The sequence below is a fragment of the Streptomyces sp. NPDC101776 genome, assembly GCF_044766845.1.
Lineage (GTDB): Bacteria > Actinomycetota > Actinomycetes > Streptomycetales > Streptomycetaceae > Streptomyces.
Genome location: NZ_JBIWMV010000009.1, coordinates 176,266 through 233,534, shown reverse-complemented (window position 1 = coordinate 233,534; position 57,269 = coordinate 176,266). Strand labels below are relative to the sequence as shown.

The window sequence follows — 57,269 nt, the reverse complement described above, 5'->3', positions numbered from 1 at the left end:
GGCCCCGTACGTGAAACGTACGGGGCCCGTGTGGCGTACCGAATATGTATCCGGACGTCGGTATCCGGACCTTTTCGCCTACATTCCGGCGATGAGTTTCTCCACCCGGTCGTCCACGGAGCGGAACGGGTCCTTGCACAACACGGTGCGCTGCGCCTGGTCGTTGAGCTTGAGGTGGACCCAGTCGACGGTGAAGTCCCGCCGCTGTTCCTGAGCCCTGCGGATGAAGTCGCCGCGGAGCCTGGCCCGAGTGGTCTGCGGCGGAACGGACTTGCCCTCGAAGATCTTCAAGTCGTTGCAGATCCGGGCGGCTTGGCCCTTCCTCTCGAGGAGGTAGTAGAGCCCTCGGCGACGGTGGATGTCGTGGTAGGCGAGGTCGATCTGCGCGACCCGCGGGTGGGACATCGTCATGTTGTGCTTGGCCCGGTACCGCTCGATCAGCTGGTACTTCATGACCCAGTCGATCTCGGTGCCGATCCGGTCGAGGTCCTCGGCCTCGATCGCGTCGAGCGTGCGGCCCCACAGTTCGAGGACCTGCTCGACGGTGCCGGTACGGATGCCGCGGCGCTCGACGAAGTCCACGGCCTTCTCGTAGTACTCGCGCTGCACCTCGATGGCGGAGGCCTCGCGGCCGCTGGCCAGGCGCACCTTGCGCCGGCCCGTGATGTCGTGGCTGACCTCGCGGATCGCCCGGATCGGGTTCTCCAGGGTCAGGTCGCGCATCACCGTGCCCGCCTCGATCATGCGCAGCACCAGGTCGGTGGCACCGACCTTGAGCAGCATGGTCGTCTCGGACATGTTCGAGTCGCCCACGATGACGTGGAGACGGCGGTAGCGCTCGGCGTCCGCGTGCGGTTCGTCCCGGGTGTTGATGATGGGCCGGGAACGCGTCGTCGCCGAGGAGACGCCCTCCCAGATGTGCTCGGCGCGCTGGCTGACGCAGTACACGGCGCCGCGCGGAGTCTGCAGCACCTTGCCCGCGCCGCACAGAAGCTGACGCGTGACCAGGAAGGGAATGAGGATGTCCGCGAGTCGGGAGAACTCGCCGTGCCGTGCCACCAGGTAGTTCTCGTGGCAGCCGTACGAGTTGCCCGCCGAGTCGGTGTTGTTCTTGAAGAGGTAGACGTCGCCCGCGATTCCCTCCTCGTGCAGGCGTCGTTCGGCGTCCACCAAAAGTCCTTCGAGAATGCGCTCGCCGGCTTTGTCGTGGGTGACCAGTTCGGTCAAGTTGTCACATTCGGGGGTCGCGTATTCCGGATGTGAGCCCACGTCGAGATAGAGCCGGGCGCCGTTTCGCAGAAAGACATTGCTGCTGCGGCCCCATGACACGACACGGCGGAAGAGGTACCGAGCCACTTCGTCGGGAGACAGACGCCGCTGTCCCCTGAACGTACACGTGACGCCGTACTCGTTCTCCAGCCCGAAAATGCGGCGGTCCATGAGTGAACATTACGCCCGATCGCCTGTGCTGAAACGGGGTTCGGCAGCACGGTTTGGATCATTTTCCGATGAAGCCGCAACCACCGCACCCCCGGCGGGAGCTGCGAGGACCCGCCCGGTGGCCAGCAGGACCAGCAGCGACACGGCCCCCGCGACCCCCGGCACGGCGAACCCCCACAGGGCCCCACCGGCCTGTACGACCGGCCCCGCGACGCCCGTTCCGACCGACGCCCCGACGGTGAACGTCGTCACGAGCCACGAGAAAGCCTCGGTGACCGTGCCCTTGGGCGCGTGCCGGTCGACGATGATGAAGGCGCAGGCGAGGGCGGGCGCGAGGAACACCCCGGCGAGCACGGTCAGCAGCACCATGGCGACCGCGCCCGGCATGAGCATCAACGGCAGGTAACACACCGCCAGCAGCCCCACCAGGACCCGCAGTCGCCGCTCCGGCACCCCGCTCCACTGCCGCGCCCCGTAGACCGTGCCGCCCAGCAGCGCGCCGAGACCTACGGCCGCCATGAGCCACCCGTACACCACGTCACCGCCGTGTCCGTCGGCGTACGGCACGGACGCGACGGTGATCGACCCGAGCGCCATCCCGACGAACAGGAACGCGCCGAGCAGCGCCAGCAGCCCCGGCGAGCGCAGGGCGCCCAGCCAGTGCGCCTCGCGCGGAGCCGACCGCCACGCGCGCGAGGGCGGCGACACGACTACGGAGAGGGCGCCCAGCACCCCGATGACGTTCAGCACGAGCAGCGCCACGGGGGCGGACCACACCGACACGAACACCGTCACGAGCAGCGGCCCCACGGTGAAGATGACTTCCTGGGCCACCGCGTCCATGGCGTACGCCGTGTGCACCTGGTCCTCCCGGCGCAGCACGGCCGGCCACAACGCCCGCAGACCTCCCTCCAGGGGCGGCGCGAAAAGACCGGCGGCGGCTACGGCGGCGTAGGCGAGGGGCAGCGGATCGGTGCCGTAGAAGGCGAAGACGGCCATCGAGAGCGCCGACAGGACCGCGGCGGGCAGCTGTACGCGTGGCTGTCCGTGGACGTCCACGAGCCGTCCCAGGAGGGGCTGCCCAACCGCGTTGGCGATGCCGTACACGGCCGCCAGCGCCCCGGCGAGGGTGTAGGTGCCGCCGTCGGCGCGGATGAACAGCACGATCGCGATCGCGGCGGTGGCGTTCGGCAGCCGTCCCACCAGCGTGCCCACCAGCAGGCGGGCGGCGTGCCTCGCCCTGAGGATCTCCAGATATCCCACGGCCGTCTCCCGCCCTCCCCCGCACCGTCACCCATGAGGTTTTACGTATAACCTTCGCTGTCATACGTACCATGTGCGCTGTCACGAGTCCATACGGAGTCCCCCGCGGAGTCCTCACCAAGGAGCAGGCCGACGGTGGCACCAGCCAGCACCCGCCCCACGAGCCGCGACGTCGCGCAGGCCGCCGGCGTCTCCCAGGCCGCGGTCTCCCTGGTGCTCGGCGACAAGTGGCGCGGCCGGGTCTCGGCCACGACCGCGGAGCGCGTCCGCGAGGCCGCCCGCGACCTGGGCTACCGCCCCAATCTCGCCGCCCGCAACCTCCGTCTGGGCCGCACCCGTACCGTCCTGCTCGTGGTCCCGGTGCTGACGACGGAGTTCTTCGCGGGTGTCTACACGGGCGCCGCCCGGGTCGCCGCCGAGCACGGCTTCGGTGTCGTCCTGTACCCCTCCCCCGAAGGCATCGGCCCCGCCCGGGACCCCTTCGCCTCCGCCCAGGCCGCCCTGGACGGCGTGCTCGCCTCCTCCATGGCGGCCGACGCCCTCACCGCGATCCGGGGCGATCAACTCCCCCTGGTGATGCTCGACAGCGACCCCGAGGGCAGCCTCGGCGCGGCCACCGTCAACCTGGACATCGCCGACGGCATCCGCCAGATCGCCGAGCACCTGCTGGCCCTGGGCCACCGCCACTTCCTGCACCTGGCCGCCGACGTACCGTCCTGGACCTTCGAGGTACGCGCGCGTGAACTGGCCGCACAGGTCGGCGCGTTCGAGGGCACGACGGTCCGTACGACCCGCGCCCCCATCTCCATCGAGGGCGCCCTGACCGCCGCCGAGGCCGCCCTCTCGGAACCGGGCTCGCGCGTGACCGCCCTGGTCTGCGACGACGACAAACTCGCCGCCGGCGCCTACAAGGCCGCGCGCCGCCTGGGCCTGCGCATCCCGGACGACCTGTCGATCACCGGCCTCGACGACCTCGCCCTCGCCACCGCCATCGACCCGGAACTGACCACCGTCCGCCTCGACGCGGAACTCTTCGGGGAACACGGCATGCGCGCCCTCCTGGCGGTCCTGGACGGCCGCACACCGGAGGAGGGGGACATCCCGGTGGAACTGGTCGTCCGAGGCTCCACGGCGCCACCAGGCGCCCCCTGAGGCCACAGCGGCCCCCACGAACGCCGCGCGCCCCGGCCGATGACCGGCCGGGGCGCGCGAGAGGCTGGGTGAGGTCGGCTCACTTCTCGTCGTCGGAGTCGTCACCGTCGGACGAGGTGTCCGCGGCCTCGCCCTCCAGCAGGCGGGAGAGCTGACGGCCGACGATGCGCTTGAACTTGCGGGCCTGCGGGCGCGTACGGTCCAGGACCGCGACCTCCAGGCGCTCGGCGGGGATCTCCCGCTCCGTGCCGTTCGTGTCGCGGGACAGGGACTGCACGGCCAGCTTGAGCGCCTCCGCGAGGGTCATGCCGTCGCGGTGCCGCTGGTCCAGATAGGTGCTGATCGTCTCCGCGTTGCCGCCGACCGCGACCGAGCCGTGCTCGTCCACGATCGAACCGTCGTGCGGCAGCCGGTAGATCTGGTCGCCGTCCGGCGTGTCCCCGACCTCCGCGACGACCAGCTCCACCTCGTACGGCTTCTCGGCCGCGCTGGAGAAGATCGTGCCGAGCGTCTGGGCGTAGACGTTGGCGAGACCGCGGGCGGTCACGTCCGCACGGTCGTAGGTGTAACCGCGCATGTCGGCGTACCTGACGCCGCCGATCCGCAGGTTCTCGTACTCGTTGTATTTTCCGGCGGCAGCGAACCCGATCCGGTCGTAGATCTCGCTGAACTTGTGCAGCGCGCGGGACGGGTTCTCGCCGACGAAGACAATGCCGTCGGCGAACTGCAGCACGACCAGGCTGCGGCCACGGGCGATGCCCTTGCGGGCGTACTCCGCCCGGTCGGCCATCGCCTGCTGGGGTGAGACATAGAACGGCGTCGACACCGGTATCCGTCCCTCTCTTTAAAGTTCCGTCGAAGTCGGTGGATCACCTGGGATGAGAACGGACCCTCGGTCAGAGCAGCGCGGCGCGCGGGCCGTCGGGCTGCTGCAGTCGCCGCTCAAGGATCGCGCGGGCGATCTCGGAGGACTCGTCGTCGGTGAGCCGGCGGAAGCCGTCCTCGGTGATCACGGTGACGATCGGGTAGATCCGGCGCGCGACGTCGGGACCACCGGTCGCCGAGTCGTCGTCGGCCGCGTCGTAGAGCGCCTGGACCACCAGGGTCGTGGCCTCGGCCTCGGTCAGCTGGTCGTGGAAGAGCTTCTTCATGGCGCCCCGCGCGAACACCGAACCGGAACCGGTGGCCGCGTAGCCGAGCTCCTGGGAACGGCCGCCCGTCACGTCGTAGGAGAAGATGCGGCCGATGCCGCGGTCCACGTCGAAACCGGCGAAGAGCGGGACCACGGCGAGGCCCTGCATGGCCATGCCGAGGTTGGAACGGATCATCGTGGACAGTCGGTTCGCCTTGCCCTCCAGGGAGAGTTGGGCGCCTTCGACCTTCTCGAAGTGCTCCAGCTCGAGCTGGAAGAGCTTGACCATCTCGACGGCGAGTCCGGCGGTGCCGGCGATGCCGACGGCCGAGTACTCGTCCGCGGGGAACACCTTCTCGATGTCCCGCTGTGCGATGACATTGCCCATGGTGGCCCGCCGGTCACCGGCGAGCACGACGCCACCGGGGAACGTGACGGCGACGATCGTCGTGCCGTGCGGGGCCTCGATGACGCCCTGGGTGGGCGGCAGTTGCCGGTTGCCCGGAAGCATCCCCGGCTGATGGTCGGACAGGAAGTCCATGAAGGACGACGACCCAGGCGTCAGGAAGGCAGCTGGTAGACGCCCGGTGCTACGAGTGTTGGCTTCCACGAGGATCCTTCCAAGTAGGCGGCAGCCCGACGAACAGCGTCGGGAGCGTCTCCCAACTTGCCGATGGCCGAATTGCAGTTGAAGCACAGTACGCCACGGACCCTACCCGTCTGGTGGCAGTGATCCACATGAACGGCGGAGGCATTCCCGGGCCGCTCCGAACGCGGCCTTCGCTCCCCGAATCGCACGCATGCGCGCTCGAATGCGAAGACTGCGTGCGGCTCGGTCTCGCCGCACCGCACGCAGCACTTCATCGTCGACTCGCTCGCCACCGCGCCACTCCGTTCACCTTCGGATCGAAGGGTGGAGCGGCCTACTGGCCGCCCTTCTGAACGAAGGAGCGCACGAAGTCCTCGGCGTTCTCCTCGAGTACGTCGTCGATCTCATCCAGAACCGAGTCGACATCGTCGCTCAGCTTCTCGTGGCGCTCCTTGAGGTCGTCGGTAGCCTGCGCTTCCTCCGCCTGCTCTTCGACCTCCTCCGTGGAGCGCGTCGCCTTCTGCTGTCCGCCGCCGGTGTCCTTGGTCGCCATAACCCTCACCCCGCTCGGTTCGACGTTCTTGATCAGACCCTACTTGCAGGGACTGACATCGGCCCCGCAGTTCCTACAACGTACGGCGGCCACCTCGATGATTCCCGGCCACCGGACATTCCACCCTGTCCGGCACCCCGGACCCGAGACTCCTGTCAGCCGCCCGACAGGACCCTGACCAGGTCTTCCGCCGTACGACAGCGGTCGAGGAGCTCCTTGACATGATTACGCGTTCCGCGAAGCGGTTCCAGGGTTGGGACCCGCTGGAGCGAGTCCCGGCCCGGGAGATCGAAGATCACGGAGTCCCAGGAGGCCGCCGCGACGTCGTCGGCGTACTGCTCCAGGCAGCGTCCGCGGAAGTACGCGCGCGTGTCCTCCGGCGGCGCCGTACGCGCCCGCTCGACCGTGTCCTCGTCCAGCAGGCGCTTGATGCGGCCGCGGGCCACCAGACGGTTGTAGAGGCCCTTCTCGGCCCGTACGTCCGCGTACTGGAGGTCGACCAACTGCAGCCGGGCCGCGTCCCAGTCGAGGCCGTCACGGCGCCGGTAGCCCTCCATGAGCTCCCGCTTGGCGACCCAGTCCAGCTCGCCGGCCAGGCTCATCGGGTCGTTCTCCAGACGGTTGAGCGTGTCCTCCCAGCGGGCCAGGACGTCCTTGGTCTGGTCGTCCGCGTCGGAGCCGTAACGCTCCTCGACGTATTTGCGGGAGAGTTCGTAGTACTCCATCTGCAGTTGGACCGCGGTGAGGGTCCGACCGCTGCGGAGGGTGACCAGGCGCTTCAGGGTCGGGTCGTGGGAGACCTGGTGGAGAGTGCGGACCGGTTGGTCGACCGCCAGGTCGACGGCGATGAAACCGTCCTCGATCATGGAGAGGACCAGGGCGGTCGTGCCGAGTTTGAGATAGGTCGAGATCTCGGAGAGGTTCGCGTCGCCGATGATCACGTGCAGGCGGCGGTACTTCTCGGCGTCCGCGTGCGGTTCGTCGCGGGTGTTGATGATCGGGCGCTTGAGGGTGGTCTCCAGACCGACCTCGACCTCGAAGTAGTCGGCGCGCTGGCTGAGCTGGAAGCCGTGCTCGTGCCCGTCCTGGCCGATGCCGACGCGGCCCGCTCCGGTGACGACCTGTCGGGAGACGAAGAAGGGCGTCAGGTGGCGCACGATGTCCGAGAAGGGGGTCTCCCGCTTCATCAGGTAGTTCTCGTGCGTGCCGTAGGAGGCGCCCTTGTTGTCGGTGTTGTTCTTGTAGAGGTGGATCGGCTGCGCGCCCGGGAGTTGGGCCGCGCGCTCGGCGGCCTCCGCCATGATGCGCTCGCCGGCCTTGTCCCACAGGACGGCGTCCATGGGGTTGGTGACTTCGGGCGAGCTGTACTCCGGGTGTGCGTGGTCGACGTAGAGCCGTGCGCCGTTGGTGAGGATGACATTGGCGAGGCCGATGTCCTCGTCGGTGAGCTGGCTGGAGTCGGCGACCTCCCGGGCGAGGTCGAAGCCTCGCGCGTCCCGCAGCGGATTCTCCTCCTCGAAGTCCCAGCGGGCCCGCCGGGCCCGGTGCATCGCCGCCGCGTAGGCGTTGACGATCTGGGACGAGGTGAGCATGGCATTGGCGTTGGGGTGGCCGGGGACGGAGATCCCGTACTCCGTCTCGATGCCCATTACTCGCCGTACGGTCATGCGGCCCTCCTTGCCCGGCGGCGCCCTCGGTCGAAGGCACCGCTCAAGTACCGCTGGCGCTCCGGTGCGTGTGCGGTGCCCGTCCCCGCACTGCGCGCCTCGGCGGTACCGAAGAGCCTAGAACGGCTTTGCGCTGGTGGGGAGATCATTTGCGTCATTGCCTCGCGCGCCCCTAGTTGCGGTCATGGCCTGAAAAGCAGTCGGCTGCGGGTACCCGCCATGGGCACCCGCAGCCGCCCTGTTCTTTACAGGTACTGACCGGTGTTCGCCACCGTGTCGATGGAGCGTCCGGTGTCCGCGCCCTGCTTTCCGGTGATGAGCGTACGGATGTAGACGATCCGTTCGCCCTTCTTTCCGGAGATCCGGGCCCAGTCGTCGGGGTTGGTGGTGTTGGGCAGGTCCTCGTTCTCCTTGAACTCGTCGACGCACGCCTGGAGGAGGTGCGAGACGCGGATGCCCTTCTGCTTGTGCTCCAGGAAGTCCTTGATGGCCATCTTCTTGGCCCGGCCCACGATGTTCTCGATCATGGCGCCGGAGTTGAAGTCCTTGAAGTAGAGGACTTCCTTGTCACCGTTGGCGTAGGTGACCTCCAGGAAGCGGTTCTCCTCGGATTCCGTGTACATGTGTTCCACGGCCGTCTGGATCATGCTCTGGACGGTGATGGTCTTGTCGTTGTTGTGCTCGCCGACGTCGTCGGGGTGGAGCGGGAGGCGTTCGGTGAGGTACTTGGCGAAGATGTCCTTGGCGGCCTCGGCGTCGGGACGCTCGATCTTGATCTTCACGTCCAGGCGGCCGGGGCGCAGGATGGCGGGGTCGATCATGTCCTCGCGGTTCGAGGCGCCGATGACGACCACGTTCTGCAGGCCTTCCACACCGTCGATCTCGGCGAGCAGCTGCGGGACGATGGTGTTCTCCACGTCCGAGCTGACACCGGATCCGCGGGTGCGGAAGAGGGACTCCATCTCGTCGAAGAAGACGATGACGGGGGTGCCCTCGCTGGCCTTCTCACGAGCGCGCTGGAAGACCAGGCGGATCTGCCGCTCGGTCTCACCGACGTACTTGTTGAGGAGCTCGGGACCCTTGATGTTGAGGAAGAAGCTCTTGCCGGTGGCCTGTCCGGTGACCTCGGCGACCTTTTTGGCCAGCGAGTTGGCGACGGCCTTGGCGATGAGCGTCTTGCCGCATCCGGGGGGCCCGTACAGCAGGACGCCCTTGGGCGGCCGCAGTTCGTGCTCCTTGAAGAGGTCGGGGTAGAGGTACGGCAGTTCGACCGCGTCGCGGATCATCTCGATCTGGCCGCCCAGACCGCCGATCTGCTCGTAGCCGATGTCGGGGACCTCTTCGAGGACGAGTTCCTCGACCTCGCTCTTCGGGACGATCTCGTAGACGTAGCCGGAACGGGGTTCGAGCAGCAGGGCGTCGCCGGGGCGGATGGTGATGTCCAGCAGCGGCTCGGCGAGCCGCACCACCCGTTCCTCGTCGGTGTGCCCCACTACCAGGGCTCGTTCGCCGTCCTCGAGGATCTCCTTGAGGGTGACGATGTCGCCGACGCGCTCGTACTCCATGGCCTCGACCACGTTGAGCGCTTCGTTGAGCATTACTTCCTGGCCGCGGCGGAGCTCTTCGAGTTCCACGCTTGGGCTGACGTTCACCCTGAGTTTGCGACCGCCGGTGAAGATGTCCGCTGTGCCGTCCTCGTTGGCCACGAGGAAGACACCGAAGCCGGCCGGCGGCTGTGCGAGCCGGTCGACTTCCTCCTTGAGGGCCACGATCTGGTCGCGGGCCTCACGGAGCGTGTTGGCGAGTCGCTCGTTCTGGGCGGACACCCCGGCCAGATTGGTCTGCAGCTCGACGATCCGCTCTTCGAGAATCCTCGTGTGTCGCGGAGAGTCGGCGAGCTTACGTCGCAGGACGGCGATCTCCTGCTCAAGGTAGGCAATCTGCCCGGACGGGTCGTCGGACCCTCGTCCCGGGCGGATGCCGCGGTTCATGTCGTCGTCGTGGGCTGCCACGGTCCTCACCTCCTCCAAGGGGAGCTGGACGCTTCCAGACCCTACCTGGGTGGGTGTCGATTGAAACCCCTAGATCACAAAGACTGTCAAGGTGTGTCGTCGGTCACCCTGCGCTCTCCCTCACGCCGAGTGGATACCCACTCAACGTGATTCAGAAGCGGACTGTTCCAAGGCCGGGTTGGTCAAAAACCTTCACGGCGGACGTGAGTTGCCGTGCGGACGGGTTCGACGCCCGATGGAAACCGGCCAATGCGCCCCTGACTGAGAGTGTCCATGCGGACAGTGTCCGTCATGCGGCGGCGGGAAACCTGAGATCGCGGAGAAAGGCCGTTCGGGCGGGCGGAGGTAGGCTCGAAGATGTTCAACACCCGGCGGAAACAGGAGACATCACCGTGCAGGACGAGGCCGTGGCCGACGGCGAGGCGCTGGAGGTCTGGATCGACCAGGACCTCTGTACCGGAGACGGCATCTGCGCCCAGTACGCCCCCGAGGTCTTCGAACTGGACATCGACGGACTGGCCTATGTGAAGAGCCCGGACGACGAGCTGTTGCAGGACAAGGGCGCCACCACGCCGGTCCCGCTGACCCTGTTGGTCGATGTCGTGGACTCCGCCAAGGAGTGCCCCGGTGACTGCATTCATGTGCGCCGGGTCGCGGACCGGGTCGAGGTGTACGGACCCGACGCGGCCTGAGGGCCGGCGGGTCGTCAGACGTTCTGGACGTTGCCGGGGATGGAGCGGACGAACGATCCGTTGCGCCACTGCCACTTGACGCTCTCCTTGACGTCGGGGCAGCAACTGGGCACGTCCGCCGTCGAGTAGCCGAGCAGCGTCGCGAGCACCGCGCCGTCGCGTACGGCGAAGTCGGTGACGGTCTCGCGCGCCTTCGGGGCGACCAGGGTGGCGACGACACGCGGCTTGGCCGCTCCGGCGCCCTGGGTCAGCACATAGACGCCGTCGGGCGGGGTACCCATACCCGCGTCGCAGTGGACCACCGCGACGGTCTCCGGCCTGCCGTCGCCGTCGAGATCCCCGGACGCCTTCTTCTGTACGACGACCTTCACGGGGCCGCAGTCGATGGGGAAGGCGACCCCTGTGGTCGCGGGGGCCGAGGCGTTGGCGGGCGCGGACTTCGTCTGCGTACCGGAGGCCTGGGCGGCGTGTGCGGAGTCGGGTTGCAGCCCCGAGGAGAGGGCGACTACACCGGCGAGCGCCGCGGCGGTGGCGACCCAGTGGATGGGGCGGGTGTTGGTGTGTGCCAGTTCCAGTTCCGGGACGGCGGAGTGCTGCACTAGGAGTGTCTCCTGTGAGGGCTGTGCCGGTGGGGGTGGCCTGCATGCTGCCACACACCGTGGTGCGGGGGAACGGCGGGGTCGACAGTTCGTTCGCGCGGTCGCACGGGACGTTCCGACGGTGTCGCTACGTCAGAAGAAAGACGCCGTGGCCGAGTTCCGGAGGACTTCCGGGAACTCGGCCACGGCGTTCGTGCGTTGAGTGCGGCACAGGGCCGCCCTTGAGTGGCTCAGCGGCCGGCGGCGCCGGCACCGTCGGCGTTCGGGCCCGTGTAGTCGTCGCCGTAGGCGCCCTTGGAAGGACGGCGGCGGCGCATGGGGGGCTCGACGCCGTCCGCGAGGCGGCGGGCGGTGAGGAGGAAGCCGGTGTGGCCGATCATCCGGTGGTCGGGGCGGACGGCCAGGCCCTCGACGTGCCAGTTGCGGAGCATCGTCTCCCACGCGGTCGGCTCGTTGAAGGAACCGATCTCGCGGATGGACTCGACGGTGCGGGCGAGCTGGGTGGTGGTCGCGACGTAGCAGCAGAGGATGCCGCCGGGCACGAGGGCCTTGGAGACGGCCTCCAGGCACTCCCAGGGGGCGAGCATGTCGAGGATCACGCGGTCGACGTCCGTGTCGGACAGGTTGTCCTGGAGGTCGCCGACGGTGAGCTGCCAGGCGGGGTGCGGGCCGCCGAAGTAGCGCTCCACGTTCTGCTGGGCGATCTCGGCGAAGTCCTCGCGGCGCTCGTAGGAGTGCAGCATGCCCTGGTCGCCGATGGCGCGCAGCAGGAAGCTGCTGAGCGAGCCGGAGCCCACGCCCGCTTCCACGACGCGCGCGCCGGGGAAGATGTCCGCGAAGGACAGGATCTGCCCCGCGTCCTTGGGGTAGACCACGGCGGCGCCGCGGGGCATGGACAGGACGTAGTCGGGGAGCAGGGGGCGCAGCGCGAGGTAGGCGACGTTGCCGGTGGTGCGGACAACGCTGCCCTCGGGAGCACCGATCAGTTCGTCGTGCGGGAAGGAACCCTTGTGGGTGTGGAAATTCTTCCCGGCTTCGAGCGTGAACGTGTAGTGGCGGCCCTTGGGGTCGGTCAGCTGAACCTGGTCCCCGACCTTGAAGGGCCCGCGCCTGCGGGCGGCACCGGTCGGTTCGGACATGTGAGCAGCCTACCGGCGTTTGCGGGGGTCGCCGACCACGCGCGCGTGCGTCAGTTGGGGCGGGCCATGGCCTTCACGAAGGCGCGCTCCACGTCGGCGGCGGACAGGACGCCGTAGATCTCGCCGGTCTCCTCGACGACGAGGTACTCGGTCGCGGGGGTGGCGCGCAGGGCGTCGAGGAGGTCCTCGCCGGCGAGCTCCGCCGAGACGCGCATGCCGTCCGTGAGGTCCTGGGCGAGGCCGCTGACGACGACCCAGGGGCGGCGGTGTTCGGGGACGCCGACGATGGCGGCCTCGCGGACGAGGGAGAGGGGCTGGCCGTCGGCGTCGACGACGACCAGGGCGCGGGCGCCGGCCGCGTTGGCGCGGCGCAGGGCTTCGGAGAGCGGGGTGTTGGTCTCGACGGGGACCGCGCGGCGGGTGAGGTTGCGGGCGCGGAGTTCCGGGAGGTGTTCGCGCAGCCGGGCCATACGGAGGCTGTTGCCGGCGCCGGTCCAGATGATCGCGGCGAGGATCGCGGCGAGCAGGGCGTCCGTGACGGTGTCCATGCCGCTGACGTCCTCGCTGTTCGTGCCGAGGGCGCCGGTCTGGGTGAGCAGCGGGAGGCCGATCAGGACGGAGACGGCGAGCGCGCGGCCGACCCAGGCGGCGGCGATGGTGCCGCTCATGGGTCTGCCGGTGATCTTCCAGACGACGGCGCGGAGCATACGGCCGCCGTCGAGGGGCAGGCCGGGCAGGAGGTTGAAGGCGGCCACGATGAGGTTGGAGACCATCAGGCCGGCCAGCAGGACGCCGGGGACGGTGCCGGGTTCGACGGGCAGCATGGCCAGGTAGAAGATGCCCGAGAGGATCAGCGAGAGCAGCGGGCCGACGAAAGCCAGCACGAACTCCCGGCCGGGGGTCTCGGCCTCCTTCTCGATCTCGGAGACACCGCCGAAGAACTGCAACTGGATGCGGCGGACCGGGAGTTTGAAGCGGAGCGCGGCCACGGTGTGGGCGAGTTCGTGTACCAGGACGGAGCCGTAGAAGGCGACCGCGAAGAAGAGGGCCACGAGGTAGCGGGCGGCGCCGAGTTCGGGCAGCACACGGTCGAGCTGGCCGCCGAACACCCAGGTGATGAGCGCGGCGACGAGGAACCAACTGGGTGCCACGTAGACGGGCACCCCGAAGGGCCGTCCCATCAGCAGGCCGCCGCCGGGCTCCTTGGGGCGCTGCGGGGGGCGGCCCTTGGCGAGGGGGGTGGGGTCGGTCTCGGGGTTGGCGTGGGCGTAGGGGAGGTTCGGGTGGCTGGGGGTGTGGTCGTTGCCCGTGGGGGCGGCGGCACGTTTCGGCTCGCCGTTCAGGTGGGCGTGCGGTGCGGGGGCTGGAGCGGGGGGCGGCGTGGACGTGCCCTCCGTCTCCGTACGGCTGCGCGCGGGGGCTTCGGAGGTCTCGGACGGTGATTCCGCCCCCGGGCTGTCGTCGGGTGCGGTGAGCTCGACGTCCGATGTGCTCGCGTCCCCGTGATCCGCGGACGACGTACCCGTGGCACTTGGCTCTGCGGGCGACGTGTTCGCGGCCGTGCGGTCCTCGGACGGCTCGGGTGCGGTCCCGTGATCCTCGGACGGTGTGTCCGCGTGGCCGTGCTCCTGGGTGGGTGTCGCGGGCCGCTGGTGGTCGGAGTCGTCGTGTTTGGGTTCGGGGGTGCCGGGGTCGGCGGCCGGGGTCGTGGCACCCGTGGCGTGTTCGGTCGGCTCGTTGGTGCCGGACCGCGGCTGCCCGCTCCCGCCGCTCTCGTCCACGATGTCCCCTCGTTCGAAGCATCCTCCGCGCCAGCCGGGCGGAGGGGTCTCGGGTCGATGGTATGCGGCGGTCGCGACGCGTTCCGCCCCGGCACCCCCCGCGTTTCCCCGGTCGTCGCGGGCGCGTCGGCCGGGATCGGGTCACTGTCAGTGGCGGGCCGTAAGGTCTGTGGGCATGGAGACGAGTGCGGAGGGCGTCGCGGGGACAGTCGGCGACGAGGGCGCGGCGGCGGGACCGACCGCGGCGGTGACGGTGGGGACGGGGACGGTGGGCGTGGTCGAGCGCGTCGCCATAGCGCCTGCCTCGTTGTCGCCCTCGCGTGCCGGTGACTTCATGCAGTGCCCGTTGTTGTACCGGTTCCGGGTGATCGACCGGCTGCCGGAGAAGCCCAGCGAGGCGGCGACCAGGGGGACCCTGGTGCACTCGGTGCTGGAGCGGCTCTTCGACGCGCCGGCGGCCGAGCGTACGGCGCCGCGGGCCAAGTCGCTGATCCCCGGGCAGTGGGACCGGCTGCGGGAGTCCCGGCCGGAGGTCGTGGAGCTGTTCGCCGACGATCCGGAGGGCGAGCGGCTGACGCGCTGGCTCGGGGAGGCGGAGCGGCTGGTCGAGCGCTGGTTCTCCCTGGAGGATCCGACCCGGCTGGAGCCCGCCGAGCGGGAGATGTTCGTCGAGGCCGAGCTGGACTCGGGACTGAAGCTGCGCGGGATCATCGACCGGGTCGATGTGGCGCCGACGGGCGATGTGCGGATCGTCGACTACAAGACGGGCAAGGCGCCGCGGCCCGAGTATGCCGAGGGTGCGCTGTTCCAGATGAAGTTCTACGCGCTGGTGGTCTGGCGGTTGAAGCAAGTCGTCCCGCGGCGGCTCCAGTTGGTGTACCTGGGCAGCGGGGACGTGGTGACGTACGACCCCGTCGTCGCCGACCTGGAGCGGGTCGAGCGCAAGTTGCTGGCCCTCTGGGAGGCGATCCGGCTGGCCACGGAGACAGGCGACTGGCGCCCACGCCCGACCAAGCTGTGCGGCTGGTGCGACCACCAGGCGGTGTGCCCGGAGTTCGGCGGCACTCCCCCGCCGTATCCGTTGCCGGTGCATAGGGCCGACGGCGGTTCTGGGGCGGGGGGTGTTGCCGCTGTGGAGGCGACGGTCGGTACCTCTGCGGGACGTCCGGAGGTCGCGGTCGGCGATTCCGGGAAGGGTGCGGACGTGTCCGAGGAGGGATCGGCTGCGGGGTCTGAGGTGCTGGGCGGTGATTCCGGTGAGGGGCCGGGGGCGACGGACGGTGTTTCCGCCGGGGCCTGAAGCCAGCCGAATCAGTGCCCGCCGGACAGCGAACGCAGCAAACGCCGTGCCCACCAGACTCCCGGAGCAGGCAAACAGCGATCCCCGAAGGCCCCGGCACAGCAACCCGCGCTCCCCCACAAGGCCGGTCGAGTCGTAAGCCAGGACGCAGGGCAGAATGGGGCCGGGCTAGCGAAGGAGATTCACGTGGCCATCCGCGTCCTACTGGTTGATGACCAGCCGCTCCTGCGAACCGGGTTCCGGATGATTCTGGAGGCGGAGCAGGATCTCGCGGTCGTCGGTGAGGCCGGTGACGGTCTGCAGGCGCTCGACCAGGTGCGGGCTCTGCAGCCCGATGTGGTGCTGATGGACATCCGTATGCCACGGATGGACGGGGTGGAGGCGACCCGGCAGATCACCGGTCCCGGGCGGGACGGCCCGGCGAAGGTGCTGGTGCTGACCACCTTCGATCTCGACGAGTACGTCGTGGAGGCGTTGCGGGCCGGTGCCAGTGGCTTCCTGCTCAAGGACGCCCCGGCGAACGAACTCGTCCAGGCGATCCGGGTGGTGGCCTCAGGTGAGGCGATGCTCGCGCCCAGCATCACGCGACGGCTGCTCGACAAGTACGCCAGTCATCTGCCGTCGGGTGACGAGCCCGTCCCGGATGCCCTGCACACGTTGACCGAGCGTGAGGTCGAGGTGCTGAAGCTGGTGGCGCGGGGGCTGTCGAACGCGGAGATCGCCGCCGACCTGTTCGTCAGCGAGACCACCGTCAAGACGCATGTGGGGCACGTCCTCACCAAGTTGGGCCTGCGCGACCGGGTGCAGGCCGCCGTGTACGCGTACGAGAGCGGGTTGGTGCGCCCCGGCGCGCAGTAGACACCGGTACGCACGAAGAGGGCGCCCCTTCCTGACAGGGGCGCCCTCTTCGTGTGTGCGGGCCCGGATCAGTCCGTGCCGACCGACCGGAGACGGCAGGCCGCCAGCGCGGAGGCAGAAGGCCGACCGACCGCGAACCGGAAGACGGTCGACAGGCCGGTGGCCAGCCCCGCCGTGATCGGCGGAACTGGCCACTGGTCGAGCTTGTTCACCACAGGCGGCTGCGGTCAGCGCTGACTAGTTGCCCACGCCTCGGCCCAGCTCCCAGAGCTGGAGGGTCGAGGAGGAGTTCAGCGCGTACGCGGTACCCGTGACGTCGTCGCGGGCGGCGACGTACTGCTTGCCCTGCCACAGCGGGATCAGCGGGACGTCGGAGGCGACGATGTCCTGGATGGACGTGAGGCTCTTGGAGGCGGTGAGCCGGTCGGCCTCGCGGCGGGACTCCGGGATCAGGGTGTTCCTGATCTTGACGTTGGCGTACGGCAGGCCGAGGGTGTTGTCCTTGTCGAGGAAGGGCGCGAGGTAGTTGTCGGCGTCGGGGAAGTCGGGGAACCAACCCATCCCGTAGACGTCGTACTTGCCCTTCTGCTCGGCCGGGCGGAACGTCGACCAGGGGGTGCCCTTGATGCTGACGTCGAACAGGCCGCTGGCGTTGAGCTGCTTCTGCAGCTGCTCGAACTCTTCCTTGGTGGCCGAACCGTAGTGGTCGGTCGTGTAGTTCAGGGTCAGCTTCACCGGGGTGGTGATGTTGGCGGCCGCCATCATCGCCTTGGCCTTGGTGACGCTCGGGTCGCCGTACTTGTTGAAGAACGAGTTCGAGTGACCGATGATCGTCGCCGGAACCATGGAGTAGAGCGGCTCGGCCTCGGTGCCGTAGACCTTGGAGACGAGTTCGCCGCGGTCGATGATCTGGGCCATCGCCTCGCGTACAGCCTTCGACTTCACGGTCGGGGCGTCGGTGTTGAAGCCCAGGTAGCGGATCTCGAGGCCGGGCATCTCGACGAGGTCGACGTCGCCGTCCGTGTCGTCGCTGAGCTTCTGGATCTGCTCCGGCGACATGGTGCGCGTCATCACGTCGATGTCGCCCTTGGTGATCGCGTCACCCATGGCGGTGGCGTCCGCGAAGGAACGCATCTCCACCTTGCTGTTGTCCACCTTCAAGGCCCCCTTGTAATTGGGGTTCTTGGTGAACGTGGCCGTGGTGATCGCGTCGTCCTTCTTGGAGACCGACAGCGTGTACGGGCCGGAGCCGTCGACGTCGAAGCCGTCGCGCAGCTTGTCCTTCTGGTAGTCGTCCGGGTTCACGATGCCGGCGACGGGAGTGGACAGCTTGTACGGGAACGTGGCGTCGGCCGTCTTCAGGTGGAAGATGACCTCGCTGTCGCCCTGCGTCTCGACGGTGTCGACGGTGGACAGCAGGGCGAACACACCGCTGTCGGCCTTGATGCGCATCGCGCGGTCGATGGAGTACTTCACATCTTCCGCGGTGATCTTGTCGCCGTTGGCGAACTTCAGGCCGTCGCGCAGGGTGCAGGCGTAGCGCTCGTTGCCGGTGTCGGTGAAGCCGCACTTCTCGGCGGCCTCGGGCACCGGGTCGCCCTCGCCCTTGGGCTGGATCATCAGGGTCTGCACGGTCTGGCGCAGGATGTTCCAGGTGCCGACGTCGTAGGCGTAGGCGGGGTCGAGCGGCGCCGGAGCGTCCTTCGTCGCCTCGAACCGGTCCGTGGTGCCGACGACTATCGCATCGTCGCTGGAACTCCCGCTGCCGGAGCCGCCACACGCGGCGAGCACCGGCGCGAGCAGGCCGACGACGGCCGGCAGCACCAAAGTCTTGCGGTTCATGCGGGAGTTTCTCCAGAGCTGTTCGAGTCCGTGTAGTCGACATGCATGGGGTGGTGATGTCGATCAACGGGGATAAGGGCGATGTTCTCGCATTGAGATTAGTCCGGACCCGCACGGGGGTTCGCGGCCACCGTAGTTGAGTTCCCATCACGCAGCGGAACCGGCTGTGGACAGACCGAAAACCCGCCGAGGGAAGGATTAGTGCAGGGTTTCACCAATCGGGACACAAGGGTGCGTGATCGGCCTCAGAAATGGGGTGAACAGCACAGGTCGACGCCGATGTCGACCCTGCGACACGTGGGGAACCTCACACACGTCAACTCGGTTGGAGTGCAACGGAATTCGACCGGTCGACCGTGCCTGAATTCCTTTCCCATTGGACTTTGTACGCTCGGTGAACGGCTGGCGCATTTCCGTCATCGGTTCCCGCCAGGCGGACGTCAGTCGGCCATCAGTCCGCGCAGAAATGCCAGGTCGACGACTTCCAGGGAGGTCACGACGGTGCGCCGGGCGGCCGGGGCGATGGGTGCCACGGACGGTACGGCCACCACCAGGCAGCCCGCCGCCTCCGCCGCCGCGACACCGGTCGCGGTGTCCTCCACGACCGCGCAGCGGGCCGGGTCGACGCCCAGCCCTTCGGCGGCGAGCAGATAGGGATCGGGGAACGGCTTGGTGCGCGCGACCTCGTCGCCGGCCACCGTCAGCGCGAAGTGCTGGGGGCCGAGCGCGGTCAGGACCCGGTCGATGATGCGCCGGTGCGAGGCGGAGACGAGGGCCGTGGGGATCTCGTACTCCGCCAGCTCGGCCAGGAGTCTGGCGGCGCCCGGCATCAGCGGCAGGCTCCGTCCGATCCGGTCCTCGAAGCCCGCGTTGAGCAGCACGGACAGTTCGGCGAGGGTGATGTCGGCGCCGGTGGCCTCGATCAGGAAACCGGCGCTGCGGGTCATGGGGCCGCCGACCACGACATGGCGCCAGGAGTCGTCGAGGGTGTGTCCGAGGGCGGCGAAGACCTCGACCTCGACCTCCCACCAGAAGCCCTCGGTGTCCACCAGGGTTCCGTCCATGTCGAGGAGAACGGCCTGGAGTGCTGAGCCTTCGGCCGTACGGGTTCCGAGCGCGGGGACCGTGCTGGTCATCCTGGCGCACCTCCTTGAGGGACGATCAGGCCGGCCACCCCTGAAACACACAAGGGCGACCGGCCTGCGGTGGACCGACCAGTGTACGACTTATCCGATCAACGTGCGTTGAAGTACTTCGCCTCGGGGTGGTGGATGACGATCGCGTCCGTCGACTGCTCCGGGTGCAGCTGGAACTCCTCCGACAGGTGAACGCCGATGCGCTCCGGCTCCAGCAGGGCGGCGATCTTCGCGCGGTCCTCCAGGTCGGGGCAGGCGCCGTAGCCGAGGGAGAAGCGGGCGCCCCGGTACTTGAGGGCGAACATGTCCTCGACGTCGGTGGGGTCCTCGCCGGCGAAGCCGAGTTCGGAGCGCACGCGCGCGTGCCAGTACTCGGCGAGCGCCTCGGCCAACTGGACGGACAGGCCGTGCAGTTCGAGGTAGTCGCGGTAGGAGTTCGACTCGAAGAGCTTCGCGGTCTCCTCGCCGATGCGGTTGCCCATGGTGACGATCTGGAAGCCGACGACGTCCTTCTCGCCGGATTCCTCCGGGCGGAAGAAGTCGGCCAGGCAGAGCCGGCGGCCGCGGCGCTGGCGCGGGAAGGTGAAGCGGGTGCGCTCGTTGCCCTCGTCGTCCAGGACGATCAGGTCGTCGTCCTTGGACACGCAGGGGAAGTAGCCGTAGACGACGGCCGCTTCGAGCAGGTTGTCGGTCTGGAGCTTGTCCAGCAGGCCGCGGAGCCGGGGGCGGCCCTCGGTCTCGACCAGTTCCTCGTACGTCGGTCCGTCGCCCGCGCGGGCCTGCTTGAGGCCCCACTGGCCCTTGAAGAGCGCGCCCTCGTCGAGCCAGGACGCGTACTCCTTGAGCTGGATGCCCTTGATGACCCTGGTGCCGCGGAACGGCGGGGTGGGGACGGGGTTGTCGACGGAGACGTCCGAGCGGACGTGCCCCTCCTCGGGGCGCTCCTCCTCCGCCACGGCGACGGACGCCCGCACCCGGCGCTGCTTGAGCTCGGGCAGCTTCGCGCCGGGCACACCGCGCTTGACGCCGATCAGGGCGTCCATCAGGCGCAGGCCCTCGAACGCGTCCCGGGCGTAGCGGACCTCGCCCTCGTAGATCTCGTGCAGGTCCTGCTCGACGTAGGCGCGGGTGAGGGCGGCGCCGCCCAGGATGACCGGGTAGTCGGCGGCCATCTTGCGCTGGTTGAGCTCCTGGAGGTTCTCCTTCATGATCACCGTGGACTTGACCAGGAGGCCGGACATGCCGATGACGTCGGCGCGGTGCTCCTCGGCGGCTTCGAGGATCGCGGAGACGGGCTGCTTGATGCCGAGGTTGACGACGTTGTAGCCGTTGTTGGACAGGATGATGTCGACGAGGTTCTTGCCGATGTCGTGGACGTCGCCGCGCACGGTGGCGAGCACGATGGTGCCCTTACCCTCGGCGTCCGACTTCTCCATGTGCGGTTCGAGATAGGCGACCGCCGTCTTCATGACCTCGGCGGACTGGAGCACGAACGGCAGCTGCATCTGCCCGGAGCCGAACAGCTCGCCGACGACCTTCATGCCGTCCAGGAGCGTCGCGTTGACGATGTCCAGGGCGGGGCGGGTCTCCAGGGCCTCGGCGAGGTCCGTCTCCAGGCCGTTCTTCTCGCCGTCGATGATCCGGCGCTTGAGCCGCTCGTCCAGCGGAAGGGCGGCCAGCTCCTCGGCGCGGCCCGCCGTCCGGGACTTGGTGGTGGCGCCCTCGAAGAGGGCCATCAGCTTCTGGAGCGGGTCATAGCCCTCGGCGCGACGGTCGTAGACGAGGTCGAGGGCCGTCTTCACCTCTTCCTCGGTGAAGCGGGCGATCGGGAGGATCTTCGACGCGTGGACGATCGCCGAGTCGAGGCCCGCCTTGACGCATTCGTCGAGGAAGACGGAGTTGAGCAGGACGCGGGCGGCCGGGTTGAGGCCGAAGGAGATGTTGGAGAGGCCCAGCGTGGTCTGGACGTCCGGGTGGCGGCTCTTGAGCTGACGAATGGCCTCGATGGTGGCGATGCCGTCGCCGCGGGACTCCTCCTGGCCGGTGCAGATGGTGAAGGTCAGGGTGTCGATGAGGATGTCCGACTCGTGGATGCCCCAGTTCGTCGTGAGGTCCTCGATCAGCCGCTCGGCGATGGCGACCTTGTGCTCCGGGGTGCGCGCCTGGCCCTGCTCGTCGATGGTCAGCGCGATGAGCGCGGCACCGTGTTCCTGGGCGAGCTTCGTGACCTTCGCGAAGCGGGACTCGGGGCCGTCGCCGTCCTCGTAGTTGACGGAGTTGATGACCGCGCGGCCACCGATCTTCTCCAACCCGGCCCGGATGACCGGGACTTCGGTGGAGTCCAGGACGATCGGAAGGGTGGAGGCGGTGGCGAAGCGGCCGGCGAGTTCCTCCATGTCGGCGACGCCGTCGCGGCCGACGTAGTCCACGCAGAGGTCCAGCATGTGGGCGCCCTCGCGGATCTGGTCGCGGGCCATCTCCACGCAGTCGTCCCAGCGGGCGTCCAGCATGGCCTCGCGGAACTTCTTCGAACCGTTGGCGTTCGTGCGCTCGCCGATCGCCATGTAGGCGGTGTCCTGGCGGAACGGGACCGTCTGGTAGAGGGACGCGGCGCCCGGCTCGGGCTGCGGGTGGCGCTCGACGGGCTCCAACTCGCGGACCCGCTCGACGAGTTGGCGCAGGTGCTCGGGGGTGGTGCCGCAGCAGCCGCCGACCAGGTTCAGGCCGTAGTCGCGGACGAAGTGGTCCTGCGCCTCCGCCAGGCCCTCGGGGTCGAGCGGGAAGTGGGCGCCGTCCTTGGTGAGGATGGGCAGGCCCGCGTTCGGCATGCAGAGCAGCGGGGTGCGGGAGTGGCGGGCGAGATAGCGCAGGTGCTCGCTCATCTCGGCGGGGCCCGTCGAGCAGTTCAGGCCGATCATGTCGATGCCGAGGGGCTCAAGGGCGGTGAGCGCGGCGCCGATCTCCGAGCCGAGCAGCATGGTGCCGGTCGTCTCGAAGGCCATCGAGACCAGGAGGGGTACGTCGACGCCGGTCGCCTCCATGGCGCGGCGGGCGCCCAGGATCGACGACTTCGTCTGGAGCAGGTCCTGGGTGGTCTCGACGATCAGGGCGTCGGCGCCGCCGGCGAGCAGTCCCTCGGCGTTCGCCTGGAAGCCGTCGCGGAGGGTGGCGTAGCCGATGTGGCCGAGGGTGGGCAGCTTGGTGCCGGGGCCGATGGAGCCGAGGACCCAGCGCTGGCGGCCGTCGCGGGCGGTGAAGTCGTCGGCGGTCTCGCGGGCGATGCGGGCGCCGGACTCGGAGAGTTCGTGGACGCGCTCGGGGATGTCGTACTCGGCCATCGCGGAGTGGTTCGCGCCGAACGTGTTCGTCTCGACGCAGTCGACACCCGCGCCGAAGTACTCCTCGTGGACCGAACGGACGATGTCCGGGCGGGTGATGTTCAGGATCTCGTTGCAGCCCTCGAGGTTCTCGAAGTCCTCAAGAGTGGGATCCTGCGCCTGGAGCATGGTGCCCATCGCTCCGTCGGCGACCACCACACGGGTGGCGAGGGCCTCTCGGAGCGCGGACACACGGGTCCGGCTGTCGGCAGAAGGGGTCAGTGGCGACGAGGCCATGAAAGGGCTCCCTGGAGTGCGACGGCTGTCGGCTTTTGCGGCTTCCCCCGGAACCTCTCACGGAACTCCCCGGGGAGCGCGCACGTCGCCAGGGTAACGGGGTCGGGCGGGGGCGTGCTCGAAACGTCCAGGAGGCGGACCGGGGTGACGCGGGGATCAACGCCGTCTAGGTTCTCGCGACGGGTGACGCAACCGGCTTCGCGACAGAAGCCGCAACAGGAATCGACCGACCATTAGCGAGAGGTCGGCATGGAACGGTAGTGTTCGACAATGCCGAACGGCGGCAGCGACGCCGCGCGTCGGCGGTCGAACGGACGGAGGCAGCACGGCGATGGCACGGAACATCCAGTCGCTCGAACGGGCGGCCGCGATGCTGCGCCTGCTCGCGGGCGGCGAGCGACGGCTCGGCCTCTCGGACATCGCCTCGTCGCTGGATCTCGCCAAGGGCACGGCCCACGGCATCCTGCGCACCCTCCAGCACGAGGGCTTCGTCGAGCAGGACGACGTCTCCGGGCGCTATCAGCTCGGCGCCGAACTGCTGCGCCTGGGCACCACCTATCTCGACGTGCACGAGTTGCGGGCCCGCGCCCTGGTGTGGACGGACGACCTGGCCCGCTCCAGCGGGGAGAGCGTGCACCTGGGCGTCCTGCATCTGCGGGGCGTCCTGATCGTGCACCACGTCTTCCGGCCCGACGACAGCCGGCAGGTCCTGGAGATCGGGGCCATGCAGCCGCTGCACTCGACGGCCCTGGGCAAGGTGCTGTCGGCCTACGACCCGGTCGCGCACAGCGAGGCCCTGGAGGCCGAGCGCAAGCCCTTCACCGACCGCACGGTGTACGAGCTCGCCGACTTCGAGCACGTCCTCGACGTCACCCGCGCGCGTGGGTACGCGGCCGACGTCGAGGAGACCTGGGAGGGCGTCGCGTCGATCGCCGCGCCCATCCACGACCGGCGGCGCATGCCGGTCGGCGCCGTCGGCATCACGGGGGCCGTGGAGCGCCTGTGCCGTGAGGGCGAGGTACGGCCCGAGCTGATCGCCGCCGTACGCGACTGCGCCCGCGCGGTGTCGCGGGACCTGGGCGCCGGACGGTTCTGACCGCTCCGGATTCACAGCAAGAACTCACCGGAACGTCATGAGGACGTTCCGGTCTTAGTCGTACCCTGGACGACAAAGTCGGTCAAAACGGTAAATCGCCACACACGGCGTCCACCTGACTGCCGTCCGCATCGATCACCGGATCGATAGGCCAGAGCAATCAATAACGATCGTGTTTTCGATAACAGCACTCTTGACGCGCCTGTAACCCCGGAGCAAGACTCCCGTCCATCGGTCGGCATTGTCGAACACCTACCGGCAATACGCGCTAGAGTGTGGCAACGCCAAAGGCCGGCATCGCTCTCACCCCCGAGGGCGCACGAATCCCCGGCGGGACCCGGGGTTCGGCTTCCCTGGACGAAGGACAAAGGAGTCGCGGGTGTCCAGCTCCGACATCTTCATCGGCGAGACCATAGGTACCGCCGTACTCATCCTGCTCGGCGGTGGCGTCTGCGCCGCCGTCACGCTGAAGGCCTCCAAGGCCCGTAACGCCGGCTGGCTCGCCATCGCCTTCGGGTGGGGTTTCGCCGTCATGACGGCTGTGTACATCTCGGCACCGCTCTCCGGTGCCCACCTCAACCCGGCCGTGACGCTCGCGCTCGCCATCAAGGACGGTGGCTGGGACAACGTCCCGATCTACTGGGCCGGCCAGCTGCTCGGCGCCATGATCGGCGCGACGCTGGTCTGGGTGGCCTACTACGGCCAGTTCCAGGCCCACCTCACGGACAAGGAGATCGTCGGCGAGCCGACGGCCAAGGCCGTGGAGGCCGAGGAGAAGGGTGCGGGCCCGGTCCTGGGCATCTTCTCCACCGGTCCTGAGATCCGTAACGTGGTGCAGAACCTCGCCACGGAGATCATCGGCACCGTCGTCCTGATCCTCGCCATCCTGACGCAGGGTCTGAACGACAAGGGCAACGGTCTCGGCACCCTGGGCGCCCTGATCACAGCGTTCGTGGTCGTCTCCATCGGTCTGTCGCTCGGCGGCCCGACCGGTTACGCGATCAACCCGGCCCGTGACCTGGGCCCGCGCATCGTGCACGCGCTCCTGCCGCTGCCCAACAAGGGCGGTTCCGACTGGAGCTACGCCTGGATCCCGGTCGTCGGTCCACTGATCGGCGGCGCGATCGCTGCGGGTATCTACAACCTCGCTTTTGCTTAGGACCAGAGTCCTGGTTCAGGACCACAGTCCGGGCACTGAAGCAGCAGTAGTAGAACCAGTCCTCATGACCACGGAACCCCTCAGGAGCACACAGTGACCGACGCGCACACCGCCGGACCGTTCATCGCGGCCATCGACCAGGGCACGACCTCCAGCCGTTGCATCGTCTTCGACCGGGACGGCCGTATCGTCTCCGTCGACCAGAAGGAGCACGAGCAGATCTTCCCGAAGCCGGGCTGGGTCGAGCACAACGCCACCGAGATCTGGACCAACGTCCAGGAGGTCGTCGCCTCCGCCATCGAGAAGGCCGGCATCACCCGCGACGACATCAAGGCCATCGGCATCACCAACCAGCGTGAGACCACGCTGCTGTGGGACAAGAACACCGGTGAGCCCGTCCACAACGCCATCGTCTGGCAGGACACCCGCACCGACGCGCTCTGCAAGGAGCTGGGGCGCAACGTCGGACAGGACCGCTTCCGCCGCCAGACCGGCCTCCCGCTGGCGAGCTACTTCGCCGGACCGAAGGCCCGCTGGCTGCTCGACAACGTCGAGGGGCTGCGCGAGCGCGCCGAGGCCGGCGACATCCTCTTCGGCACCATGGACAGCTGGGTCATCTGGAACCTGACGGGCGGTGTGAACGGCGGCCGGCACGTCACCGACGTCACCAACGCCTCCCGCACCATGCTGATGAACCTGCACACCATGGAGTGGGACGAGTCCATCGCCGAGTCCATCGGCGTCCCGCTGAACATGCTGCCCGAGATCCGCTCCTCCGCCGAGGTCTACGGCGAGGTCACCGGCGGCCGTCTCGGCGACGTGCTCGGCGGCATCCCGGTCGCCTCGGCGCTCGGCGACCAGCAGGCGGCCCTGTTCGGCCAGACCTGTTTCGCCGAGGGCGAGGCCAAGTCGACGTACGGCACCGGCACATTCCTGCTGATGAACACCGGTGAGAAGCCGGTCAACTCGTACAACGGCCTGCTCACCACGGTCGGTTACCGCATCGGCGACCAGAAGGCGGTCTACGCCCTCGAGGGCTCGATCGCGGTCACCGGTTCGCTGGTGCAGTGGATGCGCGACCAGATGGGGCTCATCTCCACCGCCGCCGAGATCGAGACCCTCGCGCTCTCGGTCGAGGACAACGGCGGCGCCTACTTCGTGCCGGCCTTCTCCGGTCTGTTCGCCCCGTACTGGCGCTCCGACGCCCGCGGTGTGATCGCCGGTCTGACCCGGTACGTCACCAAGGCGCACCTCGCGCGCGCCGTCCTGGAGGCCACGGCCTGGCAGACCCGTGAGATCACCGACGCCATGACGAAGGACTCCGGTGTCGAGCTCGCGGCGATCAAGGTCGACGGCGGTATGACCTCCAACAACCTGCTGATGCAGACGCTCTCGGACTTCGTGGACGCCCCCGTGGTGCGCCCGATGGTCGCCGAGACCACCTGCCTCGGTGCCGCCTACGCCGCCGGTCTGGCCGTCGGCTTCTGGACCAGCACCGACGACCTGCGTGCCAACTGGCGCCGGGCCGCCGAGTGGACCCCCAACATGGCCGCGGAGAAGCGCGACCGTGAGTACAAGAGCTGGCTCAAGGCCGTCGAGCGGACCATGGGCTGGCTCGAGGACGAGGAGTAAGAACCCCACATGACCGTTAAGTCCACCCTGCAGTCCGTGCCTGCCCTCGGTACGCACCCGGCCTCCGGCTCGAACCCGAGCCGGGCCGAGACCCGGGAGCAGCTCTCCAAGGCGACGTACGACCTCCTCGTCATCGGCGGCGGCATCCTGGGCATCTCCACCGCCTGGCACGCCGCGCAGTCCGGGCTGCGGGTGGCCCTGGTCGACGCCGGCGACTTCGCCGGTGCCACCTCTTCCGCCTCCTCCAAGCTTCTCCACGGCGGTCTGCGCTACCTGCAGACCGGCGCGGTGAAGCTGGTGGCGGAGAACCATTTCGAGCGCCGTGCGGTGTCCCGTCAGGTGGCCCCCCATCTGGCGAACCCGCTCACGTTCTACCTCCCCGTGTACAAGGGCGGTCCGCACGGTGCGGCGAAGCTCGGGGCGGGCGTCTTCGCCTACTCCGCGCTCTCCGCGTTCGGAGACGGCGTCGGCCACCTCCTGTCCCCCGCCAAGGCGGCGCAGGACGTGCCCGAGCTGCGCACCCAGAACCTCAAGGCCGTGGCCGTGTACGGCGACGACCAGATGAACGACGCCCGCATGGCGCTGATGACGGTCCGCGCGGCCGTCGAGGCGGGCGCGGTCGTCCTCAACCACGCCCAGGTCACCGGACTTCGGTTCACCCAGGGCCGGGTGACCGGCGCCGAGTTGCGCGACGCGACCTCCGGCGACGAGTTCGGCGTGAGCGCCCGCCTGGTGCTCAACGCGACCGGCCCGTGGGTCGACCACCTGCGCAAGATGGAGGACCCGAACGCGGCTCCGTCCATCCGCCTCTCCAAGGGCGCGCACCTGGTCCTGAAGCGGACGGCTCCGTGGAAGGCCGCCCTGGCGACCCCCATCGACAAGTACCGCATCACCTTCGCCCTCCCCTGGGAGGACATGCTGCTGCTCGGTACGACCGACGAGGAGTACGAGGGCGACCCGGCGGACGTCTCGGTCAACGAGAAGGACATATCCCAGATCCTGGACGAGGCCGCGTTCTCGGTCCGCGACCAGCAGCTCTCCCGTGACCTGATCACGTACTCCTTCGCCGGTCTGCGCGTGCTGCCCGGCGGCCCCGGCAGCACGGCCAAGGCCAAGCGCGAGACCGTGGTGACCGAGGGCAAGGGCGGCATGCTGTCCGTCGCGGGCGGCAAGTGGACCACCTTCCGGCACATCGGCCGTACGGTCATGCAGACGCTGGAGTCCCTCCCCGGCCGCCCGCTGGGCGAGGACTTCGAGCCGATCTCCTCCCTCCCGAAGAAGCTGCCGCTGCCGGGTGTCGCCAACCCGCGCGCGGTCGCCCACCGTCTCCTGGTCGACAACCCGGCGCCGGGCCCGCGTATGGCGGCCGACACGGCGAAGCATCTGGCCACGCACTACGGCTCGTTGGCCTTCGACATCGCCCGACTCGCCAACGAGGACCCGGAGTTGGGCCGGCGCGTCCACCCGGACGCCCCCGAGATCTGGGCCCAGGTCGTCTACGCCCGCGACCACGAGTGGGCCGAGACCCAGGACGACGTCCTGCGCCGCCGCACCACCCTCACGATCCGCGGCCTCGCCACGGACGAGGTCCGCGCGAAGGTCCAGGACCTGCTCGACAAGAAGTAGGCGCTACGGCTACGACGTCACTCGCTACGACGTGAAAGGGGCGGCTCCCGATCGGGCGCCGCCCCTTCCGCGCGCCCCGGTGTCAGTGCCGGGTGTTTTCATGAGCGTATGAACAACGATCAGGCCTCCGCCGAGGAACTAGCCGCGCTGCGGGCGGCGTTCGGCGTGGACGACGGCGGCGGGTCGGCGCTCGGCTGGGACGCGGTGCGCGTGTTCGAGGCGGAGCACGGGGTGGTGCTGCCGGAGCCGTACCGGACGTTCGTGGCGGAGATATCGGACGGGTCGTTCCAGGGCCCGCCGGAGTACGGGCTGGTGGGGCCGGCCGAGATGCCGGACGACTGGGGCGACGGCGAGGAGGACCGGGACCTGGCCAAGCGGTTCCCGCTCGCCGCGAGTTGGCTGTGGGAGGAGGACGACGGGCCCTACGACGACCCCGACGCGGTCGTCGGGCAGGTCCTCAACCACGGCTCGATCGTGCTCGGGACCGACGGCTGCGCGATGAACTGGCACCTTGTCGTCACCGGCCCCCAGCGGGGTCATTCCTGGCACGTCACCGATGTGGGCGCCATGCCGTTCGGCGCGGAGTTCGGCTTCACGACCTCCGCGCCCGGGTTCGCCGGCTGGGTGGCGCACTGGGCGGCCGGCAAGGAGTGGTTCGACGCGGAGTGACGCCTCTACGCCTCCATGCCTCTACGCCTCTACGCCTCTCAGACAAGCGCCTTGATGTGGTCCGGCGACGTCAACTCCGCCCGTCGCACGATCAGTTCGCGCCCCAGCAGCAGCGCCCGCCGGGACGCCGGCACCGGATCCGGCAGCGTCGTCAGGTCGGTCAGGTGGGCGAAGCCGATGATGCGGCGGACGATCTCCGTGCCGGCGTAGCCGACGGAGTCGGTCCAGACGCGGGACAGGAAGCGGTCGAGGAAGGCGTCGTCGAAGAAGGTGTCGACCCGGGTGGACCACAGGCGGCGGAACTCGGTCTCGAACGCCGTCCAGGACAGCCGGAGTTGGTCGCCGTGGTCGGACAACGTGCCCAGCGCGCGGGCCCGTTCCTCCGACACCAGCACGTTGGCCCAGTACAGGCCGAGGTCGTAGCCGACCGGGCCGACGAAGGAGAACTCGGGGTCGAAGACCCGTACCACCGGGGCGCCTTCGCGCTCGCCGACCATGACGCTGCCGGTGTGCAGGTCACCGTGGAGGAGGGCCTGCGCGCTGGTCATGAAGGTGTACCGGAGATCGGCGACCTCCGTGCGCAGCCGGGTGTCCGCGCGGAACTCGGCGGCGAGGTCCGCCAACTCCGGGAGCCAGTGGTTGTGTTCGTGCTCGATGTACGGCTCGGACAGCACCACGTCCTCGGTGATCTCGCACAGCTCCGGGCTCACCGAGGTCGCGATCAGCGCCTTGCGGTCGGCGGACGCCATCCCGAAGTCACTGGTCGCGAAGGCGAGTTGGGCGACGAACTCACCGATCCTCGCCGAGGTGTCCAGGCCGTACGACGCGCCCTCGTTGAGGACCGTGCGCAGGACCTCCAGATCGGACATGTCCTCCATGACGAGGGCGTAGTTGTCGGCGTCGTAGCCGTGGATCGCCGGGATCTTGTCGGGGGCGACCCGCGCGACCTGCTCGTAGGCCCTGGCCTCGGCGTCGGCGCGCTCGGGGCTCATCGGCCAGGAGGGACCGGCGACCCGTACCCAGGGCAGCGCCTGCTTGATCGCGAGGCTGTGGCTGCCGTCGGCGTTCGACGCGAGGAACACCCGGTTCATGTTGCCGTCCGACACCTCACGGACGTGGATGTCGGTGACGTCCGCCCAGTGGCCGCGCTCGTGCAGGTACGCCGGGATGTCGTCGGTCTCCAGGATGCGGTAGCCCATCGTACGAACTCCTCGAACTTCCTTATGCGGTACGGCGCTTGGACAGGGTGAAGCTGAAGACCAGGGCGAGGATGAGGACCGCGCCCTCGACGACGTCCTGGGTGTAGTAGGGCAGGCCCTTGATGGTCAGGCCGGTGGTGATGATGCCGATGAGGACGGCTCCCAGGGCGGTGCCCCAGACGTTCGGGCGGCCCCGGCCGAGCACCGAGGTGCCGACCAGCGCGACGGCGACCGCTTCGAGGAGCTGGCTGGTGCCCGCGCTCACGTCACCCTGGCCGATGCGGGACGCCAGGATCAGGCCGCCGATGGAGGCGAGGACGCCGGAGAGGACGTAGGCGAGGGCCCGGTACGCGCCGACGCGGATGCCGGCCAGGCGGGAGGCCTCGGGGTTGGCGCCGATGGCGTACAGGACGCGACCCCAGCGGGTGCGGGCCAGGAACACCCAGGCGACGACGGTCAACGCGCCGAAGATCACCACGGAGATGGGGATGCCGAGCATCGTGCCCCGGTCGATGCGCAGGAAGCCGGCGGTGAACTTGCCGGGGGCGGTGGTGCCGTCGGACTGGGTCATGCCGGCGGAGATGGACTGGCCGTCGACCAGGATGAGTTTGGTGCCCTGGATGACGAACATGGTGCCGAGGGTGGCCAGCATGTCCGGGATCTTCATCACGACGATCAGCAGGGCGTTCAGCAGCCCGGCCAGCGCGCCCGCCGCGATCACGGCGAGGATCGCGACCGTGCCGACCTGGTTGTACGTCACCATCGTCTTCGCGGCGACGGTGACACCGAGCCCGGCGACCGCGCCGACGGACATGTCCATGCCGCCGACGGCCATGGTGACGGTCACGCCGAGCCCGAGGATCGCGGCGACGGAGACGTACCGGAGGGTGTCCAGCAGGGTCGCCGACTCCCGGAAAGAGCCCTCGCTCAGCGCGAAGTACAGGAAGAGCGCGACGGTGACGAAGATGAACCCGTACTTGATGACGGCGTTCTGGACGACCACGGCGGTGGAGACGGCGGGCCGGGCCGCCGCCTTCGGTGCGGTCTCGGAGCTCTGGGTGGTGGTCATGACGTACTTCCTGCCGTGGCTTCGTGCGGGGCTGCTTCGTGCGGGGTGGGCATGAGAAGGGCGCCGCGGGACTGCTTCACCGGCGTCGGACGGGCTCTGGCGAACTGGTCTGCGGGAATCACGCGGGGGTCGCCGAACGGACCTACCGGCATCAGGCCGACACCGACGGACTCATCCACCAGCACCATCAGAGGAGCGCCGCCGAACTGTCCTCCAGGCACCACTCGGGAGTCGCCGAACGGACCTACCGGCATCAGGCCGACGCCAACGGACTCATCCGCCAACACCAGACGAGCGCCGCCGAACTGCCCTCCGGGCACCCCGCGTTCACCGCCGGACGGAACCACTGGCATCAGTCGAACGCCACCAAGCCGCCCCACCCCCATCACACGGACGCCGAGATGGTCTGGATCACGCGGTCGCGTTCCGCCGCTTCGCCGTACGCGTCGAGGTGGACCTCCCCGGCCGCCAGGACGACGACGCGGTCGGCGGTCTCCAGGATCTCGTCGACGTCGGCGGAGAGGACGAGGACAGCGGCACCCTCGGCAGCCAGCGCACGCGCCCGGCGGCCGATGTCGCGCCGTGCGCCGATGTCCACGCCTCGGAACGGCTCGTCCAGGATGAGGACGCGAGGGGTGTGTGCGAGCCAGCGGCCGACGACGACCTTCTGCTGGTTGCCGCCGGAGAGTTCCTCGACCGTGCTGTGCTCGTCGCGGGCGACGACGCCGAGGGCGTCGATGGTCTCGCGGCCGAGGGCGTCCTCCTTCCCCGTGTTCACGAGCCCGCCCCGGGACAGGGACTTGAGGAACGGCAGCGAGATGTTCTGCGCCACCGACCAGCCGGGGACGAGCGCGTCGGCGTGCCGGTCCTCGGGGACCAGGTGGACGCCGGCGCGGATCGCGTCGGCGGGGCGGCGGGGCGCGTAGGGCTTGCCGTCGAGCGTGACCGTGCCGGTGGCGAAGGGCTCGGCGCCGAACAGGCCGCGGGCGAGTTCCGTCTTGCCCGCGCCCAACAGGCCTACGACGCCGGTGACTTCACCGGCGCGGAGGTCGAGGTCGAGGGGCGCGCGGCCCTCGAAGAGGTGGACGCCGTGCAGGCCGAGGACGACGTCCCCGTGGTCACCGCTGCGCTGCAGCCGGGCCGACGTCGCCTCGTGGGCCTGCGCGAGCATCGCGCGCAGGGCGCTGTCCCAGTCGAAGGGCTTGACCTGGTCGTCGGTGAGACCGCCGTCTCGCAGTACGACCAGGCGGTCCGCGAGCGCGTCGATCTCGCCGAGGCGGTGGGAGACGTAGAGGACCGCGATGCCGTCGTCGCGCATCTTCTCGACGAGGGCGAAGAGCCGCTCCGCCTCGGCGGCGGAGAGCGCCGAGGTCGGTTCGTCGAGGACGAGCAGTCGGGGGCGGGTGGCGAGGGCGCGGGCCAGGATGAGCAACTGGCGGTCGGAGATGCCGAGTTCGGTGACGTCCCGGCGCAACACGGCGTCGCTCCAGTCGAGTCCGAGCGCGGCCTGGATCTCACGGGCGCGGGCCAGCACACGGCGGCCGTTCAGGAACGGATTGCCACGGCGCTGGGCCAGCTCCTCGAAGACCAGGTTCTCGGCGACGGACAGGCCGGGCACGATGCCCTCGCCGATCCGCTGGTGGACCGTCTGGATGCCCAACTGCCGGGCGGCAGACGGAGACTGGAGAGCTGCGGGCTCCCCTGCGACCCGCACCTCCCCGCCGTGGTCCGTGTGCACGCCCGACAGGATCTTGATCAGCGTGGACTTGCCCGCGCCGTTGGCGCCGAGCAGCGCGACCACGCTGCCCGGTGCGATGTCGAGCGAGACGGAGGCGAGCACCGTCTTGCCGCCGAAGGCCATGCTGACGTCGCGGAGGCTGACCGCCGCGTCACCGGCCGCCGCACCACCGCCCGCCACGTCAACCGCCGTGTCAGTGGGCGACATTGGGGATCCAGTCCGCCGTGCTCACCTTGGAGAGGTTCAGGGCGGGCAGGGCCGCGCGCAGCTGGTCCATGTTCTCGATCTTGTTCTTGCGCAGGAAGTCCTGCGTGATCGCGACGGCCGGGAAGTCGACGGTGGTCTTGTTCAGCTGACCGGCCAGTTCCAGCGCGGCCGTACGGACGACTGCGGCGCCGACCGCCGACGGGTCGGTGCCGGCGGTGGCGACCCACGGGCTGTTGGCCGCGGTCATGTTCTGGATGTCGGCGTTGGAGACGTCCGCGCCGAAGACCTTCACCTTGCTCTGGAGCTTCTTGTTCTGCACGGCGAGAAGCGTGCCCTTGGCCAGCTCGTCGTACGGCGCGAAGATCCCCGCGACGTCGGAGTGCTGGGTGAGCGCGGCGGAGACCAGGGGAACGTTGTCGGTGGCCGTGGAGTCGGTGACCTTGCCGACCTTGAACTGCTGCTTCCAGCCGTTGGCGTCGACGGCGGTCTTCCAGACGGAGTTGCGCTTGTCGAGGGCCGCGTAGCCGGCCACGTTGACGTAGCCGACCTTGGCGTTCTTGCCGACCGTCTGGGCCATCACGTCGAGAACGGCCTTGGCCATGCTCGCGTCGTCCTGCTCGGTGCTGATCACGGACTTGTTGGTCTGGTCGACGTCGTAGACGACGACCTTGATGCCCTTCTTCACGGCCTGGTCGATCTCGGGCTGGATCGTGGACGGGAAGCCGTGGTCGACGATGATCGCCTGCGCGCCGGAGTTGATCGCCGAGGACAGGTCGGTGGCCTGCTTGGCGTTGTCGGCCTGCGCGTCGTACACGGTCAGGTCGATGCCGAGGGCCTTGGCCTGCGCCTTCGCGCCGTTGCCCCACTGCTCGAAGTAGTCGCCTGCGCCGCTCTGCCGTACCAGGGCGACCTTGACCGTGCCCTTGCTGAAGGGGGCCGGCTTCTTGCCCGTGGCGGCCGAGGCCGAGGCGGCCGTGTCGGCGCTGCTCTTCGAGGCGTCCGTGGACTGCGAGCAGCCCGCCAGCAGAAGGGCGGAGACGGAGGCGAGCGAGAGCGCGGCGAGGGGGACGCGGATACGGGACATGAGTGGCTCCTGGTGCGGGGTACTGCCGAGGCGAGGAAGGGCGGAGTGCTCACCCGGAGCAGGGGCGAAAACGCGCCATCGCACACGGGCGTGCGCCTTCGCACGAGCGGGTGGGACAGGCGGCGGGCGGCCCGCAATACGGGGCGCGCCGGAGGCTCCGGGTGTGGTCAGCGACAGCTGGCTGTGGTCGACCGGAGCAAGTCCACGTACAGCCGCCGCACGAGCAGCAGCGTCTTCATAAACAGATCATGAGAACGATTCCAGCCATTGGTCAAAGGGATGGAAGCGGTTTCTCATCAGGTGAGACAACGACTACGTCACATCAGGCCTGTTCACCGACGGCGGTTACCATCACATAACCGGCCCCGACCCGGTATGACGGGCCGCGTTGTACGCGCCGCCCCTCCCCCCACCGATCCGGTGACCGTCTCGGTATCCGGACATCACGCCCACCTTTTCGGAGTTGCTCCCATGACCCTGCTGACGACCTGGTCCGAGTCCGGCCCCGAGACGCTCGTGCGCCGCACCGCTGACCCCGTCGAGATCGCCGCCGCGCTCGCCCCCATCGGCGTCCGCTACGAGCAGTGGCCGATCCGTGAGGACGTCCCGGCCGACGCCGACAGCGACACCGTCTTCGCCGCGTACGGCCCGGAGATCGAGAAGCTCAACGCCGAGGAGGGCTTCACCACCGTCGACGTCCTCGGTCTGCACCCCAGCGACGACCCGGAGTACCCGGCGAAGGCGGCCGGCGCCCGAGCGAAGTTCCTCCAGGAGCACACGCACGACGACGATGACGAGGTCCGTTTCTTCGTCTCCGGCTCCGGCATCTTCTACCTGCACGTGAACGGCGAGGTGAACGCCGTCTACTGCGAGAAGGGCGACCTGCTGGGCGTGCCGCGCGGCACCACCCACTGGTTCGACATGGGCACCGAGCCCGCCTTCACCGCGATCCGCTTCTTCCACGAGGAGGACGGCTGGGTCGGCAACTTCACCGGCTCGACCATCGCCTCGCGCTTCCCCGACTACGACACGATCGACGCCGGCTACCAGCGGGACAAGGCCGCCGCGTGACCTTGCGGTACACCGCGGACGCCGTGGTGCTCGACATCGAGGGCACCACGAGCGCCACGGGTTTCGTCGTCGACGTGCTCTACCCGTACTCGCGCTCGCGCTTCGCCGCGCTGCTCGCCGAGCGGGCCGAGGACCCTGCGGTGGCCCGGGCGATCGCGCAGGTCCGCGAGCTGACGGACACCCCGGACGCCGACGCCGTACAGATCGAGAAGACCCTCAACACCTGGCTCGACGAGGACCGCAAGGCCACCCCGCTGAAGACCCTCCAGGGCATCATCTGGTCGGAGGGCTTCGCCCGCGGCGACCTCGTCTCGCACTTCTACGACGACGTCGTACCGGCCCTGCGCACCTGGCACACGGCGGGACTTCGGCTGTACGTCTACTCGTCCGGGTCGGTGGCGGCTCAGCGGGCGTGGTTCACGTCCAGCCCCGAGGGCGATCTGCTGCCGCTCGTCTCCGGTCTCTACGACACGGAGAACGCCGGCCCCAAGCAGGAGCCGGAGTCGTACCGCCGTATCGCGGCGGCGACAGGCGTCGAACCGTCCCGGCTGCTCTTCCTCTCCGACCGGCCCGGCGAGCTGGACGCGGCCGTGGCCGCGGGCTGGCACGCGGTGGGTGTACGACGACCGGGAGAGCCGTACTTCGAGCAAGGTGTCGGCGACCACGCGCAGGCGGGGGCGTTCGACGAGATCAGCATCACCAGTTCAAGGAGCACCACGTGACCACCGAGATCAGCGCCCTCGACCTTGAGGAGGCGGGGGCTCGACTCGCCGCCGAGTCCGCCCGGTTCGCCTCGTTCGGCTGGATGCGGGGGACCTCCGGCAACTTGTCGGTGGTGCTGTCCCGGGATCCGCTGCTGCTCGCCGTCACGGCGAGTGGGCACGACAAGGGTGAACTGACGGCCGCGGATGTGGTGTTGGTGGACTCGGACGGGGCGGCGGTTCGTGGTGGTAAGCCGTCTGCCGAGGCCGAACTGCACGCTCGTGTCGCCGCGTTGACCGGTGCGGGGGCGGTGGTTCATGTGCATACCGTGGCGTCTGTCGCGATGGGGCGGCGTGCGCCGGGCGGGATCGTGTTCAAGGACGTCGAGATGCTCAAGGGTGTCGGGCAGCCTGCGCATGATGTCGAGGTGACCTTGCCTGTCATCGCCAACAGCCAGGACATGAAGGTGCTCGGGGATCGGCTTGAGGCGGCTCGGGATGCTCGCATGCCGGCGGTGGTTGTGGCCGGGCACGGGCTGTATGTGTGGGGGGCGGATCCTCGTCAGGCCCGGCATCACACCGAAGTAGTCGAGTGGTTGCTGGAGTTGGAACTTACGCAGGGTTGAGGGTTGTAGTCACAGTGCGGGCCGGTGGGGGCTGGTCGCGCAGTTCCCCGCGCCCCTAAAAGACAGAGACAGGGCGCGGGGGCTTGGCTACTTCAAGTGGCTGGCCGGGAGTTCGCCTGCCGACACTTCCAACACGCCTCGCTCCGTGACCAGTCCGGTTACCAAGCGGCCCGGTGTCACGTCGAACGCGGGGTTGTGGCCGCGCGACTCCGCCGGAGCCGTCCGCACCCCCGCCCACTCCAACACCTCGGCCTCGCCGCGGAGTTCGATGTGGATCTCGGCGCCGGTCTTGGTGGAGAGGTCGACCGTGGTCGTGGGGGCCGCCACCAGGAACGGGATGCCGGCGTCCGCGCAGGCGAGGGCGACACCGACCGTGCCTACCTTGTTCGCGGTGTCGCCGTTGGCCGCGATGCGGTCGGCGCCGACGATGGCCGCGTCGACCTCGCCGCGCAGGATCGTGCCGGCGGCGGCGCCGTCGGCCTGGACATAGTGCGGGATGCCCTCCTGCACCAACTCCCAGGCGGTCAGGCGTGATCCCTGGAGGAGGGGGCGCGTCTCGTCGGCGTAGACGACCTCCACCAGCCCGCGCGCGTGCAGTTCGCGGATGACGCCGAGTGCGGTGCCCCACCCGGCGGTCGCCAGCGCGCCGGTGTTGCAGTGCGTCAGAAGCCTCAACGGCCGTTCCACGCCCACCCGTTGGACCAGCCAGTCCGCGCCGAAGGCGCCCATCGCGCGGTTGGCGGCGACGTCCTCGCGCTGGACGGCGGCGGCCTCTTCGAGAACGGCGTCGAGGCCCTCCTCGAATCGGGTCATGACCCGGTCCACGCACACCATGAGGTTGACCGCGGTGGGCCGGGCCTCGCGGACGCGGGCGACGGCCGCGCGGGTCTCGGCCTCGGTCCAGCCCTTCCGCTCGCCCTCGATGAGCGCGAGTGCGACGCCGTACGCGCCGGCCGCCCCGATCGCGGGCGCCCCGCGCACCACGAGCCGCTGGATCGCGTCGACCAGAGTGTCCACATCGTGGACATCCATCGTCTCGTTGCGATGCGGGAGCAGGGTCTGGTCGATGAGCGCGAGGCCGCTGCCGGTCCAGTCGACCGCACGCAATTCCTGGGACATAACGGGACACTCCTGCTGTTCCGATGGTGCCGGACACGGTACATGACCAGGGAGAACCACAGTTCGAGACAGTCGAGCAGGTGTCTCAAAAGCAATGTTAAAGTCCAGCAGCCGCAGCCCGAAGGCCGAGACGAAGGAGGACGTGTGCTGCTGACGATGCGCCGTTTCCTCGACTACGGCCGCTGCGCGAGCGACTGCTGTCGACGCTGACCTGTCCCTCTCGCGTCCATCCCTCGTCTCACCCTGTCTCACCATCTGGTCGCACGCGCTCCCGCCGGAGCGCGCCTTGCCGTACCCCGGAAGGTCCTCATGCTCCGCAGATCACGTCGCACCCTTCAGCTCGTCGCCGCCACCACGCTCATGGTCACCGCCGCCACCGCCTGCAACGCCGCCGCGAAGACCGACGCCTCGGACAGTTCGAGCGGCAGCAGCGGGAAGTCGTTCACGCTGGTCACGCCCGACGCCGTCGGCCAGAACGAGTTCCTGAAGCTCGCCGTCACCGGTGTGAAGGCCGCCGCGAAGACGCACGACGGGACCGAGAAGGTCTACGAGTCCACGGACACCGCGTCCCAGCAGCAGAACGTGCAGGCCGCCGTGGGCGCGAGCCCGAACGTGATCGTGCTGGTCGGCTTCGAGTTCGCCGACATCGTGGCGCAGCAGGCCAAGGCGCACCCGAAGCAGCAGTTCCTGATGATCGACGCGTGCACGACGAAGACGTATCCGAACGTCACCTGCGCGGTCTTCCGTGAGCACGAGGGTGTCTATCTCGCGGGCGCCGAGGCCGGGCTGCTGAGCAAGAGCGGCAAGGTCGGCGCGGTGGACGTGCTCGACACGCCCCAGTTCCGCCGCTACAGCGACCCGTTCGCGGCCGGCGCCAAGAAGGTCGCCGCGAAGACGTCCGCGTCGACGCGCTTCGTCGGCGGCCAGTCCCCGTTCGACGACTCGGCGCGCGCCAAGGAGCAGGCCAACTCGCTACTCTCGAAGGGGACCGACCAGATCATGGCGGCCGCCGCGGCCGGCAACTACGGCGTGTTCGAGGCCGCGAAGGCCAAGGGCGCGTTCGCGTACGGCGTCGACGTCAACCAGTGCGTCTCCTCCCCCGGCACGGTCGTCGACAACGTGATCAAGAAGACGGACGTCGCCGTGGAGAAGGGTGTCGAGCAGGTCCTCGCGGGCAAGACCGGCACCACGGTGTCGTACGGCCTGAAGGAGGGCGGCATCAGCCTCACCGGCCTGGAGGCGGGCGTCGACTCGTCGAAGTGCGTGATCGCCCAGCACAAGGACGTCCTCGCGAAGGTCAAGGCGCTGCGCGACCAGATCGTGTCCGGAGAGCTGAAGGTCGATGACCCCGCCGCCAGTTGATGCCGAAGTCGCGGTCGAGCTCCGGGGAATCACCAAGCGGTTCCCCGGCACGCTCGCCAACGACGACGTCGACCTGACCGTCGGACGCGGCGAGATCCACGCCCTCATGGGCGAGAACGGCGCCGGCAAGTCCACCCTCATGTCGATCCTCTACGGCATGGAGCGCGCCGACGCGGGCTCCATCCGGATCGACGGCCGCGAGGTGACCTTCGGCGACCCGAGCGCCGCGATGGCCGCCGGGCTCGGCATGGTCCACCAGAGCTTCAAGCTGTTCGACTCGCTGACGGTCGCCGAGAACGTCGTCTACGCCGCCGAGCCGCGCCGCTTCGGCCTGGTGGACCGGGCCGCGGCCCGCCGCCGGGTGCGTGAGCTGGCCGAGGAGCACGGGCTCGCCGTCGATCCGGACGCCCGGGTCGGGGAGTTGCCGGTCGGGCTGCGCCAGCGCGTGGAGATCCTGAAGCTGCTGCATCGCGGGGCCCGCACGCTGATCCTCGACGAGCCGACCGCCGTGCTCACCCCGGCCGAGGCGGACGCCCTGTTCGCGGTCCTCAAGTCGCTGGCCGCGCAGGGTCGAACGGTGATCCTTGTCACCCACAAGCTGCGCGAGGTCCTCGAAGGCAGCGACAACGTGACCGTGCTGCGGGACGGCCGGGTGGTCGCCCGCCTGGTCACCACCGAGACCTCCGCCGACGAGATCGCCGCCGCGATGACCGGCCGCGCGGTCGAGCTGAACCGCGTGCACGCGCCCGGCACCCCCGGTGACGTGGTCCTGGACGTGAGAGACCTCACCACCGACGCTGTCCACGATGTGGGACTCACCGTCCACGCCGGGGAGATCGTCGGGATCGCGGGCGTCGCGGGCAACGGCCAGAGCGAGCTGATCGAGGCCCTGGCCGGGCTACGGCCCGTCGCCTCCGGACAGGTGAGCCTCAAGGGGCGGGACATCACCCACGCCTCGGCCACCGAGCGCCGGGCACAAGGTCTCGCCTACGTCCCGGAGGACCGGCACGCGGTCGGTACAGCACCGGCGGCCACCGTCGCGGACAACCTCGCGATGGGCCACCACCGAACGTCCCTGTCCACCAAGGGACTTCTGCCTCCCGCGTCCGTACGCGCCCACGCGGGGCGGCTGATCGAGCGCTTCGGCATCAAGGCGGCCACCCCCGAGGTGCCCGCCTCCGCGCTGTCCGGCGGCAATCTGCAGAAGCTGCTGATCGGCCGCGAACTCGCCCATGAGGCACCGCTGTTGCTCGTCGAGCAGCCCACGCGCGGAGTCGACATCGGCGCTATCCAGAACATCCACGACCAGATCGTCGCCTACCGCGACGCCGGTCACGCCGTCCTCCTCGTCTCCGCCGAACTGAGCGAGATCCGGGGCCTCGCGGACCGGGTCCTGGTCATGTACGAGGGACGGGTCACGGCGACGTACACGAAGGACGAGGCGGACGAACGGGCGCTCGGGCTCGCCATGGCGGGCGGGGCCGTACCGCCGACGGAGGCCGTCGACTGACATGGCACACACTCGAATACCGCGCATATCAGGGGTGTTGCGCTCCCCCGTCACCTTCTCCGTGCTCGCGGGCCTGGTCATCGGCGCCCTGTTCCTGCTCGGCACCGGCGCGGACCCGCTCAGCGCCTACAGCGCGGTCCTCACCGGCTCGCTCGGCGCCGACGGCATCGGCTCCACGCTGAGCACCGGCACCAGCGTGCTCGGCATGGCACTCGCGCTCGCGATCCCGCTGCGGGCCGGGCTGATCAACCTCGGCGGCGACGGACAGATGGTCCTCGGCGGCATCACGGCGGCCGTGACCGGCCTCTACTCCCCGCTGCCGGCGCCCCTGACCGTCGTCCTGGCGCTGCTCGCGGGCATGGCGGCGGGCGCCGCGTACGCCGCCCTGGCCGCCCTGTGCGAGAACAGTCTCGGCGTCCCGCTCCTGGTCAGCAGCCTGCTGCTGAGCTATCCGGCGGTCTCGCTGGCCTCCTACCTGGCGCGCTATCCGCTCAAGGAACCCGGCTCCAGCCTCCCCCAGACCCGCGCGATGCCGGACGGCGTGGCACTGCCCGCGTTCGGCGACTCGACGGTCACGGTGGGCCTGCTCCTCATCGTCCTCGCGGCGGCCGGGTACTGGTTCACCGACAAGCGCACGGCGTTCGGCTACGAGATCCGCATGACGGGCCTCAACTCCCGTTTCGCCGCCTACGCGGGTGTCGAACGCCGGGGCCTGACCCTCAAGTTGATGTCCGTGTCCGGCGCGCTGGCCGGACTCGTGGGCGCCATAGGGGTGTTGAGCTTCCCGTACCGCTTCGTGGACGGCTCGCTCACCGCACCCGGCTACACCTGGACGGGACTTACGGCGGCGCTGTTGGCAGCAGCGGCGCCGCTCGGCACAGTCATCGCTTCCTTCTTCTTCGCCGTGCTCGCCGTCGGCGGCCTGGCGATGGAGCGGACGACCGAGGTGCCGCGCGAGCTGACCCAGGTGCTCCAGGCCATCGTGATCGTGTTCCTCGCGGCCCGACTCCGCTTCCCGACGAAGTGGTTCACCAGGCGTACTCAGGAAAGCGGGGCCGCGTGATGTTCTTCGACTCCGATCTGCTGATGTCGGCGCTGCGCGCGCTGACCCCGATCCTGCTGGCCGCACTCGGCGGCGCCCTGTGCGAGCGCGCCGGGGTCTTCAACATCGGCCTCGAAGGCATGATGCTGATGGGCTGCTTCACGTCGGTGGCCACGAGCTGGTTCACGGGCAGCGCCTGGCTCGGCGTCCTCGCCGCCGCCCTCGCGGCAGCCGCGTACTCGCTGATCCTGGCCGTGGGTGCGGTGACTCTGCGCGGGGACGCGGTAGTTCTCGGAATCGCCATGAATCTCCTGGCGGTTGGCCTGACCAGCTTCCTCCTGCGTACGGTCTTCGGTGTGCAGGGCACTTTCGACGATCCGTCACTCGCCGGACTGCCGTTGATCGGCGGCTTCACCCCGCTCGCGTATCTGGCGTTCGTCGCGGTCGCGGTGGCCTCCGTGATGCTGTCCCGCCATGTGTGGGGGCTGAGGCTGCGCGGTGTCGGTGAGGCACCGGACGCGGCGGCCACGCTCGGGGTGAGTCCGGCGAAGTACAAGTACGCGGCGGTGCTGATCTCCGGTGTCCTGTGCGGGCTCGCGGGGGCCCAACTCGCGCTCGGGAACGTCACGTTGTTCTCCGAGAACATGACGGCGGGCCGGGGCTGGATCGCGGTCGTCGCGGTCATGCTCGGCCGCGCGGCACCCGTCGGTGTGCTGCTCGCGGCGCTGCTCTTCGGTCTCGCCGAGGCCGCCGGCTTCCGCCTCCAGGGCGTCGGCCTGCCCCAACAGGCCACCGACGCCGCGCCGTACGTCGTGACGCTCGTCGCCCTCTTCCTCTCGACGGCCCGCCGCCGTCGCCGTACCGTCAACTCCCCTTCCGGAGCCACCACATGACGCAGGACCTGCTGCCCATCACCCGCGTACCGCGCACCGGACTTCCCGCGCGCGCGGTCGTCGTCGGCGACCCGGCCCGTGCGGCCGCCGTCGCCGCGCTGCTCGACGGCGCCGAGGAGGTGTCGTACCACCGCGAATACCGTGTGTTCAGCGGGAGTTGGAAGGGCCTGCCGGTCGTCGTCGCCTCGCACGGGGTGGGCGGTCCCGGCGCGATCCTGCTGTTCCAGGAGCTGGCGGACGCGGGGGTCCGCACCTTCCTGCGCTTCGGCACGGCGGGTGCGATGAAGCCCGGCGTCGGCGACGGCGACCTCGTGATCGCGGAGGCGGCCGTACGCGACGACGGTGTCACCCAGCAGTTGCTCCCGCCGGAGTACCCGGCGGTCGCCGCCCCCGAGGCGGTCCTCGCCCTCCAGCGCGCCGCCCGCGAGACCGGCGCCCCGCACCACCGGGGGATCGTGTGGACCCGGGCGGCCTTCCAGCCCGGCCTCATCCCGCTCTTCTCCTACGACGGTGCCGGGCTCGCGGCGATCGAGATGGAGCTGTCGGCGCTGCTGGTGACGGCCTCGCTGCGGGGGCTTGTCGCGGGCGGGGTGCTGGTGATCGACGGTGCCAACGCCGATGAACTCGTCGACGAGGACGCCACCGGTGGGTACGACCCGCACCGGGAGGTCGTCGCGGCCGGTGTCGAGCGCGGCGCGGTCGTTTCCCTGGAGGCGCTCCGACTGCTCGCCGAGGCCGAGGAGTTGACCGCGTGAGCACCACCAGCATCGATCTTTTGGTGCACGGCGGGGACGTCCTCACCGTCGACGAGGCCGGAACTGTCGTACGGGACGGGGCGGTTGCCGTCCACGAGGGCGAGATCGTCGCCGTAGGACCGGCCGAAGAGCTGACAACTCGGTTCACGGCAAGGGAGTCCATTGACGCGTCGGGTTGTCTCGTCCTGCCCGGGCTCATCAACACGCATACACATCTCGCGATGACGCTGCTGCGTGGCCGCGCCGACGACGTCACTCTCCAGGGCTTCCTGGAGCGGGTGTTGAAGTGGGAGGCCGAGCTGCTGGCGCCGAAGAACGTGGCGGCGGCGGTGCGGCTCGCGATCGCGGAGAGCGTGCGGGCCGGGGTGACCTCGGCGCTCGACATGTACTGGTTCCACGAGGCGGCCGAGCAGGCGGCCCGTGAGGCGGGCTGGCGGCTGCACACCGGGCCGACGTTCATGGACGTACCGGAGCCGCCGGACGGCATCGCGTACGAGGACCGACTGGACTGGGCGCGGCGGGACTTGGCGGCGCGGAGCGAGGCACGGCCGGGCCTGCGCCCGATCCTGTTCGCGCACTCGACGTACACCCTCGCCCCCGACCAGCTCGTCGACATCGCCGCCCTGGCACGGGAGTTCGGTGCGCTGCTGCACATCCACGCGGCGGAGAACCCGACCGAGGTCGCCACCGTCGAGGTCAAGTACGGCAAGCGGCCTGTGGAGTTGCTCGACTCGCTGGGGCTGCTCGGTCCCGATCTGCTGCTCGCGCACGCCGTGGACCTGACCGGCCTGGAGATCGCGGCGCTGGCCCGCACGGGCACGTCGGTGGCCCACTGTCCGGTGTCCAACCTGAAGTTGGGCTGCGGTATCGCGCCGGTGCCCCGGCTGCTCAGCGCGGGCGTCACCGTCGGCCTGGGCACGGACGGGGCCGTCAGCTCCAACACGCTGGACGTGCTGGGCGCCGTACGACAGGCCGCGCTCGTGCACAAGGCGGGTGGCGACCCGACGGCGGTCGGTGCCGAACAGGCCGTACGGATGGCGACGATCGAGGGCGCGCGGGCACTCGGCCTGGGTGATCATCTGGGGTCGCTCGAGACCGGGAAGCGGGCCGATCTCATCGTGCTCGACCTGGGGGCACCGCATCTGCGGCCGCTGCACGACCCGTGGTCGACGCTCGCGTACGCGGCGCACTCGGCGGACGTACGGGACACGGTCGTGGACGGCCGGGTGCTGATGCGGAACCGGACACTGGGCACGCTGGACGAGGAAGCCGTGCTCGCGGAGCTCGAATCACTTGCCTGAGCTGTGGATTTCCCTCCCGTTCAGCCCACTGAACCCCCATAATATGCCTGATACATCGGATGTCTGAGCAACAGGGAGGCCGGCCATGGCAGTCACCGATGAGGCGATCGAGAAAATCAAGGGAATGATCGTCTCCGGCGCGCTGCGTCCCGGGGACCGGCTGCCCAAGGAGAGCGAACTCGCCGCCGAACTGGGCCTGTCCCGCAACTCCCTCCGGGAGGCCGTGCGCGCCCTCTCGCTGATCCGCATCCTGGACGTGCGGCAGGGCGACGGCACGTACGTCACGAGTCTGGATCCCCAACTCCTGCTGGAGGCGCTGAGTTTCGTCGTCGACTTCCACCGGGACGACACGGTCCTCGAATTCCTGGCCGTACGGCGGATTCTGGAGCCCGCGGCCACGGGGATGGCGGCCCTGCGGATCAGCGAACAGCAACTGGACGCGCTCAGCGCCCAGTTGGACGCGCTGGGCGGGGCGCCCTCGGTGGAGGAACTGGTCGCCTGCGACCTGGAGTTCCACCGGGGCATCGTGCAGAGTTCCGGCAACTCCGTGCTCTGCTCGCTGCTCGACGGTCTGTCCGGACCCACCACACGGGCCCGGATCTGGCGCGGGCTGACCCAGGAGGACGCGGTGAGCCGGACCCTGCACGAGCACCGGGCGATCCTGGGCGCGCTGCGCGACCGGGACGCGGAGGCGGCGCGGTCGTGGGCGACGGTGCACATCGCGAGCGTGGAGCAGTGGCTGCGCTCGACCCTGTGATCGAGTGGGCTCTCTGGCGGGCGGCCGGTTGATGCATCGGAGGAGTGACCGGCCGGTCCCTGTCGGCACCGGGTGGCGATCTTGTGTGTTCGACCGTCCCGGACGGGGCAGGCATGGGGTCACTCCCCCGTGCAAGGGGGCTGCGGGCGCCTCCGTCGGACGCCGTAAGGTTGGGGCGTACGCGAGGGCAGATCGGAAGGAGGCGCTGGGTGATCGAGCTGGAGGGGGTTCCCGAGCTGATCGACCCAGTGATGGTGGCCGCGTTCGAGGGCTGGAACGACGCCGGCGACGCCGCCTCCACCGCGGTCGCGCACCTGGACAGGGAGTGGAAGGGCGAGGTGTTCGCGGCCCTGGACGCCGAGGACTACTACGACTTCCAGGTCAACCGGCCCACGGTGTGGATGGATTCCGGTGTGCGAAAGATCACTTGGCCGACGACGCGCCTCTCGGTGGTCCGGGTCGGTGGCGAGAAACCGCGTGATCTCGTACTTGTCCGAGGTATCGAACCGTCGATGCGCTGGCGCTCGTTCTGCAACGAGCTGCTGGGCTTCGCGCACGAGCTGGGCGTGGAGCTGGTGGTGATCCTGGGCGCGCTGCTCGGTGACACCCCGCACACACGTCCGGTGCCGATCAGCGGGACCACGTCCGACGCGGATCTGGCGCAGCGGATGGACCTGGAGGAGACCAAGTACGAGGGTCCCACCGGGATCGTCGGCATCCTTCAGGAGGCGTGCACGCACGCGGGCGTACCGGCCGTGTCACTGTGGGCGGCGGTGCCGCACTACGTGTCGCAGCCGCCCAACCCGAAGGCCACGCTGGCGCTGCTGAACCGCCTGGAGGACCTGATCGACGTCCGCATCCCGCTGGGCGAGCTGCCCGAGGACGCGCGCGCCTGGCAGGTCGGTGTGGATCAACTGGCCGCCGAGGACAGCGAGGTGGCCGAGTACGTGCAGACGCTGGAGGAGGCCCGCGACACCGCGGAGCTGCCGGAGGCGTCGGGCGAGGCGATCGCCCGCGAATTCGAGCGCTATCTGCGGCGCAGGGACGGCGGTGGCAGTCCGCCGCCCGGTGGGCATGCCACGGCGGACGGCAGCGACAGCGCGTCGTATCTGCGGGACAACCCCGGCCGTACGAAGCCGACGAGACCCACGAAGCCGGACACGGAGCCCGAGGCCGGGCCCGAGAACGACGACGAGGACTCCGCCGAGGACTGAGTCCCGGGCTGTGAAGGAAGGCGGTGCGCGTGACGCGCACCGCCTTCTTTGTGTACGGCGACGGCTACAGGGCCACGCCCAGCAGGGCGTCGACGGCACGGGACACGACGCCGGGGGCGCCTTCGTCGGTGCCGCCGTCCGTCTCCTGGAGGGCCGCCCAGCGGTCCACGGCGGCGAGTGCGGCCGGGGCGTCCAGGTCGTTGGCGAGAGCCTCGCGGATCTCCTCGACGAGCGGCTCGGCGGACGGTCCGTCGGGCCGGGAGACGGCGGCACGCCAGCGGGCGAGCCGGGCGACCGCGTCCGCGAGCACCTGGTCGGTCCACTCCCAGTCGGAGCGGTAGTGGTGGGAGTGCAGGGCGAGCCGGATGGCGGCCGGGTCGACGCCCTCGCGGCGCAGCGCGGAGACGAAGACGAGGTTGCCCCGGGACTTCGACATCTTCTCGCCGTCGAGGCCGACCATGCCGGCGTGGACGTACGCCTTGGCCATGGGGAACTCGCCGGTCAGCACCTGGGCGTGCGAGGCGCCCATCTCGTGGTGCGGGAAGGCGAGGTCGGAGCCGCCGCCCTGCACGTCGAAGCCCATGCCGAGGTGGTCCAGGGCGATGGCCACGCACTCGATGTGCCAGCCGGGCCGGCCGCGGCCGAGTGAGCCGCCGTCCCAGCTCGGTTCGCCTTCGCGGGCGGCGAGCCACAGCATCGGGTCGAGCGGGTTCTTCTTGCCCGGGCGGTCCGGGTCGCCGCCGCGCTCGGCGGACAGCAGCCGCATCGCGGCGGCGTCGAGGCCCGAGACCCTGCCGAAGTGGGGGTCGGAGCCGACGGAGAAGTAGGTGTCACCCTCGAGTTCGTAAGCGGCACCGGCGTCCCTGAGACGCTCGACGAGCGGCACGATGCCGGGTATCGCCTCGACCGCGCCGATGTACTGCTTCGGGGGCAGCATGCGCAGCGCGGTCATGTCCTCGCGGAAGAGCGCGGTCTCCTTCTCGGCGAGGGCAACCCAGTCGATGCCGTCGCGCTCGGCGCGCTCCAGCAGCGGGTCGTCGACGTCGGTCACGTTCTGGACGTAGTGAACCTGCCGCTTGGTGTCGAGCCACACGCGCTGCACAAGGTCGAACGCGTTGTAGGTCGCCGCGTGTCCCATGTGGGTGGCGTCGTACGGCGTGATGCCACAGACGTAGATACGGGCTACGGGACCGGTGTCAGGGGTGACCAGACCGCCGGTCGCGGTGTCGTGGATCCGGAGGTCGCGGCCCTTGCCGGGCAGGGCGGGGACCTCAGAAGCGGGCCAGGCATACATGTCATGAGCGTAACCGGACGGATGTTTCGCATACGAACCGGAGCGGCCCGGATGACCGGTAAGGCCCTCTTGCGCGATTCCGCTCGCCGTGCTGCTACACGGGCGGCCACGGAATCGCCGGCCACTCCCCGCTCGGCTCGGGATGCCGGCCGGCCGCGAGCATCGCGTCGACACGTGCGCGTGTGGCGTCGAGTTCGACGGCGGTGATCAGCTCGGCGAGCTTCGCGGCGAGCCCGCCACCGTCCCTGAGCGCCTCTCTGAGCCCCTGGAGGACGTCGACCGCCTCCGGAGTGAGCTGCTCGCCCGCCCAGCCCCACAGGAGGGTGCGCAGCTTGTTCTCGGCGTTGAAGGTGACTCCGTGGTCGATGCCGTAGAGGCGGCCCTCGTCGGCGGGCAGCAGGTGGCCGCCCTTGCGGTCGGCGTTGTTGATCACGGCGTCGAGGACGGCGAGCCGGCGCAGCCGCTCGTCGTCGGCGTGCACCAGGAGGGCGGGCTTCCCCTCACCGACCTCGGCGAACCCGATGGCCTTCCAGCCCTCTTCGGGCTCCTCCGCGTCGACCAGGGCGAGCAGTTCGGACCCGCCGCCGTCGGTCGACGCCTCGATCCACAGCTGGCACATGCCCTCGCCGTACGGCCCGTCGCGCAGCACGGTGGTCGGCACAAGGCCCCAACCGGTCGCCTCGGAGACCTCGTAGGCGGCGACCTCGCGCTGGGCGAGGGTGCCGTCCGGGAAGTCCCACAGGGGCCGCTCACCGGCGACGGGTTTGTACACGCAGGACGCCTCGCGGCCCTCGTACGTCACGGAGCACAGGAGCACCGCGTTCGAGGCCTCGCGGATCTGTCCGCGCACCTTCAGCTCACCCTTGGCGAGCAGCTCGGCCGTGGTCACGCTCCGCGGCGGTATCCGTTCTGGCGCGGACATACGTGTCCTTCCGGGTCGAGCGGGAGGCTGCACAGCGGGCAGGGCGGCCGGCCGGCGTTGACGACGTCCAGGGCCCGCTTGGCGAAGGCGCGGGCCTGGGCGCCGGTGAGGCGGACCCGCAGCATCGGGGGTCCGTTCTCCTCGTCCTGGAGGAGTCGCTCCTCGGCCTCGGCGAGGTCCTCGTCGGTGTCGGCGTCGAGCTCGACGAGGGCCTGCGCCTCGACGATCATGCGCTGCTCCTCACCGTCCCAGGCGAGCGCCATGGTGCCGACGCGGAACTCCTCCTCGACGGGGGACTCCAGGGGGCGGGTGTCGGAGATCTCGGTGGGGGTGACGGCCGGGACGGCCGCGCTGCCGCCACTGCGCCGTACGACCTCGTCCAGAAGCTCGTCCATGCGCTCGGCGAGCGCGGCCACCTGCGTCTTCTCCAGGGCCACGCTGGTCACCCGAGGGCCGGCGGCGGCCTGGAGGAAGAACGTACGGCGCCCGGGCAGACCGACCGTACCGGCTACGAAGCGGTCCGGCGGATCGTAGAGGAACACCTGACGGGACACGTCCTGTCTCCATTGGGATCGACTGCTGACAAGTGCGGCGCTACTGCTGCCGCTTCACCCTACTGCGGCCGACGATCACGGTGCGCCCGCGCCGCCCCCGACCGTGGCGTCGTCGCCCGGGGGCTCCTCGCGCGGCGCCAGGGGGGCGAGATCACCGGTGTCCCCGAGCCGTACGAGAAAGGGCCTGAGACGGGTGTAACGGATCGCTGTGATGGAACACGGTTCTACGGAGATCCGCTGGAAGAGGTCGAGATGAAGTCCGAGTGCGTCCGCGACAAGGGACTTGATGATGTCGCCGTGCGAGCACATGAGGTAGACGGCGTCGGCGCCGTGATCGCGCTCCACGCGCGCGTTCCACTCGCGTACGGCCTCGGCGGCGCGGGTCTGCATCGCGCGCATCGACTCGCCGCCGGGGAACGCGGCGGCCGAGGGGTGCGCCTGGACGACCTCCATCAGGGGCTCGCCCGACAGCTCGGCGAGCTTGCGGCCGGACCAGTCGCCGTAGTGGCACTCCCCGATCCGCTCCTCGGTGTGCAGCCGCAGGTCGGGACGGGCGTCCAGGAGGGGCTGGAGGGTCTCCTGGCAGCGTTGCAGCGGGCTGGCGACGACCTCGGCGATCGGCAGCGCGGCGAGCCGTCCGGGGAGCGCGGCGGCCTGGGCGTTGCCGCGCTCGTCGAGGGCGACACCGGGCGTCCAGCCGGCGAGCACTCCCCCGGTGTTGGCGGTCGAACGTCCGTGCCGGACAAGGATCAACGTGGGCATGCCGCCAAGGGTAGGCGTACGCCAGGGTGCGGTTTCGGCCGGACGGCGGGAGAATACGCACCGTGATCGTCGACTACGCCATCTACCGCGACGGGCGCCGGACGGAGGGACCCGGCGACTTCTCCGACGGCCTGGACCACTGTCGTCGGGTGGGTGACGCGTTCGTCTGGATCGGCCTCTACGAGCCCACTGAGAGCGAGTTCGACAAGGTCACCCAGGAGTTCGCGCTGCACCCGCTGGCCGTCGAGGACGCCCTGACCGCGCATCAGCGGCCCAAGCTGGAGGTCTACGACGACTCCCTGTTCATGGTCCTCAAGCCGGTGGGCTACGAGGCGGACAGCGACGTCGTCACCTCCGGTGAGGTCATGGTCTTCGTGGGCGACTCCTTCGTGGTCACCGTCCGGCACGGCGAGGAGGCCCCTCTGGCGGCCGTACGGCACCGTCTTGAGGAGGAGCCGGAGATGCTGCGGCACGGGCCCACGGCGGTGCTGTACTCGATCGCGGACGCCGTGGTCGACCACTACGTGGACGTGGCGGGCGAGTTGCAGACCGACCTGGAGGAGCTGGAGGCGGCGGTGTTCTCGCCGACCGGCGGCGGTTCGCGCAGCACTGCGTCGCGGATCTACGCCTTCAAGCGGCAGATCCTGGAGTTCCGCCGGGCCACGGGACCGCTCGCGCAGCCGCTGACCCGGCTCGCGGGTGTCGGGTTCGCCGGTGACCGGGTGCGGTTCGTGCACGACAAGGCGCGGCCGTTCTTCCGGGACGTGAACGACCACCTGATGAAGGTCAACGAGTCCGTGGAGGGCCTGGACCGGCTGGTCTCGGACGTCCTGGCGGCGCATCTCGCGCAGACCAGCGTCCGGCAGAACGACGACATGCGGAAGATCTCCGGGTGGGCCGCCATGGCCGCGGTCCCCACGATGATCGCGGGGATCTACGGCATGAACTTCGACCACATGCCGGAGCTCCACTGGCTGTGGGGGTACCCGGCGGTGATCCTGCTGATGGCCGCCCTGGAGGTGCTGCTGTACCGGACGTTCAGGCGACGCGGCTGGCTGTAGCGGCCTCCGCCCGGGCTCACGCGAAGTCGGGCGCCGCCGTGGCCGGTCCGCCGAGGGCGTCGCGGCGTTCCGGCATCCTCAGGGACACCATCCGCCGCCAGCCGCCGAGCCGTTCGTAGGCGTACACGGCGTGGATGCCCGCCGCCAGGGCCGCCGACTTGGCGCGCGGCCAGCCGAGGACGCGCCCCATGTGGGCCATCACCGCGAGGCTGACGTCCCGGTAGACACGGATCTCGGCGAGCGCGCACTCGCGGAGCGTGCGCTGGATCGCGCGGCCGTGTCCGGCGGCCGCGAAGCGCAGCAACTCCTCGTGGCAGTACGCGAGATGGTTGTCCTCGTCGTTCGAGATCATCCGTACCGCGCGGCCGAGGTCGGGGTGGTCGGCGAAGTTCCTGCGCAGCAGGTCCATCTCCTCGGAGGCACGCTGTTCGGTGACCCGGCTGTGCGCCAGGTAGGTGACGACGTCCTGGACGGTGAGCGGCTGCTCGCCCTTGAGTTTCTCGTGCGCGAGACCGATGCCGCGCCGCTCCAGGAGCATCGTGTAGTCGGTGTCGGCCGGTACCGGGACGGGTTGGAGGCCGCGCTTCTTCATGAGGGCGTGGAAGATGCGCCCGTGCTTGTCCTCGTCGGCGCCGTGCCTGCTGATCTTGGGGGCGAGGTCGCGTTCGGTCGGCGGGACGAGGGCGGCGATGCGCCCGTTCTCCCAGCCGCCCTGCGTTTCGCCGCTGGCCGCGATGGAGCAGAACAGCCGGAACGACTCGTCGTTGTCGAGGATCTCCTGGAACAGACTCTTGGCCGAGAGCATCTGAAGGCACCTCCATGCAGGATTTAGCCGCATTCCGCAAAGAACGAGTCAAATGCGGCGCCAGATGTGCTGCAACAGCTGTGTCGGACAACTCCGCCAAAAGGAGGACCGCGGATGTCCCTACGGGGGCGTAACCGCACGGGCTGCCGCGCGTTGTTCCCCGTGACGGCCGTGGCGGGGAAGACCCCCCGAGCCCCCACCACGGCCGTAGAAAACTTCCGTACGACAGAGCCCCGTTACGCGAGACCCGCGCGCTCCAGTGCTTCGGTTCCGGCGCGGAGGGCGGCGAGGCGCTCCTCCAGGGTCCAGCCCGCCGGGGCGAGCGTCAGGGTGGTGACACCGGCCGCCGCGTACTCCTTCATCCGGTCCGCGATGCGGTTCACGGAGCCCAGGAGCGTCGTCTTGTCGATCAGGTCGTGCGGGATGGCGGCAGCGGCGCCGTCCTTGTCACCGGCCAGGTACTTGTCCTGGATCTCGGTGGCCGCCTCCTCGAAGCCCATGCGCCGGGCCTGCTTGTTGTAGAAGTTCTGCTGCCGGCTGCCCATGCCGCCGACGTAGAGCGCGGTGTACGGGCGGAAGGTGTCGGCGAGCTTCTCGACGTCCTTGTCCTCGCCGAGGGCGAGCGGGACCGTCGGGACGATGTCGAAGCCTTCGAGGGTCTTGCCCGCCTTCTCGCGTCCGGCCCGCAGATGCCGTACGGCGGTGTCCTCCAGGTGCTCGGCGGACGGGAAGATCAGCAGTGCGCCGTCGGCGATCTCGCCGGTCTGCTCCAGGTTCTTCGGGCCGATCGCCGCGATGTACAGCGGGATGTGCTCGCGCTCCGGGTGGACGGTCAGCTTGAGGGGCTTGCCCGGGCCGCCGGGCAGCGGCAGCGTCCAGTGCTCGCCGTCGTACGACAGCCGCTCGCGCGTCATCGCCTTCCGTACGATCTCGACGTACTCACGCGTGCGTGCCAGCGGCTTGTCGAACTTGACGCCGTACCAGCCCTCGGAGACCTGCGGGCCCGAGACGCCGATACCGAGGCGGAAGCGGCCCCCGGAGAGCGAGTCGAGGGTCGCGGCGGTCATCGCGGTCATGGCGGGCTGACGGGCCGGGATCTGGAAGATGGCCGAGCCGACGTCGATGCGTTCGGTCTGCGCGGCGACCCAGGTGAGCACCGTGGCCGCGTCGGAGCCGTAGGCCTCGGCGGCCCAGCACACCGAGTAGCCGAGCCGGTCGGCCTCCTGGGCCACGGCCAGATTGTCGCCGTCCATTCCGGCACCCCAGTAGCCGAGGTTGATCCCGAGCTGCATGGCAGACCCCTTACCCATCAGTAACGTCGCTGTTGTGCCGACCCTAGCGCGAGGTGGTCCGGGCGGACAGGACGGGTGCCGGTGAGTGGTCACGGAGCGTGCCGTGCGAGGGACTGTGGATCATCGTGGAAATCGGTTATCCACAGGCAACCACAGGGCAGGTTCAGGCCAGTAATCTCGGCGTTCATGGAGCAGAGGCATCTCGGCCGTACCGGCCTTCGTGTGTCCCGGATCGGACTCGGCACCCTCACATGGGGGCGCGGCACCGACGAGCATGACGCCGCGGACCTCTTGAAGGCGTTCTGGGAGGCCGGCGGCACCCTCGTCGACACGGCGGACGTGTACGGCGACGGGGAGGCCGAGTATCTGCTCGGACAGCTCATAGAAGGGCTCGTGCCGCGCCGGGACCTGGTCATCTCGACGAAGGCGGGGAGCGTGCCCGACCCCGACCGCCGTTTCGACGGCTCGCGCGGCCATCTGCTCGCCGCGCTGGACGCCTCGCTGGCCCGCCTCGGCACGGACTACGTGGACGTGTGGCACATCCACGCCTTCGACCCGTTCACCCCGCTGGAGGAGACCCTCCAGGCCCTGGACCTCGCGGTCAGCAGCGGGCGGGCGCGTTACGCGGGCGTCTCCAACTACTGCGGCTGGCAGCTCGCCAAGGCCGCGACGTGGCAGCTCGCGGCGCCGGGCACGCGGACCCGGCTGGCGAGCACACAGCTCGAGTACTCGCTGTTGCAGCGCGGTGTGGAGCGCGAGGTGCTGCCGGCCGCGCTCGACCTGGGCATCGGGCTGCTGCCCTCCTCGCCGCTCGGGCGCGGGGTCCTCACCGGCAAGTACCGGCACGCGACCCCGGCGGACTCGCGCGGCGCCTCGGAGCACATGGCCCCGTTCGTCGCGCCGTACCTCGACGACACGGCGACACGGATCGTGGACGCGGTGACGACGGCCGCGGACGGGCTCGCCGTGACGCCCCTCCAGATCGCCCTCGCCTGGGTCCGCGACCGGCCCGGGGTGGCCGCCCCGATCGTCGGCGCGCGCAACGCGCAGCAGCTCACGGCCGCATTGTCAGTGGAGGCGCTTAGTCTTCCTGACGAGATCTGCCGAGCGCTCGACGATGTGTCGGCGCCTCTGCACCGCTATCCCGATCACGACTGGAGCACGCTGTGAGCACGGACCCGGAGACCACGGAGACCTCACCGTCCGAGGACACGGAGGCGACGCGGGGCGCCGTGTCGGACGACGCCGAGGACACGGGCGCGGAGGCCGGCGAGGGGGTCGGGGGCACGGACGGGGCGTCGGCCGGGGGGAGTTCGGCCGCCGACGGTACGGACGTGGATGCCGAGGGCACGACTGCGGCAGGCGCCGAAGGCACCGAAGGCACTGTCACGGACGGCACCGCGGACACCGCGGAAAGTGGCAAGGGGCCGGCCGAGGAGAGCGCCGAGGGCACCGGGGAAGCCACGGCCGAGGTAGCCGCCGCCGAACTGTCCGAGGCCGCCGCCGAGTTGCTGGCGCAGCGGCTGGAGCGGGAGCGGATCGAGCGGCGGAAGGCGGAGAAGACCGGGCCCATCGTGGCCGGGACCAAGCTCAGTGGGAAGGCCGCCGATCTGCTCGCGGCGGTACGGGCCGTGGAGAGCGGCGAGAAGCCCGTGACCACCCCCTTCGCCAAGCCGGAGCCTGCCGCCCCGCGCCGGTCCGCCGCCCCCGACGCCGCGCCGCGCCCCCAGCCCGTGGCGGCCGAGCCCGGCGTCCCCGCGACCGAGACCGTCGAGTCCGTACGGCGCGTGCTGGCCGAGGGCGGCGCGCCCGAGACGCTCGCGGCACAGGTCGCGGCGGCGCTCGGCGAGGGCGGTGACGATAAACTCCGCGAGGATCCTTGGCAGTTGCTGCGCGTCCCGAATGTACGGCCCGAGCAGGCCGACGGGTTCGCGCGGGCGCTGCTCGGCGCCGAGTGCGCGCCGGACGACGAGCGGCGGGGTCGTGCCGTCGTCGGCTGGCTCCTGGAGCAGGCGGCGCTGGCCGGGCATACGGCCCTGGAGGCGTCGTCGTTGACGGCCGCACTGGCCAAGCAAGGGGTGCCCGACCCGGACGCGGCGACGCAGAGCGCCATCGTGGAGGGCGAAGTGCTGCTGTTCCAGGACCCGTTGGACGAGCCTGCGGTCCCGGTGCAGCGGACGGACGACGTGTCCGACTCCGATGAGGATTCGGAGTACTCGGAGGAGCCAGTGGTCGAGGAGCGTCCCGTCCGGGTGCTGATCGGCCTGGAGCGGTACGCGCTCGCCGAGGAGAGCCTCGCCGACGGACTCGCCAAGCTGATCAACTCGGTGCCGAAGGAGGACGGTTCGGCGGCGGAGTGGGAGCGGGCAGGTGCCGTCAGGGGATCCACCGGCGAGCTGATCCGCGCGGTCGCCGGACACGGTCTGGTGCTGCACACCGGCGGGGAGACGTCCCTGGAGGAACCGGCGGCACTTCTCGGCGCCGCGGCGGCCTTCGGGCTGCGCGCCTGGGCCGCAGCGCACGGTCCGGTCGGCCGGGACCGGTTCGCCGCACTGCTGACCCGGTCCGCGGAGTCGGACGGCGCGGCCTTGGAGTCCGAAGGCGCGGCCTCGGAGTCGGAGGGCCCGGCCTCGGACGGCGGCCCCCGCGCCGCCACCGTCGCCGGGTTGCTGTCCGGTACCGAAGGGCCCGGGCGGGACACCGACGGCGCCCTCGACCTGGATCTCCTCATCGTGCTCGACGCGCCCCAACTGGACGTCGAGACCGCGGCGTTGCTCACCGAGTCGCTGCCGGACGGGGCGCGGCTGGTGCTGACCGGGGATCCGGCGGTGTTGTGGTCGGCGGGTCCGGGCCGGGTCTTCGCCGATCTGCTCGCGTCGAAGGCCTGCCCCCAGGTCGTCTCGCGGCGACCGGATCTCGGCCCCGTGGGCGAGCTCGTCTCGGGCATCGGCATCGGCGAGCTCAACCAGGTGGAGGCCCCCGGCAAGGAGGTCGTGATCGTGCCGGTACGGGACGCCGGTGAGGCCGTGCACCGGACCGTGCAGCTCGTCGCCGACTCGGTGCCGCGGGTGATCGGGGTCCCGGCCGAGCAGACGGTGGTGATCACTCCGGGCCATGGCGGCGCGGCGGGCACCCGTGCCCTGAACGTGGCGTTGAAGGAGCGGCTCAACCCCGGCCCCGGCCGCTTCGGCGGCTTCGACCCCGGCGACCGGATCGCGTACTCCCCCGCCCCGGGACGTACGGTCTCCGGCAAGGTGCTGATGGCCGACGCCAAGGGGCTGCATCTCGACTGCCCCGACGGCCTGGTCGTCGTACCGAAGGAGCGGGTGGAGCAGTCCGTGCGGCACGGGTGGGCGCTGACCGCTCACCAGGCGGTGGGGGTGCGATGGCAGGCCGTGGTCGTGGTGCTCCCCGGGGACGCGGCGCAGGCACTCAGCCGGCCCTGGGTGTACACGGCGTTCAGCCGGGCGGACCGGCACCTGTCCGTGGTGCACGGCGTGGACCAGGCGCTGCCCCGGGCCGTCGCCGAGATCCCGGCCAAGCCGCGCACGACCCGACTGCCGGTGCTGCTGCGTCCGCAGGTTCCGGCCGGAGTCTGAACGGCACGGCCGACGGCGGGCGTTGCGTCCCGGAGGCCTGAACCGGACCGCCGACGGCGGCAGTCGCGCCACGAAGGCCCGAACCGGAAGACCGACGGCGGCAGTTACGTCGCGGGAGTCCGAGCCGCACGACCAAAGGCCGCGGTCGCCTCACACAGGTCCGAGCCGGACGGTCGACGGCCTCGGTCACGTCATGGCAGTCCGAACCGGGGGACGGACGACCGCGGTCGTGTCACGAGGGTTCGAGTCGGACGACGGACGACGGACGGGGGGGGGGGCGGGGGGGGGCCCCCCCGGCCCCCCCCCCGCCCGCTGCTGAAAAACGGGGGGGGGGGGCGCGCCGCGGGGCGCGGGCACCCCCGCCACGGGCAGCGGCCCGGG

Annotated in this window: 47 protein-coding genes and 2 pseudogenes; 23 read left to right on the top strand and 26 right to left on the bottom strand. The window is 69.9% G+C overall.

The features are described 5' to 3' along the window. Positions 1–78 precede the first annotated feature (78 nt). Entirely contained in the window at positions 79–1,440 is a 1,362-nt protein-coding gene (gene pafA, locus ACIRRY_RS27445) for a Pup--protein ligase (protein ID WP_384159654.1), read from the bottom strand. A 9-nt stretch (positions 1,441–1,449) separates the two neighbouring features. Continuing rightward, a complete protein-coding gene (locus ACIRRY_RS27440) occupies positions 1,450–2,703 on the bottom strand; it encodes an MFS transporter (protein WP_403977365.1) in 1,254 nt (417 codons plus the stop codon). Between the two features lie 135 nt (positions 2,704–2,838). Here ACIRRY_RS27440 and ACIRRY_RS27435 point away from each other — a divergent pair, with 135 nt between their 5' ends. Continuing rightward, on the top strand, positions 2,839–3,855 hold the full coding sequence (locus tag ACIRRY_RS27435; RefSeq protein ID WP_403977363.1) for a LacI family DNA-binding transcriptional regulator: 1,017 nt from the start codon (positions 2,839–2,841) through the stop codon (positions 3,853–3,855). 79 nt (positions 3,856–3,934) lie between these two features. Here the strand turns inward: ACIRRY_RS27435 and prcA are convergent, their stop codons facing one another. The 6 genes and pseudogenes from prcA to arc all read right to left on the bottom strand — a co-directional run bounded on the left by prcA (position 3,935) and on the right by arc (position 9,808). Further along, complete coding sequence (gene prcA / locus ACIRRY_RS27430) at positions 3,935–4,681, bottom strand: proteasome subunit alpha (protein ID WP_200680166.1); 747 nt, start codon at positions 4,679–4,681, stop codon at positions 3,935–3,937. A gap of 70 nt (positions 4,682–4,751) precedes the next feature. Continuing rightward, positions 4,752–5,597 (bottom strand): proteasome subunit beta, encoded by an 846-nt coding sequence (gene prcB / locus ACIRRY_RS27425; RefSeq protein ID WP_403977361.1) that lies wholly within the window; start codon positions 5,595–5,597, stop codon positions 4,752–4,754. Beyond that, positions 5,549–5,740: pseudogene (locus ACIRRY_RS27420) on the bottom strand (endonuclease VII domain-containing protein); the annotation flags it as partial. The gene prcB and the pseudogene ACIRRY_RS27420, both read right to left, overlap by 49 nt. A 170-nt stretch (positions 5,741–5,910) precedes the next feature. After that, positions 5,911–6,129 carry a ubiquitin-like protein Pup gene (locus tag ACIRRY_RS27415; protein WP_019066113.1) on the bottom strand — a complete coding sequence of 73 codons (219 nt, stop codon included), beginning with the start codon at positions 6,127–6,129 and terminating at the stop codon, positions 5,911–5,913. Between the two features lie 155 nt (positions 6,130–6,284). Beyond that, positions 6,285–7,796: a depupylase/deamidase Dop gene (dop, locus tag ACIRRY_RS27410; protein WP_403977358.1), complete on the bottom strand. Its 1,512-nt coding sequence runs from the start codon at positions 7,794–7,796 to the stop codon at positions 6,285–6,287. A gap of 245 nt (positions 7,797–8,041) precedes the next feature. After that, positions 8,042–9,808 carry a proteasome ATPase gene (gene arc, locus ACIRRY_RS27405; protein ID WP_200680193.1) on the bottom strand — a complete coding sequence of 589 codons (1,767 nt, stop codon included), beginning with the start codon at positions 9,806–9,808 and terminating at the stop codon, positions 8,042–8,044. Positions 9,809–10,194: 386 nt separating this feature from the next. Between arc and ACIRRY_RS27400 the strand changes: the two genes are divergently transcribed. After that, entirely contained in the window at positions 10,195–10,500 is a 306-nt protein-coding gene (locus ACIRRY_RS27400; protein WP_403977594.1) for a ferredoxin, read from the top strand. Between the two features lie 14 nt (positions 10,501–10,514). Here the strand turns inward: ACIRRY_RS27400 and ACIRRY_RS27395 are convergent, their stop codons facing one another. From ACIRRY_RS27395 to ACIRRY_RS27385, 3 genes are all read right to left on the bottom strand, one after another. Next, entirely contained in the window at positions 10,515–11,099 is a 585-nt protein-coding gene (locus ACIRRY_RS27395; protein WP_403977356.1) for a hypothetical protein, read from the bottom strand. A gap of 230 nt (positions 11,100–11,329) precedes the next feature. Further along, positions 11,330–12,238: a tRNA (adenine-N1)-methyltransferase gene (locus tag ACIRRY_RS27390; protein ID WP_200680197.1), complete on the bottom strand. Its 909-nt coding sequence runs from the start codon at positions 12,236–12,238 to the stop codon at positions 11,330–11,332. Between the two features lie 50 nt (positions 12,239–12,288). Next, on the bottom strand, positions 12,289–14,019 hold the full coding sequence (locus ACIRRY_RS27385; RefSeq protein ID WP_403977354.1) for a site-2 protease family protein: 1,731 nt from the start codon (positions 14,017–14,019) through the stop codon (positions 12,289–12,291). 175 nt (positions 14,020–14,194) lie between these two features. On the opposite strand from ACIRRY_RS27385, the pseudogene ACIRRY_RS27380 reads away from it, so the two are divergent. Beyond that, a pseudogene (locus tag ACIRRY_RS27380) lies at positions 14,195–15,142 on the top strand (RecB family exonuclease); the annotation flags it as partial. A 363-nt stretch (positions 15,143–15,505) separates the two neighbouring features. Then, positions 15,506–16,177, top strand: a complete 672-nt coding sequence (locus ACIRRY_RS27375) for a response regulator transcription factor (RefSeq protein WP_019059117.1) — start codon at positions 15,506–15,508, stop codon at positions 16,175–16,177. A gap of 68 nt (positions 16,178–16,245) precedes the next feature. Here the strand turns inward: ACIRRY_RS27375 and ACIRRY_RS27370 are convergent, their stop codons facing one another. The 4 genes from ACIRRY_RS27370 to metH form a co-directional block, all read right to left on the bottom strand. After that, positions 16,246–16,389 (bottom strand): hypothetical protein, encoded by a 144-nt coding sequence (locus ACIRRY_RS27370; protein ID WP_403977352.1) that lies wholly within the window; start codon positions 16,387–16,389, stop codon positions 16,246–16,248. Positions 16,390–16,414: 25 nt separating this feature from the next. After that, a complete protein-coding gene (locus tag ACIRRY_RS27365) occupies positions 16,415–18,019 on the bottom strand; it encodes an ABC transporter substrate-binding protein (protein WP_403977350.1) in 1,605 nt (534 codons plus the stop codon). 440 nt (positions 18,020–18,459) lie between these two features. Beyond that, on the bottom strand, positions 18,460–19,155 hold the full coding sequence (locus ACIRRY_RS27360) for an HAD family hydrolase (protein ID WP_403977348.1): 696 nt from the start codon (positions 19,153–19,155) through the stop codon (positions 18,460–18,462). 98 nt (positions 19,156–19,253) lie between these two features. Further along, positions 19,254–22,769 (bottom strand): methionine synthase, encoded by a 3,516-nt coding sequence (gene metH / locus ACIRRY_RS27355; RefSeq protein ID WP_403977346.1) that lies wholly within the window; start codon positions 22,767–22,769, stop codon positions 19,254–19,256. A gap of 331 nt (positions 22,770–23,100) precedes the next feature. On the opposite strand from metH, the gene ACIRRY_RS27350 reads away from it, so the two are divergent. The 5 genes from ACIRRY_RS27350 to ACIRRY_RS27330 all read left to right on the top strand — a co-directional run bounded on the left by ACIRRY_RS27350 (position 23,101) and on the right by ACIRRY_RS27330 (position 28,951). Then, positions 23,101–23,865: an IclR family transcriptional regulator gene (locus ACIRRY_RS27350; protein ID WP_200679638.1), complete on the top strand. Its 765-nt coding sequence runs from the start codon at positions 23,101–23,103 to the stop codon at positions 23,863–23,865. Between the two features lie 379 nt (positions 23,866–24,244). Beyond that, a complete protein-coding gene (locus ACIRRY_RS27345) occupies positions 24,245–25,024 on the top strand; it encodes an MIP/aquaporin family protein (protein ID WP_403977344.1) in 780 nt (259 codons plus the stop codon). Positions 25,025–25,117: 93 nt separating this feature from the next. Then, on the top strand, positions 25,118–26,656 hold the full coding sequence (gene glpK / locus ACIRRY_RS27340; protein WP_403977342.1) for a glycerol kinase GlpK: 1,539 nt from the start codon (positions 25,118–25,120) through the stop codon (positions 26,654–26,656). 9 nt (positions 26,657–26,665) lie between these two features. Continuing rightward, a complete protein-coding gene (locus ACIRRY_RS27335; RefSeq protein ID WP_403977340.1) occupies positions 26,666–28,282 on the top strand; it encodes an FAD-dependent oxidoreductase in 1,617 nt (538 codons plus the stop codon). A gap of 108 nt (positions 28,283–28,390) precedes the next feature. Further along, positions 28,391–28,951 carry an SMI1/KNR4 family protein gene (locus ACIRRY_RS27330; RefSeq protein WP_403977338.1) on the top strand — a complete coding sequence of 187 codons (561 nt, stop codon included), beginning with the start codon at positions 28,391–28,393 and terminating at the stop codon, positions 28,949–28,951. 38 nt (positions 28,952–28,989) lie between these two features. Here the strand turns inward: ACIRRY_RS27330 and mtnK are convergent, their stop codons facing one another. The 4 genes from mtnK to ACIRRY_RS27310 form a co-directional block, all read right to left on the bottom strand. After that, positions 28,990–30,150, bottom strand: a complete 1,161-nt coding sequence (gene mtnK, locus ACIRRY_RS27325; protein ID WP_403977336.1) for an S-methyl-5-thioribose kinase — start codon at positions 30,148–30,150, stop codon at positions 28,990–28,992. A 22-nt stretch (positions 30,151–30,172) separates the two neighbouring features. Further along, positions 30,173–31,219, bottom strand: a complete 1,047-nt coding sequence (locus tag ACIRRY_RS27320; RefSeq protein ID WP_403977334.1) for an ABC transporter permease — start codon at positions 31,217–31,219, stop codon at positions 30,173–30,175. 385 nt (positions 31,220–31,604) lie between these two features. Continuing rightward, positions 31,605–33,164: a sugar ABC transporter ATP-binding protein gene (locus ACIRRY_RS27315; RefSeq protein WP_403977332.1), complete on the bottom strand. Its 1,560-nt coding sequence runs from the start codon at positions 33,162–33,164 to the stop codon at positions 31,605–31,607. After that, complete coding sequence (locus ACIRRY_RS27310) at positions 33,151–34,248, bottom strand: substrate-binding domain-containing protein (protein ID WP_403977330.1); 1,098 nt, start codon at positions 34,246–34,248, stop codon at positions 33,151–33,153. The genes ACIRRY_RS27315 and ACIRRY_RS27310 overlap by 14 nt, the downstream gene beginning before the upstream one ends. A 471-nt stretch (positions 34,249–34,719) precedes the next feature. On the opposite strand from ACIRRY_RS27310, the gene ACIRRY_RS27305 reads away from it, so the two are divergent. The 3 genes from ACIRRY_RS27305 to mtnB are packed head-to-tail and all read left to right on the top strand — an operon-like array spanning position 34,720 to position 36,646. Next, on the top strand, positions 34,720–35,319 hold the full coding sequence (locus ACIRRY_RS27305; RefSeq protein ID WP_403977328.1) for a 1,2-dihydroxy-3-keto-5-methylthiopentene dioxygenase: 600 nt from the start codon (positions 34,720–34,722) through the stop codon (positions 35,317–35,319). Continuing rightward, a complete protein-coding gene (gene mtnC, locus ACIRRY_RS27300) occupies positions 35,316–36,041 on the top strand; it encodes an acireductone synthase (RefSeq protein WP_403977326.1) in 726 nt (241 codons plus the stop codon). The genes ACIRRY_RS27305 and mtnC overlap by 4 nt, the downstream gene beginning before the upstream one ends. Then, on the top strand, positions 36,038–36,646 hold the full coding sequence (mtnB, locus tag ACIRRY_RS27295; protein WP_403977324.1) for a methylthioribulose 1-phosphate dehydratase: 609 nt from the start codon (positions 36,038–36,040) through the stop codon (positions 36,644–36,646). The genes mtnC and mtnB overlap by 4 nt, the downstream gene beginning before the upstream one ends. 87 nt (positions 36,647–36,733) lie before the next feature. Here mtnB and mtnA read toward each other — a convergent pair whose 3' ends face one another. Beyond that, positions 36,734–37,765: an S-methyl-5-thioribose-1-phosphate isomerase gene (gene mtnA / locus ACIRRY_RS27290; RefSeq protein WP_403977322.1), complete on the bottom strand. Its 1,032-nt coding sequence runs from the start codon at positions 37,763–37,765 to the stop codon at positions 36,734–36,736. Positions 37,766–38,074: 309 nt separating this feature from the next. Between mtnA and ACIRRY_RS27285 the strand changes: the two genes are divergently transcribed. From ACIRRY_RS27285 to ACIRRY_RS27250, 8 genes are all read left to right on the top strand, one after another. Beyond that, positions 38,075–39,127, top strand: coding sequence for a BMP family ABC transporter substrate-binding protein (locus ACIRRY_RS27285; protein WP_403977320.1), 1,053 nt, complete (start codon positions 38,075–38,077; stop codon positions 39,125–39,127). Beyond that, on the top strand, positions 39,108–40,637 hold the full coding sequence (locus ACIRRY_RS27280; RefSeq protein WP_403977318.1) for an ABC transporter ATP-binding protein: 1,530 nt from the start codon (positions 39,108–39,110) through the stop codon (positions 40,635–40,637). The genes ACIRRY_RS27285 and ACIRRY_RS27280 overlap by 20 nt, the downstream gene beginning before the upstream one ends. 1 nt (position 40,638) lies before the next feature. Then, the gene (locus ACIRRY_RS27275) at positions 40,639–41,700 is read left to right on the top strand and encodes an ABC transporter permease (protein WP_403977316.1); all 1,062 of its coding nucleotides are present in this window, start codon (positions 40,639–40,641) and stop codon (positions 41,698–41,700) included. Further along, on the top strand, positions 41,700–42,572 hold the full coding sequence (locus ACIRRY_RS27270) for an ABC transporter permease (protein ID WP_403977314.1): 873 nt from the start codon (positions 41,700–41,702) through the stop codon (positions 42,570–42,572). The genes ACIRRY_RS27275 and ACIRRY_RS27270 overlap by 1 nt, the downstream gene beginning before the upstream one ends. Continuing rightward, positions 42,569–43,327, top strand: coding sequence for a nucleoside phosphorylase (locus ACIRRY_RS27265; RefSeq protein ID WP_403977312.1), 759 nt, complete (start codon positions 42,569–42,571; stop codon positions 43,325–43,327). The genes ACIRRY_RS27270 and ACIRRY_RS27265 overlap by 4 nt, the downstream gene beginning before the upstream one ends. Continuing rightward, positions 43,324–44,628, top strand: coding sequence for an amidohydrolase (locus ACIRRY_RS27260; protein ID WP_403977310.1), 1,305 nt, complete (start codon positions 43,324–43,326; stop codon positions 44,626–44,628). The genes ACIRRY_RS27265 and ACIRRY_RS27260 overlap by 4 nt, the downstream gene beginning before the upstream one ends. A gap of 85 nt (positions 44,629–44,713) precedes the next feature. Then, on the top strand, positions 44,714–45,385 hold the full coding sequence (locus ACIRRY_RS27255; RefSeq protein ID WP_033283704.1) for a FadR/GntR family transcriptional regulator: 672 nt from the start codon (positions 44,714–44,716) through the stop codon (positions 45,383–45,385). Between the two features lie 209 nt (positions 45,386–45,594). Beyond that, positions 45,595–46,599 carry a PAC2 family protein gene (locus tag ACIRRY_RS27250; RefSeq protein ID WP_403977308.1) on the top strand — a complete coding sequence of 335 codons (1,005 nt, stop codon included), beginning with the start codon at positions 45,595–45,597 and terminating at the stop codon, positions 46,597–46,599. 64 nt (positions 46,600–46,663) lie between these two features. On the opposite strand, the gene mshC is transcribed toward ACIRRY_RS27250, so the two are convergent. From mshC to ACIRRY_RS27230, 4 genes are all read right to left on the bottom strand, one after another. After that, on the bottom strand, positions 46,664–47,893 hold the full coding sequence (mshC, locus tag ACIRRY_RS27245; RefSeq protein ID WP_403977306.1) for a cysteine--1-D-myo-inosityl 2-amino-2-deoxy-alpha-D-glucopyranoside ligase: 1,230 nt from the start codon (positions 47,891–47,893) through the stop codon (positions 46,664–46,666). A 94-nt stretch (positions 47,894–47,987) separates the two neighbouring features. Next, positions 47,988–48,815: an SCO1664 family protein gene (locus tag ACIRRY_RS27240; protein ID WP_403977304.1), complete on the bottom strand. Its 828-nt coding sequence runs from the start codon at positions 48,813–48,815 to the stop codon at positions 47,988–47,990. Further along, positions 48,779–49,369 carry a DUF3090 domain-containing protein gene (locus ACIRRY_RS27235; protein ID WP_403977302.1) on the bottom strand — a complete coding sequence of 197 codons (591 nt, stop codon included), beginning with the start codon at positions 49,367–49,369 and terminating at the stop codon, positions 48,779–48,781. The genes ACIRRY_RS27240 and ACIRRY_RS27235 overlap by 37 nt, the downstream gene beginning before the upstream one ends. A gap of 75 nt (positions 49,370–49,444) precedes the next feature. Beyond that, the gene (locus tag ACIRRY_RS27230) at positions 49,445–50,131 is read right to left on the bottom strand and encodes a histidine phosphatase family protein (RefSeq protein WP_403977300.1); all 687 of its coding nucleotides are present in this window, start codon (positions 50,129–50,131) and stop codon (positions 49,445–49,447) included. Between the two features lie 62 nt (positions 50,132–50,193). On the opposite strand from ACIRRY_RS27230, the gene corA reads away from it, so the two are divergent. Next, positions 50,194–51,192, top strand: coding sequence for a magnesium/cobalt transporter CorA (corA, locus tag ACIRRY_RS27225; protein ID WP_403977298.1), 999 nt, complete (start codon positions 50,194–50,196; stop codon positions 51,190–51,192). Positions 51,193–51,208: 16 nt separating this feature from the next. Here the strand turns inward: corA and ACIRRY_RS27220 are convergent, their stop codons facing one another. Both ACIRRY_RS27220 and ACIRRY_RS27215 read right to left on the bottom strand, forming a co-directional pair. Beyond that, positions 51,209–51,997 carry a ferritin-like domain-containing protein gene (locus ACIRRY_RS27220; protein WP_403977296.1) on the bottom strand — a complete coding sequence of 263 codons (789 nt, stop codon included), beginning with the start codon at positions 51,995–51,997 and terminating at the stop codon, positions 51,209–51,211. A gap of 236 nt (positions 51,998–52,233) precedes the next feature. Continuing rightward, on the bottom strand, positions 52,234–53,289 hold the full coding sequence (locus ACIRRY_RS27215) for an LLM class F420-dependent oxidoreductase (RefSeq protein WP_403977294.1): 1,056 nt from the start codon (positions 53,287–53,289) through the stop codon (positions 52,234–52,236). Between the two features lie 186 nt (positions 53,290–53,475). Between ACIRRY_RS27215 and ACIRRY_RS27210 the strand changes: the two genes are divergently transcribed. Next, positions 53,476–54,459, top strand: a complete 984-nt coding sequence (locus ACIRRY_RS27210) for an aldo/keto reductase (RefSeq protein WP_403977292.1) — start codon at positions 53,476–53,478, stop codon at positions 54,457–54,459. Continuing rightward, positions 54,456–56,888, top strand: coding sequence for a helix-hairpin-helix domain-containing protein (locus ACIRRY_RS27205; protein ID WP_403977290.1), 2,433 nt, complete (start codon positions 54,456–54,458; stop codon positions 56,886–56,888). Before ACIRRY_RS27210 ends, ACIRRY_RS27205 begins: the two co-directional genes overlap by 4 nt. The last annotated feature ends 381 nt before the right edge of the window (positions 56,889–57,269 follow it).

What these genes read in the sequence shown, in the direction of transcription:
- pafA (WP_384159654.1), bottom strand. Translation starts at nt 1,440, where the DNA reads ATGGACCGCCGCATTTTCGGGCTGGAGAACGAGTACGGCGTCACGTGT.
- ACIRRY_RS27415 (WP_019066113.1), bottom strand. Translation starts at nt 6,129, where the DNA reads ATGGCGACCAAGGACACCGGCGGCGGACAGCAGAAGGCGACGCGCTCC.
- dop (WP_403977358.1), bottom strand. Translation starts at nt 7,796, where the DNA reads ATGACCGTACGGCGAGTAATGGGCATCGAGACGGAGTACGGGATCTCC.
- ACIRRY_RS27390 (WP_200680197.1), bottom strand. Translation starts at nt 12,238, where the DNA reads ATGTCCGAACCGACCGGTGCCGCCCGCAGGCGCGGGCCCTTCAAGGTC.
- ACIRRY_RS27365 (WP_403977350.1), bottom strand. Translation starts at nt 18,019, where the DNA reads ATGAACCGCAAGACTTTGGTGCTGCCGGCCGTCGTCGGCCTGCTCGCG.
- ACIRRY_RS27360 (WP_403977348.1), bottom strand. Translation starts at nt 19,155, where the DNA reads ATGACCAGCACGGTCCCCGCGCTCGGAACCCGTACGGCCGAAGGCTCA.
- metH (WP_403977346.1), bottom strand. Translation starts at nt 22,769, where the DNA reads ATGGCCTCGTCGCCACTGACCCCTTCTGCCGACAGCCGGACCCGTGTG.
- ACIRRY_RS27350 (WP_200679638.1), top strand. Translation starts at nt 23,101, where the DNA reads ATGGCACGGAACATCCAGTCGCTCGAACGGGCGGCCGCGATGCTGCGC.
- ACIRRY_RS27335 (WP_403977340.1), top strand. Translation starts at nt 26,666, where the DNA reads ATGACCGTTAAGTCCACCCTGCAGTCCGTGCCTGCCCTCGGTACGCAC.
- ACIRRY_RS27330 (WP_403977338.1), top strand. Translation starts at nt 28,391, where the DNA reads ATGAACAACGATCAGGCCTCCGCCGAGGAACTAGCCGCGCTGCGGGCG.
- mtnK (WP_403977336.1), bottom strand. Translation starts at nt 30,150, where the DNA reads ATGGGCTACCGCATCCTGGAGACCGACGACATCCCGGCGTACCTGCAC.
- ACIRRY_RS27320 (WP_403977334.1), bottom strand. Translation starts at nt 31,219, where the DNA reads ATGACCACCACCCAGAGCTCCGAGACCGCACCGAAGGCGGCGGCCCGG.
- ACIRRY_RS27315 (WP_403977332.1), bottom strand. Translation starts at nt 33,164, where the DNA reads ATGTCGCCCACTGACACGGCGGTTGACGTGGCGGGCGGTGGTGCGGCG.
- ACIRRY_RS27310 (WP_403977330.1), bottom strand. Translation starts at nt 34,248, where the DNA reads ATGTCCCGTATCCGCGTCCCCCTCGCCGCGCTCTCGCTCGCCTCCGTC.
- ACIRRY_RS27305 (WP_403977328.1), top strand. Translation starts at nt 34,720, where the DNA reads ATGACCCTGCTGACGACCTGGTCCGAGTCCGGCCCCGAGACGCTCGTG.
- mtnA (WP_403977322.1), bottom strand. Translation starts at nt 37,765, where the DNA reads ATGTCCCAGGAATTGCGTGCGGTCGACTGGACCGGCAGCGGCCTCGCG.
- ACIRRY_RS27285 (WP_403977320.1), top strand. Translation starts at nt 38,075, where the DNA reads ATGCTCCGCAGATCACGTCGCACCCTTCAGCTCGTCGCCGCCACCACG.
- ACIRRY_RS27280 (WP_403977318.1), top strand. Translation starts at nt 39,108, where the DNA reads ATGACCCCGCCGCCAGTTGATGCCGAAGTCGCGGTCGAGCTCCGGGGA.
- ACIRRY_RS27275 (WP_403977316.1), top strand. Translation starts at nt 40,639, where the DNA reads ATGGCACACACTCGAATACCGCGCATATCAGGGGTGTTGCGCTCCCCC.
- ACIRRY_RS27270 (WP_403977314.1), top strand. Translation starts at nt 41,700, where the DNA reads ATGTTCTTCGACTCCGATCTGCTGATGTCGGCGCTGCGCGCGCTGACC.
- ACIRRY_RS27265 (WP_403977312.1), top strand. Translation starts at nt 42,569, where the DNA reads ATGACGCAGGACCTGCTGCCCATCACCCGCGTACCGCGCACCGGACTT.
- ACIRRY_RS27255 (WP_033283704.1), top strand. Translation starts at nt 44,714, where the DNA reads ATGGCAGTCACCGATGAGGCGATCGAGAAAATCAAGGGAATGATCGTC.
- mshC (WP_403977306.1), bottom strand. Translation starts at nt 47,893, where the DNA reads ATGTATGCCTGGCCCGCTTCTGAGGTCCCCGCCCTGCCCGGCAAGGGC.
- ACIRRY_RS27240 (WP_403977304.1), bottom strand. Translation starts at nt 48,815, where the DNA reads ATGTCCGCGCCAGAACGGATACCGCCGCGGAGCGTGACCACGGCCGAG.
- ACIRRY_RS27230 (WP_403977300.1), bottom strand. Translation starts at nt 50,131, where the DNA reads ATGCCCACGTTGATCCTTGTCCGGCACGGACGTTCGACCGCCAACACC.
- ACIRRY_RS27220 (WP_403977296.1), bottom strand. Translation starts at nt 51,997, where the DNA reads ATGCTCTCGGCCAAGAGTCTGTTCCAGGAGATCCTCGACAACGACGAG.
- ACIRRY_RS27215 (WP_403977294.1), bottom strand. Translation starts at nt 53,289, where the DNA reads ATGCAGCTCGGGATCAACCTCGGCTACTGGGGTGCCGGAATGGACGGC.
- ACIRRY_RS27210 (WP_403977292.1), top strand. Translation starts at nt 53,476, where the DNA reads ATGGAGCAGAGGCATCTCGGCCGTACCGGCCTTCGTGTGTCCCGGATC.